We start from the raw sequence: 43,074 nt of genomic DNA on the forward strand, positions 1-43,074 counted from the left end.
CAATATTCTATCAATAAAATATACCTCAACGGCATGACACGCGCGGAGCGTGAACAGACCGAGGAGGGGCGCAAACTTGTAAAGCAAACGGCCGAGATTTACGAGGAAATGAAACGCTTACAGGAAGTGACAGGCAAACACCAGCTTAATGTTGGCAATTATGGCGATTTCGGCAAGCAATTCGAGAGCATAAGCGGCGGTGTTTCGGGGTATCAGGAAAAAATTAAATCCGCCCTAGGGCTGAACAATAAGTTTGGCGAAAGCCTTATCGAGGTGGGAAAGAGCGGCGGCGGCGTTAAGACCGCATTAGCCGCCATTGGTGACGGCGTTAAGGCGTTGGGGGCATCATTATTAACGTTGATGGCCAACCCCGTTTTTTTAGGTATTGCAGGAATAGCGGCAGCCGGCGCGGCCTTTAAGTGGTGGTACGACTATAACGCAGGCTTAGTAGAGGCCACTCGACTAACTAAGGAGTTCACGGGGCTAAGCGGCAAGGAACTAATTAGCGTGCGCAATGAGATACAGGCATGTGCGGATGTTATGGGACACGATTATAAAGATACCCTAGCATCTGTTGACGTGCTTATGTCTAATTTCGGTCTTAATGCAAAGCAAGCCCTAAAAGTTATTGAGGATGGTTATGCCAGTGGCGCGGACTTGTCGGGGGATATGCTCGACAAGATACAGAACTATTCGGCCACATTTCACGATGCGGGCATAAGTGCTAGCCAAATGGTGGCTATCTTATCGCAAACGCGCAGCGGCATTTTTAGTGATAAGGGCTTAGAGGTTATCACAATGGCGTCTAAGAAAATCCGTGAAATGAGTACGGCCACGCAGAGCGCAATGAAAGATATTGGCGTGGATGTCAACCAAGTTCAAAAAGACCTAGCCACAGGCGCACGCAATACGTTTGACGTTATACAGGAGGTTAGCACCAAGATGAAGAATTTTGGTGCTAACAGCGCGCAGGTAGGCGCAGTTCTAAAAAACGTATTCGGAAAGAACGGCGCGGATGCAGGCATAAAGTTAATTGAGCAGTTGGACACGATGACAACCAGTATAGACAAGGCCAAGGAGCAAACAGGCGAGTGGGGCAAAGCGCAAGAAGAGCAGATAAAGGCCACATCCGAACTTAACGATGCTATGAGCGCATTATTTGACGTTACGGACAAAGGATTTGAGGGCGTTGTCGACCAAGCCAAGCTAATTGCTACCAAGTGGTTAACGGCTATCGTTAAGGGCTGCATAGACCTTGTAAATTGGATTATCAACATATACAATAAAAGCCTAGCCGTTAGGTTGGCCGTGGCTAATGTTGTGGCGCAGTTCAAAATATTGTTTGAAGTCGGCCGATTGCTGAATAACCTTGTAATAGATATGTTTAAAGGGTTTGGCCGTCTGCTTGATGCGTTTGTTACGAGCGTTCAAAGCGCATTCAAGGCCGTAATGGGTGTGCTTGCAGGTTTCGGCGAAACAATGGAGGGTATTGTCAACTTCGATTTTGACAAGATAAAAAAAGGCGTGGATGGTATTCGTAATAGCATTACGAATGGCTTTAAGAATAGTCTTCTTAGCTTTGGAAAGGCCGTCAAACAAACTTCTGATGAAGTCAATAATGATGTTATAAGCGCAGGCAAGAATATTGGTAAGGCATTTATTGATGGTTTCAACTCTGCCACGAGCGGCAATAAATTGAATAACATTGCGCTACCACAATCGACAGCCACGAATGTAGAGCCAGAGAAAACAAAGACCATTACAGACTATACGCCGACAGGTAGCAATAAAAAGAAAGTGGACAAATCCGCCGAAAAGGCGGCCGCGGCGGCCGAAAGGGCGTATCAAGAAACGCTAGCCGCCAAACGTAAAGCGGAGGATGCAGAGTTAGACCTATTGGAAGAGGGCTATGACAAGCAGCGCAAGCGCACCGAATATTACTACACTCGACAAGTAGAGGACTTGCAGCACTCGTTAACGCTATTGAAGTCTACCGAGGTGCAGCGGCGCACGGATATTGCCAACACGATTGCGGCTTTGCAAGAAAAGCAAAACCAAGTGTTAAAGGATATGGAGGAAAAGCACGAAACGGATATGTTGAAAGTGCAGGCCGATGCCATTAAACTCCGCTTAGATGCCGTGAAGAAAGGCAGTGAGCAAGAACAGCAATTGAAGTTAGAGTTAATCGAGAATGAGCGGCAACAGGCACTAAAAGAAAATGCGGCCAAGCCGACAGACCAAAGACAAGATACTGGCGATATTAATGCGAAATTCGATGCAAAGCGCGGAGGTGTGGCCGATGAGTATATAAAGGCGCAATTAGCAATATTTGACCAACAACAAGCACTAGCAGATAGTGAATTTGAACTACTCAAAAATTCAGAGGAGCGCAAAACGCAATTTCGCTTACAGGCTGAAAAAGCGCGTTTGCAAAAGATTTTAGAGTTGAACAAAATTGCGGGTACTCAATTGTCAGATATTGAGATAGCCACCATTAATAACACAATTGAGAAGATAAACCAAGAGATAGGCGAGAGTAAGAGCAAGGAGCAAAGTGGCTCTATTTATGGCATGTTAGGGCTTAATTTGTCAGACGAACAAAAAGAAGCTATCGACACATCGCTAAACTATGCGTTGGATGCCCTTAACACATGGATAGCCGCAGAGGTGGCCGCCGCTGATGCAGAGGTAAAGCGCGCAGACAACAGGGTGAACAATGCCCAAAAGGTGTTAGATACCGAGCGCGAGGCACGTGCCAACGGATATGCCTCTAATGTGGAATATGCACAAAAAGAGTTAGATTTGGCGAAACGAAACCAAGAAAAGGCAATTAAAGAACAGCAGAAAGCCCAAAAGGCACAAGCAGCTATTCAAGCATTACAACAGATAGGAAACTTAGTAACAGCCACGTCAACAATATGGTCGCAATTAGGCTTTCCTTGGGCTATTCCAGCAATAGCCGTTATGTGGGGTTCGTTCGCTTTCGCCAAAATAAAGGCAATGCAAATGACACGTTCACAATCAGAGAGTTACGGCGAGGGTACTGTCGAGTTGTTGGAGGGCGGCTCACATCAGAGTGGAAACGATGTTGATTTAGGCACAAAAAAGGATGGAACGAAACGCAGAGCGGAGGGCGGCGAGTTTTTCGCAGTTATTAACAAACGCAATTCCAAACGTTATCGCAGGCTTATTCCTGATGTGATTAAATCGCTTAACAACGGCACGTTTGAGGAGAACTTTTCAAACGCATTCGCAGGCCGAGGGGTTGAAATAACGATGAAACAGAGCGAGCCGAATTTAAGCGAACTAAGCGACAACGTTCGGGGCATCCGTGAGCAGAACGAACGCAGGATTTACAACAATACGGACGGCTCAACCATTATTCAGTACAAGAATTTGACACGTAAAATTATAAGAAAATGATAAATCCAATATATAAGTTTTATCTACGATTGGGGACGGACGCAGTTGAACACGCGACCGCCCCAATTTATAAGGACGATTTGAGCATAGATTTCGAGCAAGAAAGCGGACAAAAGTTTTTTCGCAAAAAACTGAATGGCAAACTTACGTTCTTGCGAAAAGATTACGAATTGATAATGAATGCGCCATTTGATACAATCTACAACATCGTTATTAAGAAGTCTAACGATTTTGGCAAAACATGGACTAATTATTGGAATGGCAAGTTTATGCGCACCGATTGTGTTATAGATGAGTTCGATAAGGTGTTAAGCGTTCAACCCAGTATCATAGACGAGTACACAGACGTATTGGCAGGCTTAGAAAAAGAGTACAATCTTATTGAACTTGCCCCACACACTGAACACTTGTTATTAACAAAAAGGCCATTAATCCAAGTCTACAAGAAAGGCGATAAGTACGTTTCTTGTTTCCTTTCGGGGTCAAATTGGCAGCAGGAAGTAAAGCAGCGTGTGGACAATATCAACGAACTGATAAGGAAGTACAATTTTGCGAAAACTTACGAGAAAATAACGGCGGCCGTTTTTGGCGTGGGCTATGGGCAAGACACGTCAGAGTATCACGGCACTTATAATCTTACAGACACGCAGAATAACGGCAATAACACAACACACAAGTTAGTGAGGGTTGACGATGCAACATACACCATAGAGTTAAGCATAAACAGAGCGACAAATTTTAGCTACATCCGCGTTTTAAAAAATGGCGAAGTTAAATTTGAGCAACTCATATACTCTAATGTTGAGAATGATGGTGTACATAATGTTGGTAATAAGCCAAAGCCCGACCAATTTGTAACACATTCCGTTAAGGTCGAGATAAAGAACGTAAGTGTTTTTTCAAGGCTTTTGTTGGACAAAACAAAAATTCTAGATAAAGACACTTACCAAATTGCCGATGATGATTTAGTGGAGAATAATCGTAACTATCGTTACGCAATTGGCTACAATATGGGCAATATCGTTACCACGTCAAGGGGGAGCAAAGAGCCGACAGAGTACGGAAAGCGAGAAGATGGCCTATACTACATGCCGCCATATTATAGCGAAAAGTACTATCCAATTGGTAAAGATACGTGGGATATGCTTTCTTTTTGGTTCAAGTTCAAGTTTGAGGACAATCTTGCAGAGGAAGACGGCCGCGCGGATATTGAGTTAAAGGACGCCTATGAGTTGGGCAGTTGCATTGACGTTTTATTGCAAAAAGTTAGTGACGTGCGATTTGTGAGTGACGAAACATGCTCAAAGTTTCTTTATGGCGAGGTAAATCCGATTACAAGACAAGAACAAAGGTTGTTTATTACGCCAAAAAGTAACGTAATTGTAAGCGAATACCAAGACCCAGCGCAAAAAGCATTGTGTACATTACAAATGCTATTCAATATGCTGCGTGACACTTGTCGGTGCTATTGGTTTATTGAAGATAAAAAACTACACATTGAACACATTAGCTATTTCAATAATGGCGGAACTTACAACGGACAAGCACAGATAGGTTACGACTTAACGCAGTTGAAAAACGCGCGCAATGGTAAGCCGTGGAGTTTCGCACGTGGCGAATATTCATTTGACAAATTCGATATGGCCGAACGCTATCAATTTAAGTGGATGGATGATTGCACCGAGCCTTTTGATGGTTTCCCAATCGAAATAAAAAGCAATTACGTTCAAAAGGGTAAGATTGAAGAGGTTAATGTTGGTAATTTTTCGAGCGATGTGGACTTAATCATGTTAAACCCAAAGAACATAAGCAAGGACGGATTTGTCGTAATGGCAGCCGTACAGGCGACCGCCACGAAAAGCGACTATAACGGCTATTTCTTGCAGTATCAGAATAAGAAAGACGGGCGTGCAGATAAGAAATATCATATCAAAAAAGGCATTAGGGGGCATCGCATTAAACTGAAAATGTATGTAAAAAAACATGTGGAGAACGGAGTCGAGCAAGCTGGTCTTTGGTTGTCCCCTGTGTATTGTCGCGGTGATGATTATGAGGGTACATTAATTCGCTTATTTGCATCTAATGAATTGCAAGAAGTGTTAATTGACGTGCCAAAAGATGTAGATAGCATTATGTTCCATTGTTATGGGTGGATGTCCTTTGCCGTGGTCGATGCAAAAGTAGTCGATGGATTGCGCGAATTGCCTTTTTACGCGAAACAAATTGATAATGTTAAATATGCCTTGCAAAACGGCTATATGTCGTTTGTTTACTTGCAAGAAAAATTTTACAGATACGATTTACCTGCAAGGTTAATAATTATGAATAAAGAATACACGCACGCGATTAAAGTCGACAGGAAAAAGAAACAAACAATCAGTTTCCCAACTGGACTTTACGACCCAAACCCGCAGAAATTGGTAAAAACGTTACTAGGCAATGGGCAATTTGAAAAAATATCCGTAAATTTGTGTAGCAGGACGATTAAGGCAACTCTGAAATATGATACAGAATAATAATTTTACACCACTCGCTTTCCAAAAAGAAGAAGAGTGGTTGAACCATAACAAAAGCTATGCGTTTGGGGCAATATACAATTTGTTCAGCCCTAACAGCATGCTTTTGCCCTTTCAAATCGTAAGGCCACATCGAAACGACAATATAGGAAGTGTAGAATTATACACGCGCGATGGCGAGTTAGTAAGCGATATAACCAATGATATTATTTCTTTGGGTCTAGTTGTTAAGCCTTTCGAGTTGTATGGATATGACGTAATAGTATATCCAGCGTATCTGCCTTTGAACATCAACGTACCCCTAGGAATATTTTACATTAAAATATCCGATGGTGTGGACACGTGGTGTAGCGAAATGCTTACAAACGTGTCTTCTGTGGATGGCTATGTAAAGGTCGAATGGTGGGATAACGAGGATTTCTTATTGGAGGATGGCCGCATAGTTTATTCAGGGCTAAAATATCACAATGTGGTTTATCTTAATTCAAAGATTGGTAAGCCTGAATATAAGTTTGTCGAAGAGGGTGAAACGCGCGATGGCTACTTTTTCCCCGAAAAGCAACTATCTGAAAAAGTGTACAAATTCACTTTCATTGCGCCCGAATATCTGTGCGATGCCATGCGTTTCATTAGAATGGCCGATAACGTGCTAATCACTGATGAAGTAGGCCGTGAATACGATTGCGATACGTTCTTAATGTCGACCAAATGGCAGACACAAGGAGATTTGGCAAGTGTTGAGGTTGAATTTGAAACGGCCACGATTGCAAAAAAAATAGGTAGTTTCCAAACCGTTTTGAAAGGTGGTGATTTTAATGGCGATTTCAACAACGATTTCAGCACGGATAACGGCGTTAGCATGGCAAATGTTATATTGGAATTTAGCGTGTACAAGAATGATTTTGCAAGAATTTCCGCAGATACTTCGTTAGTGTACGATGTCAAGGTAACGGCCGATGTTTACTTAATAAATGGTGAAGTAGTGCCGATTGTCGGAGTTATACCAGCGGGGCAGAGCGTGGCACTGGTGACAAACGACAAGTTAGAAACTATCAATTATTTCGACAACATGCAGGTCGAGAAGTTGAATAATGTAGACAATACGAATTACATTATAAAACAAAAATAAGAAGATATGAATAAGTACGATGTTTTAAAGAATGCCATTAAGAATGTTATCAAGAATAACGGACGGCAGGAAATAACGGGAGATATATTACAAAACATCCTAGTGAGATTTGTTGACACATTCGGCAGTGACTACAATATTAAAGGTTTGGCCGATGCTAACCAAATGCCCGACACCTCGGCAAAGTGCATTTATTTCGCAACCGAAAGCGGAAGTTACCGCAATTATGGTGGGTTAGAATTGCATAAGGGTGAGGTGGCCATGTTAGTCTTTGATGGCGGCGGATGGAACAAAGTATTGCTAGTAGACACAAGCGGCTTTGTTTCCTCTGAATACGTTTCAGAAATTAACGTGAGCGCACTTAACGCCGATAGTTCCTTTGAGTTGGCCGCCGCAATTGCGAAAGTGCCGCCAACTTACAGAAAGGGCGGTTTGACGATAAAATTTATTGAAAAATCGTCTAACGAATATGTGATGTATTACAATAAAAATGGTAGTTGGAGTGCTGATGTTAATGATTGGGTAAATCTCCAATCTACGAAAAAAACTACAATGACAATCGAGGAGCTTAAAACGTTTCCCTCGTCTGTGGAAGAAGCTGTTAAGTTCTTGAAGAACAACAAAGATGCAAGTATTGTTGTACTAAGCAAATACGGCCGCGCTGTTGGAACATTAAGCATATACGGCAATTTAAGCAGTTTTACTTTTATTGAAGTCTTTGAAACACAACTAAAAGTAAAGGGTGGCTACAATAGTAGTGAAATTAATGGTAGTCCGCGCAGGTATTGGCGATATTATGGCTTAGATAACTATGGAGGTGGTGTAGTTAATCGTGGCGAGTGGTCTGAATGGTCTGAAATGGTAAGTAAGCCATTTGAAATATTACAATCGCGCTTAGGAAGTGTGGTAGACGTATATAATGGCTCACCCAATGGTGGTGTAACTACAATTGATAGGGTATTGCGCCAAATTGGCGACAGCTATGAGTTTAGGAACAAGGTAATGCTTATTAGTCTTGTTAATGAAGTTACGAACAAACGCACATTATATTATTGTAATGCCGACACTTTTTCAAACAACGAAAGCGATTGGGTGGAAGTTGGTAAGGGCGGCAATTTTGACGAACTCGTAAATGATGCAAAAAGGAAGATACAGGAGGCCGTTGACCACGCAAAAACTATCCAAAAAGGAGAAAAAGGCGACAAGGGCGACACTGGTTGGCTAAGACTTGTCAACCACGGCACAGCCGACACAACATTTGCGCTCACGCCTAATGCAATGCACGTTTGGGGGCAAGTGGCTCAACTAAGATTAACGCTAGGCGCGGCAGTTCCTAACATTGTTAATGAATACGCTTTTGAGTTCCAATCGCCTGCCACGCCTACTAATTTATCATTGCCCGCTACATTGAAGTGGTACAACAATTATGTTACGCCAGTTCGCGCGAACAAACGCTACCAAGCTAGCATCGTCAATAACGTTATTATCATGGGGGAGGTTGAGTAATGCACAGGCGGATAATGATGATGAGGAACGACCTCGATATGTTGTGTGTTGATGGTGTTAATTATTCGGTACAGCCCGATAACGAGATATGGTACACCACCACCGATAATAACAAGTCGGATAACGCGGCCATATTGAATAATTACGGAGGTGACAGGGATATTAAGATATTGGCACATGTATTTGAAGATGGTGTTTGGAAAGTAAAGGCAGACAGGCCAATACAGAGAATACCCGAAAATTACATAAAATATGCGCCAACAATAGTTTCAATATCATTACCTAAATCGGTATTTCATTGTGGTGCATGGTCAATGGGATTAAATCGTACTGCGCAATATTCACCTAACTTGCAAACCATTATATTGGCTAGTGTGATAACGTCTTTTAATAGTGGTTTTGCACCATTTGCTTGCGGAGATTTAAATATATATGTTCCACGTGGAAAGAAAGCCGAATTTATCGCAACGAAAATCTTAGAAAAAACTCCAACAAACAAAGTCTTTGAATGGGGTAGGGTTAAATAAAAGAAAGGGTAAAAGTATGATAAGAATGTTATTTGTTTTGCTCCTTAGTCTGTTAACGAATGTAAACGGGGGGGGGTAAAAATATGAGTTTGACAAGGCTAAGATTTATGCGACAAGCATGGGGAGAACAAGAAATGCACTTTGCAGACCCTCACGCACAGATGGTTTTTAAAGATAGGTTAGAAAATCTATCTATTAATAATATACGCTCAATAGAGCGGATGCCGAGCGCGAATAAAACATTAACAGGTGGCTTGTTTATCGGTTCAACGGAACTAAGAAGTTTTGAAGAAATAAAATACTTTACAGGCTTGAAGTATATTATAAAGGACTTCTATAATTGCCCAAATCTAGGAGGTACAATTACCATTCCAAGTAGTCTAATTGAAATTAGTGGAGCATCAATTTACAAAACCGGATTAACAGGAATTGAATTTCTTGCACAAAACTTTAAATGGGGGCATGGTGCAATTTGGGAATGTAAAAACTTGAAGTGGGTAAAAATGCACTCCATTGAAGTTCCACAGAAGAATGCTCCAAACAACCAGTATTTGTTTGATTTTGCATTAGTAAACAACACGTGGAAATTGTATGTACCGGACGGAAGTGTTGAGAAATATCGTACAGACCATAATTTCCAAAATCTAGGTGACAGAATTAGGCCAATGAGCGAATTTAAAGAATAAGTTATGAGATACGTAGATGATAAGGGCAGCTTTGCCCCAAAAGCAATTGAGTTAGATGGCATGTTGGTTTTAAACCCAACGGCCGAGCAGTACGAAAAAGCAGGCTACACACAATTTGTTGAGCCTATGCAGACCGTAGAAGACGAGTTAAGAAAGGCTATTGCCGCCAAGATTGAAGAGATAAGAGAGTATGACAAATCGACAGAGGTCAACTCTTTTTCTCTCGATGGCTTTAACGCGTGGATAAACCGCGAAGACCGCATTGGCACGCGCAAGGCCATAGAGTTGATTAAAGCAAGTGGCAAACAAGATTGTGAAATATGGTTGCAAGGTGTCCAGCTGAAAGTAAATTGCGACTTGGCTTTGAGGTTGTTGGATGAAGTAGGCCGTTACGCCTATGATGCCTACAATTGCACACAATCGCACATCCACGCAGTTAGCTTGTTAAAGTCGGTCGAGGAAGTCAACAATTACGACTACAAGAAAGGTTATCCGAAGAAACTCGAACTAAAAACAACTTTGTAACATGGCGATAGCGAGTGCGATTATACTAAGTGCATATCTTATCATTATGGCACTTTCTTACGGCGTTAAAAAGTACGTAAGTGACAATTATTATATAGGTAAGTGGCCGTGGGCGTTTTCCACGGCCATAGCCGTAAGCGGTGGACTATTATTGCCGCCTATGCTCGACAAGGGTGGAAGTGTTCAATTTCTAGCGTTGTTCGCCGTGTTTGGCCTTATGATGGTGGCAATATCGCCACACTACAAGGTAGAGAGGATGCACAGCGTAGGGGCGATTATTGCACTAGTGTGCGGCATGGGATGGGCGTTATCTTTTCACCCAATTCCAATAATAGGCATTATCGCGCTATGGTGCATATACTACATATTGAAATTGCCTAGGCCGTATTACATTGGTGAAGTAACAGCGTTTGCAATAATATACGTAACTACAATACTATAATTATGTTTGATAAGATTTTCACGTTAGAACAAGTGCGGCTACTGATAGTTAGCACCATTGCGCCAATATTGGCGTACTACACAGCCACTAGTACGTACATATACGCGCTAGTGTTGGTTTTTGGGTTCAACATTTGGGCAGGCATGCGAGCGGACGGCGTGGCCATTAAGCGATGCCGCAATTTCTCGTTTAGCAAGTTCAAGAACGCGCTAGGCGAATTATTGCTATATGTAACAATCATATACGTAATATATACGGTTATGAGTTTACAGGGTGATAAAAATGTGTCCTTAATTGTCGTTAAAACTCTAAGCTACATATTTGAATATGTGTACATACAGAATGCGTTCAGAAACTTAGTTATCGCTTATCCGCGCCGAATGGTGTTACACATCATATACCACGTTATCCGCTTTGAGTTTACACGCGCATTGCCGGCACATGTTAAGGAGATAATTGAGCGGTACGAGCGTGAACACCCCGAAGAAGTAGAATTTGACAAAAAGAATAAAGTAAAATGAGCAGAGAAGAATTAGAAAAATACATTAAGACGGCGCAATGCGGCCGCCAAATAAAGTATCTTATCGTGCATTGTACGGCCACGCGCGCAAACGTAGTGGCCAACGTGCGTGTTATTGACGAGTGGCACAAGGCGCGCGATTTCCACAAGCAGCGAATGAGCGGCCATTATTGCGGCTATCACTTCGTTATAGCGCAGGATGGCTCGATAGAGGTGGGCAGGTATCTTAACGAGATAGGCGCGCACACGCCTAACTACAATACGCCAAGCATTGGAATATGTTACGCGGGCGGCCTTGATGCGCAAGGCAGGCCAGCCGATACGCGTACGCCCGAACAAAAGGCCGCCTTAGAGTGGCTTTTAACGCAACTGGTAGCGCGTTTTCCAAATGTTCAGAAAATCGCAGGTCACCGCGATTTCAGCCCCGACAAGAATGGAAACGGAATTATTGACAAATGGGAGTATTTGAAAGATTGCCCCTGTTTCAACGCAATTCCCGAATACAAGCACCTCCTTAAAAAGTAAAGTTATGGCTAAAATCAAAAAATATATCTATTTAATTGCTGTGGTGGTCTTGATTGGCCTTATCGTGGCAAATTGTATTGGTTGGCGGCTAGCAGGCCGATACAAGCAAAAAGAAAGCATGCAGCGTGCTAATGTCGGTGCGCTTATGCAAAGCGTGGAGCGTTACAAGGTCAATGACAGCCTTAACGCGGTGCGTGTGCATGGCTTAACGCTTACGATTGAGGACTTGAAAAAGTATCGCCCCGATGATGTCGAGTTAGCCAAAGAAATGGACGTTAAAAACAAACATCTAGGAAGTGTTACGCACATGAATACGCGCACTACTACTAGAATAGTCACACGCGTGCGTGACAGTATAGTGTATATTCATGGTGATACGATTTACAAGGTAGACACTTTGCGATGTTTTTCGGCCGCCAATAAGTGGTTTTTGCTAGATGGTTGTATTAATAATAAAGGCCAGTTTGTCGGCGCGCTCCAAACGTACGATAAGTTACGGATAATCGAAGAAGTGCGATACAAGCGATTTCTATTTTGGCGGACGAATAAAATCAAAAGTCGAAAGGTGAACGCGGTTAGTGACAATCCAAATACAACAATTACCGATATAGAGTTCATACAATTGATTAAGTAATTTCATATTATTTGTTTTTTGAGGTTAGTAAGTACCATACAATTGGTTTAGGTGGCAGGGTGTCGAGAGATACTCTGCCATTTTTTGCATTAATACGTGGCCAGTTTTTAAAAGTGTAGTAGTAAGCTTTATTGTTTTGGTTAAACGAAGTTAAAAACACTGCAAATCTAAAATATTATGCCCGAAAGTTTTGGTAATTCAGTTTTTCTTTGTACCTTTGCAATGTGATTAATAAACAACACAACTGATACGGCAGTTTCCGTAAAAATAAAAAAGGTGGGTTCACACCAAAACAACGATTAAAAAGATGAAAAGTTTTGATTTCGTAAAATTGGCAGAAGAGAACAATTTGCAACTAGTAGAGGTAACACAGGGTTCAAACGGCTATCCTAGGGGAATATACAAAGCCATTGTAGGCTTTGAAAATTTCAAAGATGCCGAGGAAATGGCCGAAAAGAATGGCCTAGAAATAGTAACATTGCGCAGCCGTGATGGCTGGCAGTTCTTTGAGAACCTAGGCCGCACATATTCGCCATTTGACGAATATGACGTTTACCCAACGGACGAATACGACCACTATACAAGCATATCCTTTGATGATTTTTGCGCGCAAGAAGACGTACAAGGCACATTAGCCACGGCAGGCGACTTCGATGAAATGCTTGCCATGCTCGAAAACTACAAAGATATTTTCGAGCAAATAGAGGGCTTGGAAGATGGCGAAGTAGTCGTTATCCACCGCGAAAGCGGAGAGGGTGAAATAGTCAAAAAGGAGTATTGCCACTATCATTACGATGTTTGGCAGTACGGGATAGCTCTCGTAGAAAAGGCATAATAACAAAAGCCCCTATATTGGTAAAACGATATGGGGGCTTTATTTTGTTGTGTAATAAGAAAAATATAACAACAAGGCTAAAAATAATGCGCAAAAGTTCTGGTAATTCAAATAAAAGTAGTACCTTTGCATTGTGTTAAGGTTGACACGACTGGCTAAGCAGTTACTTAGAAATTTAAAAATAAAAAATTATGAATACTTACCACATAACATACAGCTATAAGCACAATAATAGAGTATTTGTTGTTGATTGTGATGTTGAAGAGGTACACAAAGCAGATATTAAGCGCGGCGATACCATTCTATCAGATAATGGCGACACAAAAACGATAGGCAGGCAAGATATATCGTTTGATAGTTTTGTAGGCCGCTGTATATGTGGTGATAGCTACAAGCTAGGCAAAAAGTTAATAAGGCGCGTGACAAATCTTAAAATGGGGACACCATCACAATTTGGATATTAGCCCCAAAAACATTACAATCCGCCCGTTGTCAACAATGGCAGGGCGGATTTTGGCCACAAAAACTAAAATTAATATACACAAGATGAGAATATATAAAGATAGATTTTTAAGGGCGTTAGCCAATCGAGCAAAATGCCCTTATTATGTAGTCGATGAAAGAATATGCGACTACTTATTACACACTGGCGCAATTTGCGATGAGTATTCCAAAGGGCAAAAAATTAAGAACAACATCGCCGAAAACACCCCTTTTCTTTTGGTTTGTGGAGTGTTCAAAGAAATAGGCATAAGTAAGCCTACTTGTGAAGATTTCGCAAATTTGATGCGCTGCACCATTATGGGCGATGGTATATGCCCCGAATGTGGCGGCGATTGCGATGTGATTGATGGCGAGTACACCTCGCACCAAATCGACCGCGATATAGAACCCGAAATTACCACAAAATGGGAGTTGTACGAGTGTCGTGATTGTGGTTGTAAATTTTATAAATAAAGAATATGGAAAGGAAAGATTTTTATTTAAAAAAAGCCTTTGTAAAGGCTGAAATGAATGGAAAAAAGGTTTTCAAAAAAGACCTTGCTGCCAAGCTGTGGCCAAAGGGTACGCCCTCTTCTCAACAAGTCAATATGACCAAGTTACTAAGCGGCCGTATATGTTACATCGCTCCCGAATGGGTGCAGATTATCTGCAAGGAACTAGAATGCTCTGCGGATTTCTTGTTTGGTTTGAGCGATGAATAAACTATTTAAGAAAGTGTGCGATGTGGTGTGCGGTGCGCACCAATTGCAGATAATTAAACGTACATTGTATATACTTATCACATTGTGCGTATTGTTATCGCCGCTTAATGGTGGGCTGCTCATATTGGCCGTAATTGGCTGTGTGGGTATGGCCTTTGTAAATTCAGAAATTGAGGAACAAAACGACAAATAAAGATGGAACAAAAAGAAAACATGCCCAACATGATGGGCGCAATTAGTGGACAGGGCGAGCAATTGCCGCCATTTGTGGAGGTGGAGCAAGAAAAAAGCCAAGTGGTTGAGTTGCTCCAAGGCGTGACAAGTGAGGAAATAAAAAGTATTTTCTTTGACAAGGACGCCCTTGTCGAGCCGCCTTACAGAGTATTCCAGTTGAATAGTAGTGGGCATCGTTACTATTATCGTTTTAACGAGGATGGCGAACCACAATTTTATCCGAGCGTTACCACCATTCTAAGCCAAACGATGCCGAATAACCCTTACTTAACGAAGTGGATAGCGGACAAAGGTTTTGACGAGGCCGAGCGGTACAAGATGGAGCGCGCCAATTACGGCACATTCATGCACGCACAATTTGAAAGGCTGCTTATTCAACGCACATACGATTTGGATGGCCTTAAAGACGAATTGCGCGAGTACATTGAGTATAATCGTTTGCCCGATGATTTTATACATTATGCAGACGAGTTGAAAAAAGACGTGTTGGCATTCGCTCAATTCGTATTAGATTACGATGTTAGGCCGCTGGCGGTTGAGATTGCGCTCGTACATCCTGTATATAACTATGCTGGGATGATTGACCTCCCTTGTACTATGGCCGCGGCAAAAGGCAGTGACAAGCGAATAACGGCAATAGTTGACTTCAAAAGCGGCCGCAAAGGATTTTACCCCGACTATGAAGTACAACTACACTTGTATAAGATGATGTGGGAGGTTAATTTTGAAAATCACCCAATCGACAAGGTATTTAATTTTGCGCCGAAAGATTGGCGTAAATTTCCCACATATCATTTGAAAGACCAAACCGACAGCGTTGAGAAATTGAAGATACCGCATTTGTTGGGGCTGGCCGAAATTGAGGACAAGAAACGCGATAACACATTTGTAGCGTGTAGTGGTGTCGTATCGCTCGATACTAACGACTTGACAAGCAATGTTATAAGTTTGTCGCTTTCAGAGTTGATTAAAACGAAAGCCAACAATGACGATAAACCAAATGATGATAAGGCAATTTCAGAAAGTGACGTTATTGCAGAGAATGAACGAAAAGTGTTAAATTCAGAACGCCAAACGTTAAATCCGGCACAAAAACAAGCCGAAAAGAACGAAAGTGAGAGAATAAGCACAAGTTTGAAACTTGATTTAAGCGATATGTAGATATGGACGGACGAATAAAAAGACCTAGCCCCGATAAGGGGTTAGCCTTGCCAAGAATAGGAAGTTTGCACGTTGGCAAAAAAGTTGTCGGCCGAAATGGCAAGGAATACCCTACAAGTACCGACTACTTTATACCAAGCGGCAAATATGCTGCTTTGTTTACAAAAGCGTTTGGCGAAAAGCCCTCAACAATTCAAATTGTATTCCCAGACAATTCGCCCGAAAAGGTGTGCGCCGAGCGTTATGAGTATAGGGACGATGCAGGCGGCTTGGTGGCCTATGGTGACGGCCAAGCATTTAACGTTTGGAATGGGCAAAAATACGTGACCTACCAAATAGCAGACTATCCCGACTTGATGGCAGGTATTGCAAGAAAGTACCCCAATCGAGCCGCACGCGCTGGGTTTGATGGTTGGAATGTGATTTTAACACTAACATTCGTTATTCCATCCGTGCGTGGCGTGGCTGGCGTGTGGACTTTCACGACAAAGGGAGCGGCAAGCAGCATTCCACAAGTACGTAATACTTTCGATGCCATTCTGCAAGAAAAAGGCTTTGTGCGTGGAATAATCTTTGATTTGAACGTGAAATTTGCAACATCGCAAAAGCCTAACAACAATAGCCGTTATCCAGTAGTTTCGCTCGTGCCGAATGAGAGCGAGGACAATGTAGCGTTAGTTAAACAGGCTTTTTTACCAATAAATGCACCAATTTTAAAGACAGAATGAAAAATATTTATAGAAATGCTTGTAAGGTAGGATATTATTTGCTATCTTTGCACACATAAAGAGATAAACTTCCTTCATGTGGCCACTCCACTTAGTTTTGTTTCATCTTTTCTGGGTGGGTGGCCTTTTTAAAATGAAAGAATTAGCTTATACCATCACGATAAGCAAAAATATATTGCAATGCAACTCGACCCCTATCTTCAAAGTGTGTGATGGCCTTTGTTGATGGGGGTCTTTTCTTTTAAAGTTATGGAACAAAATAACTTAATTATCCGCCATAATAGCGGAGGTAACTTTACCATCCTCAACAACGATATTCTGCAAGATACGAATATGACGTTTTTTGCAAAAGGTATTTTGTGCTATCTTTTGAGTTTGCCAAAAGATTGGGAGGTGAATGTGGCACAGGTGGCCGACAAGTTCGGTGAAAAAGAGTGTCGTATTTTGAGGGCATTTCGCGAGTTAATTGACCTAGGTTATTGTATGCGTAAAGCGTACCATGAGAATGGCCGCTTAAAGGGTCAAAGGTACTATGTTAGCGATGTAGCTGGCGTGTTTGGCGAGATTGAAAGAAAGCCAAAAGAGCCAAGTCTTTTTGACGAAAATACAGCCCCCCAAAAAAATGGGGGTACTGAATGCACAGCCCCCCAAAAAAACTCGCCCACTGAAAAAACAGCCCCCACAAAAAACGGGGGGGCATATACAAAAGACGATAATCAAGAAACAAAAGAATATTATAATAAGAACAAAAAAACGCTTTTTTCCGAAAATTCGGTTTTGGCGGATATTGATTTTGTTTTGGACAAATTCGCAGGTGCCGAGTACGAGGAAGTTGATATAGTATATTACTATCACGCTGTGCGCGATTGGAGCGATAGTAGCAATACTAAACGAACTGAAAACGGATGGTTAGCCACTATTCGGAGTTTTATTCGCACAGATATAGAGCGCAATAAGCTGCACAAGAAAGTGCAATATAGGGCGGATGCCGTTATAGCCGATGAGGCTCTACAATTTCTAAAAATGTAGTGCGTATGAATGAGATAATTATAAGCAAGAATTTGCCCGAAATGCGCAAAAACGCCGCCTTGATGGTTCAAAAGCCAAAGGCAGGCCAAAAGGCTATCGAGGTGCGCAGGGCATTGGCAGAATTGCCCGAAACCCTTTCGGGGCTTTCGGAACAAGAACGTGAGATTTTTTCGGCAAGCGTAAAAAAGCAGATTGGCGAGTATGACAATGCGCTCGAATTGGCGGCCTATATTAAGCCTTTGTTTAAGTACATTGCTAAGGATGTAGGATATAATATACCAAGTAGAGAAGAGGAATGGCAATACATTCAAACGCGCATTTTGGACGTTTTGCGAAAATACTTTGCCAAATTCACATTGAACGATATTAAGCTAGCATTTGAGTTGACCGCACTGGGCGAGTTAGATGTTTTTTTGCCGAAAAACAAAGACGGCAAAGCAGATAGGGGGCATTATCAGAATTTCAATGCGGAGTATTTCGCAAAGATTTTGCACGCCTATCAAGAAAAGCAAGGATGCGTTTTTGAAAAAGTGTTTAAAAACACTTCTACAATTGCCATTGCCGATAACTCTGCCAAAGTGGCACAAAAAAAGTTCCAAAAGCTGCTTGTGTATGCCTTTTATCATTACAAATATCGTGGCTACATGCTGGATTTGAGCGCACCACAGCAAATAATGCTATATAACATATTGCACAATCTAGGATTTATCACGGCTGTTTTGTCAGATGATGATTTAAAGCGGTCAATGGCAGAAGTACGCAAGCAAATTGCAATGAACATAATAAAGCCATTTCAGGCAGGAATTATAAAGGCTAGGGGCGTGGAGCATGATGCTGTTAAGGCTGGTGCGGTTAAATTCTCGCAATACAGGGCAATAATAGAGTGCTTTGATTGGATGGTAAAAGAAGAAATCCAAATAACCGATTATATACTTGTGTAGAATGAAGACAAATTTGAGATTACAAGATACTACATTTACCGAATTATAGAATTATGGAGAAAAATAATTTATCAATTAATTGTATCATTGCAATTGACCCCGGTGCAAGTAATGGGGGCATTTGCGTTTTTCGACCCAAAGAAACACCTAAATGCGTGCGGATGCCAAAGGACTTGCGCGACTTGCGCGACTTCATTGCCTATTACAAGGGGTTTACCAACCCAATTGTATTTGTTGAAAAACTTAACGTGCGTGTTGACGATGCAGAGGAGAATAAGGGCAAATTGTTCCGTATTCAAACGATGCTCGCAAACTTCGAGCAGATAAAGGCCGTGTTAACTCTGCTCGATGTGCCTTACTGCCTTGTGCATCCTATGAAGTGGCAAAGTAGGCTTAATCTTCGTAAGGTAGGCCGTTACGAGGAAAAAAGCGAGCGGAAAAAACGCTACAAGGAGGTCGCGCAAGACCTTTACAAAGGTGTTAAAGTTACTCTTTGGAATGCCGATGCGCTGTTAATTATGCACTTTGGCAGGGTCGTTTTAAGCAACGATTTGAGTTGGCTGTTAGAGAATATACCACGTAATACACATAATAAGTTATTCTAGTATGGACAATAGGAAGTTAACCCGTGATGTAAGTCACTTCGACACGTTAACGCGCGAAATGCTGTGTCACATGTGCCGCAATATCATTGATAATAATGCGATGTACGATAATAGTATAATTTCATTCGCCGAATTTTTGAACAAGGTGCGCCAATTACGACACACACAGCGGCGCGCGGCTAGAAATGCGGAGTTGGAGAAGAAAAAAGAGTGTCAAGAAATGGAGTTGGATGCCATTTTAAACCGCTTTTTCAACGCGCAACTAACTATTTTTAATGCAAAATGCGATTTTCTCGAAAAATAATGCTTAAAATTTTTGGCGGTTTGAAAATTATTAGTAACTTTGCAATGTGATTAATAAACAACACGACCGGCACGGCGGTTTCCGTGAAACATTTTAAAACTAAAAAAAAGATGAAGAATTTAGTTATTACCAAGAGAATTAACGCTACCAACTCAAAAGAAGTTAAAGAGCAGGTTGTAGACCAACTAAAAAGTTGGGGTTACAATGTGGTAGCCGATGAGGAACAAGCACAAAGTTTTTTCCTTGCTGAATTTGGCAAGGAAATGAATACAGAAGTTGCTCAAGAATTTGCCATTGACGGCGAAATTAACTATGGCTATCAAACAACAATAAATGTGACGATTAAGGCACATTATTGTGATAGCGGTTCGGTTGATTACCTCTACACGGTAGAAGTTACCGAGGACTAAGACAATAATTATACCTCATGGCAAAAAAGCCGTGGGGTATAAACCTTTATATTAACTTTGAGCGTAACTCGCTCACAAAAAGATGATAAAAATATGTACATCAAAAAACTAGAATTGTTGAATTTTCAAGTAATAAAGGGGTTCAACGCAGATTTTGAGGGTAATGTATATTTCATTACCGGAGATAACGAGTTAGGAAAGTCGACCCTTTTGAAAGCGATTGGCGCGCTACTTACAGGTGAGCGCGATGCCGTTTTGCGCAAGGGTGAAGAAAAAGGATTTGCGAAAATGGTTGTTGGCGATAGCGGTAAAGAGTACGAAGTAAGCTTAAAGTTTACAAAGGCCAACCCACGCGGCGTGCTGTCAATCAAAGGCGACAAATTACAAAGCAGTAACGTGTCTATGCTGCAAGAATTGTTCGGCTATCAAAATTTTGATGCCGTTGAGTTCTGCTCGTGGAGCGAAACGGCCGATGGGCGGCGTAAGCAAATCGAGGTCGTTAAAGGTCTTTTGCCGCAAAAGGTACAAGACCGCATTAACGAAATAGATGCGGATGTTAAGGCCAAAAAGGCAGAACGTACCGATTTGAACCGCGATATTAAGCTGCTTTCGGCGCAAGTTAAGGCGAGCAAACAAGGGCTTGAGGTCGGTGACGAAAAGAAATACACCACACGTTTAGACGTTTCGGACTTGTTAAAAGTTCAGCAAGAACAGGCTCAAAATGATGCAAAAGCAACACTCGTGCGCAGTAAGTTGCAGGAGAGAGTTGACCAATTAGCCGCCATTCCTCAAAAAATCGAGGGTGCAAAAGCCAAGTATGAGCAAACAAAAGCGGCTATCGAAGATGAGTTGAGAATAGCGCAAGAACGCTTTAACCAACTAAAACAAGAATTGGACAAGCGCAATAGCATGGCGTTTGAAGAATTTGAAAACGCTCAAAAGGAAATTGCCGCCGAGAAAGCAGATGCCGAGGAGCGCAAGGCCAATTGTGAAAGTTGGCTTAAAGACTATGAAAGCACCATCAGAACGGCGGCCGACACTGATGCAATTGCACAGGCGCAAGCACACAATGAAAAGGTAGCCATTGTAGAGGGCTATCTAGCAAGAAAGAGCGAACTAGACAAGGTGCAGGCCACATTTGATAATTTGGGCGGAGAAGTAGAGAAGTTACAGGCAGAGCGCGCCGAGATAATCGAAAACGCGAACTTGCCAATTAGCGGCCTATCATTCACAGAAGACGGCCTAACGCTAAACAATATGCCATTTATGGACGGCGTTGTGAGTGATAGCCAAAAGATGGAAGTTGCCGCCAAATTGATTATTGCGGCAAACCCAACGGTTAAGGTGTTCAGAATTGCGCGCGGCGAGAGTTTGGGCGCAAAGCGTTTAAAGACTATCCTAGACGTCGCAAAAGCAAATGGTTTCCAAGGTTTTATCGAAAACGTAAAGCGCGGACAGGAAACAATGCAGGTGGAAGAATACACAGAAAATTAGTTATTTCGGGTGGGGTGAAATTCCCCACCCACATAAAAAAGATGAAACAAAATGGAAATTCAGAAAACGACAGATTACAAGCTGTTTAAGAAATTGGACGGCAACCGCGATGTTAAGAGAACAAATGCGCTTGTAAAGTCAATACTGGAATTTGACTTAACAATGTATTCGCCAATCATTGTAAGTGAAGATTTCAGAATTATTGACGGACAACATAGGTTTGTGGCATGCCGAGAATTGGGGCTACCAATTTATTTTGTTGTGATGCGAAACGAAAATGTTGAAAAGGCAATGATTGTCTTAAACAAATGTCAATCGCAGTGGCGTAATGGCGAGTTCTTTCAATACAATGTACAGAAAAAAGGCGGTGTTTATAGAGAATTGAAAGAATATATTAACAAATACAAAATACAATTATCTTACGCAGTTATTTTGTTTCCGCAAAAGCCATTTGAAACGAAAAAAGTACGTGATGCAAAATTTGTATTTGAGAAGTATTCAAAGTGTGACGAATTGACAGAATATTATCTAAGCCCCGAATTTAAGATTTTGCCGTTTTGGAGGTCAAAGCCATTTGTTAGGGCTATACGCGCGTTCTTTGAGAAATCAGACAAAAAGCAACTGGATAAGTTGAAACGCAAGGCTTTGGCGATACCTCAATGTGCGAACAATGTACAATATATCACAGCATTTGACAACCTTGTTAGGATGAGAAGATAATAATTTAATAATGCAAATATATGGTGAGCAAAAGGAAGTCCAAGAAGATGGCAGTTAATACAATTGTTGTCAAAAAGCAAAAATCAGTAAAAGAAATGTCCGTTAAGGAATTGCTTTTAAGCCCCGAATTTAAAACGAATTTACAGAAAATAGTATTGGAATTGCAGGGCGAACGAAAGGCAAAAAACGGACTTGTAGGCCAAAATTTAAAAAGGCATCCAATTGATTATTTGAATTTGGATGTAAACTATCTGATTGCAGAGTACGCCGCAATTCTTAACAAGAATAGCCAGTTATCTAGCAATTCGCGTGAGTTTATCAAGGCCGTTTGCGAGGATGCCGCAATAAAAACAATTAAGCAATTACAAGACAATGAAACCGCGAGAGAAGTCCGCCACGGGGATAATTAACGATGTTGGCAAACTCTCCATGTACATGGGAGAGTTAAACGAGTTTTTCAAACAGCACAAGGGCGAACGAGTTATAGCACGTTTTTTTGTCGCACCTAAACAGAGTAGTGCCGCATTGGTTGGGTATTATTATAATTATGTAGTACCTACAATTAGGCAGGGTATGGCAGAACTTGGCGAGCGAAAGACAGACGAGCAAACAGAATTGTTTTTGCGCGAAATTAGCCCAATAATGCAAATAGAAAATGTTGATTTGTCTGCGTGTACATATAACACGACACTGAAAGAAATCCGGGGGTGTTCAAACGCTGAATTGGTAGAGCATATTGAATTTTTAAAGCAATTTGCTGCCGAGAACTTAAACGTATTTATTGAAGAACCTAATTTGTTATAATTATGAATATAGAAAATGTACATTATGCAAAAAACTTTATAGATGAATTTATAAGGGTGGAGCGAATTGAATATTGTTTGCGTGAGAATTTTAAAATAACAATACAAATAGATGGTCAAGAAATTAAACTTTTCGACCATCAAATGGAGTCAGTTCGCAGAGCATTACTTAAAGAACATCGTATTATGAAAAAATCGTTGTGCGAGGAACTAAAAGATATGTAACATGTTTTGCAAGTGTGGCCAAAAACCTAGATTTTACCCCTTAAATAGTTGGCGCATAAACCACTATCGTTATACGCCAAAGGGTTTCAGTCGTGTGAAGTGCCTAAAATGTGGGTGCGAATGGCTCACAAGAAAAGGCTACACAAAATATATTAAGAACTTAGATTTAACTTTCAAATTTTAAAAAGATGATTTACGAAATTAAAGATGTGTTGTTTTTTGACGTAGAAACAACGGGAGTGCCTGAAAAAGGGTTGAAATGGGATGTCGATTTTGACAAATTCCCATTTGTCGTGCAATTCGCATGGCTGAAAGATGGTGTGTTGAAAAAGCACTTAATCAAGCCAATTACGCCCAAAGGAATTGCGTTTGAAATACCAAAGGAAACAACGGAAATACATGGTGTATCGACAGAATTGGCAATGCGCGAGGGGCGTTTGTTCGAGGATGTTGTGCAGGAATTTGTACAAGATTGTACGGCATCGCCGCTTATCTGCGCGCACAATATCTATTTTGACACCTCAATAATAAAGGCCAACATTATGCGCTATCTAGGTAAGGAGTACTATGATAGCAAGGTGGATGGGGCTTTGTTCAAAGGCAAGCGAATTGATACCATGATGAAAACAATGAAGTTCGTGGGGGCTACTTTCCCCAATAGTAGCCGCATAAAATTCCCCACATTGGAGGAACTTTACGCGCGTTGTTTTGACGGCAAAAAATTTGGCGCACACGATGCGGGCGAGGACGTCAAGGCACTCGCAGAGTGTTTGCCGATAATTGTAGAATTGGGCTTTGTTAAGTTGGAGCAAAAGGAGTACAATGAGGATGGCACGCAGAAAAAGAGTACTACAAAAAAGTCTTCGAGCATCTCAAAAACAAAAATCGTAAAGGCAAAAGGGCTTTTTGATGATGCGGACAAGAATGCAAAAAAGGTCGTTTCGAGTTCTGAAAATGTGACAGAAGAAAAGCCAAACAATCCGCTTTTGCAGGGTGAAAGTTTGTGGGGGGAGGACAAATTTTAATGGAGTTCATTGTTCATGCCGCTTTTGTGTTCATTCTCCTTGTAATGGCTATTATCGCTTGTGCATTATTCTGCATTATGGTTGATATGGTCAGAGAGGGAAAGGCAAAAGGAGTTTCAGAAAGAAAATTATCTGATGAATTGCTAATGCAATACTTAGATATTCGCTTTTCAGACGAAACAGAAGAGCAAAGTGTAAGGCGAAAAATTGACACATTAGAGTGTTTGGCCATTGAATTGCGAATGAAATATAATGCGTGTGAGGTGGCCAGTGATTTTAAATACATTAAAAACAAAAAACATGGAAAAAGAAAACAAAAAGCCAATTCCGAGTAAAAAGGCGTTTACCTTGTCAAAGGCTAAGTTAGCAAGTGGTGGCGGCCTAGACGTGCATTATGAAGTCAGTGAGCAAGACGGCAATGCCAATTATCTAAACAAGCATCATGACGAGTGCGCGCAGGACGTTCAAAAAGAACTTAGAGAACTATTCCAAGAATTGCGGCCAATCGTAGGCAGGATATTTAACATCACAAGCTTTAAAACTCTGATGGAAACAGACGAGTTTAAAGCGACCGAGCAACAAAAAGCATTGGGCGATGATTTTGCGCAAGAATGTTTGAACAAAATTGAGGTGCGCGGCATTTCGTTGAGCGGCAAAGACGATAAAGTAGGCGTTGTTATCACATCCGTTTACGAGGTGGCCAACGGTCAGAAAGTGGTAATCAATACGCCGCGCATTCGCTTTGATAGTGAAACATGGGGATTTGAGGAGGAACTTGAAAACATTGTTTATAAAATCGAAAACGAGGTTTACGAGTTTCTTTTTATGGGCAAAAAAGCCGAATTGTCCCTATTTGGCGAGGATGATGGCAGTCAAGCAGAGGAAACAGAAGAAGACAATTAACCACATTGGCGGAGCATTGCGCTCCGCCTTTATCTTATGAATATGGCCATATTAATAGAAGATGTAGCGTGTTATCTGTATGCGCGCGATAGAGGGTTTGAGCCGCTTGTTGATAAACGATTTGAAATACCTATAAGTGTGCGTGTGGATGTGCAGCGGCATTTATTCGGCCGTGGCCACTCAATGGCCGAGAACGAAAGGTTTTATCGGTATTGTTGGCGAATATATCCGCACATCTGCCAAGAATGCTTGCGGCCGCTTGGCAATTATTCGGCCGTATATATATCGCACATACGCACGCGCGGAGCATTCCCCGAAATGGCGCACGATGTTAGGAATGTGAATGTACTCTGTTTCAAGCATCACAACCAGTGGGAAACTGGTAATAGAAAGGCAATGCGGATATATCCGCGCAATGCCATGACAATAGAGCAGCTTACAAAAGAGTATAACGAGTTTTGGCGGCCTTAAAATATGCTTAATTGTTATAGAATGTAAACAAGGCGCGTTTTGATGGGTATTTGTGTTAATGAAATTCAAAATAACGATATTTATTTGTTTTTTGCTTGCAGGTTTCAAAAATACTTCTTACCTTTGCATTGTGATTAAGAAACACACATACAAAACTTGTTTCAAGGTCACGCAACAAACTTGCCAAAGTATAAATGGTTTCGGAATGTCGATGTAGGGACGGACGAGTAAAAACGCAAAGAAGCCTAAGCCCTTGGTGGTATGGCGAGCGGTCTACATAACGCCTACCAACGCAAAACATCGTATGCGCGTTGATGTTAGCCCGAAAGGGCGCGGTTGAAAGCCTGAAAAGATAACCGCTTAAAATGGCTGATGCCCTTGGCGTTGGGGCGTGGAACTCACCACGCGCTAAAAAAGAGGAACTTCGCACATGCGGACAATAGCCTGTAAAGTTGGGGTGTTCAAAAAATCCGTAGAGTACGCATTTAATGCGTAAGTACCCACTTAATCTAGGCATGGCACTTGTAACCTTTGGGTATGCAAGAGTGGTTGGGCAATAATGTGAGTGAACCCCCGTAGAACTCTACTCAATAAGCGTTGAATGCGCGCGATTTAGCACTTATCATAGTGCAGCATCAAGGAGGACGCTCCTTGCGCAGGTCAGCAATGCGCTGAAAGCTGAAATCCGCAACGGTGGCCAACCATGAAAGCTAGTGGTTTGGTGCTAAGCAAGCGGCAAAGGGCAAGCCCACGGCTTGGGCTAAGCGAATGCCCCGCGCGGTGTTTTTAGTGTTTTTGACACCGCATTTTATTTAAAAAAGATGGAGGAACTAACTATGACGAACTTTTTGAACTTTAAGGCGGCAAAAAATTCCGACCTTTGGTGGCTTTGCATAGCCGATGCCGCAGGCGGCATTCTCGATGAGGAGGATAGTTTTTTAGCAGTTGTTGATGTAAGGGTGGGGCGTAATCTTACGGCATGTGGCCATAAGTTCCGTATGCCTAGTTTTGATAATTTAAGTCGTGGATGGGTACGTAGAAATGTACCATAAAATATTTTACAAAAAGGCCAATGGCGCGAGCCTTACCAAATCCGCGCCATAATTTTAAATTCAAAAAAAGATGAAGAAGTATATTAGCAACGCTTTTTCCTTGCAGATGCTAGACACAAGCAAGGAGCAGAAAGTAATTATTACCCCTGTTAGTGAGGTGGAGTTTAATGGTGCAAAAACCACGGCTGTGTCTGCCGTTGGTCACCAAGATACCGCGGCCGTTTTGGGCGTTCCTTTCAATAGGATGAGCCTTAAATTAGAGCAAGGTGACGAGTTATTTGTTGCCCAACTCGTTGGCGGCCGTCTGCCAGAGGGATGCACCGAACTGCCGCAAGGATTTAAGTTCACCTACTTAAAGGTGACACTAGTCTAACATATACCACTAGCTTAGCGGCTAGTGGTTTTGTAGTATCTAAAAAAAAATGAATATGGAAAATAAAAGAGGTGGTGCGCGTAAGCGCGCAGGTAGAAAAAAGTTGGGCAAAACCTCAATTATGGTTTATCTTTCGCCAGAAAATGCCAACTTTGTGCGAGAAATGGCAGAAAAATATTACAAAACGCTGTCTAGTACGGTGGAAGAGTTCATTGTTCAAGCGAGAGAAAGGGCGGAAAATGAGGGTTAACAAACCTAACTATGCAGAAATATCAAGGCGCAGCGTTCGCGCGGATTTTGCGCCTAGGAAATTTCAGCAGCGAGAAAAAAGAAACGAAAGGCCGCAAAGCGATGATGTACGCAGAATTGTGTTTGTGAACCCCAATAGCGGCTATTTCAAGTACAAAAACTTACTTCTAGGCAAACAAGTGCGCTTACTTCGCGAGGCCATTCTTGGCGGTTGGTTCTGCGAGTTTTTGAACGACCACGACCGCAAGGCCGTCAATGATGCAGCAGGGTGGAGCAATGAAAAAAAAGAATACTTGTTTGATGGGGTGAAATTCAAATAAAAAAAATGAGTGACAAGTTAATAGAAAATATCTTTGGGCTTATAGCCTTTATAGTTGTTTTCGTTGTGTATTACCTAACAATCAAAGAAAAATGAAAGCTGAAAAAGGTTATAAATTGGTGTTTTGGGGGTTCGTTTTATTGACCCTTTTTTGTTACATCTACACGCTTGTAGACGTTGTTCGTTCAATCTTTAAACTTTTCTGATTATGGCAATCAACAAAGTTATATTACTAGGTAATGTAGGCAATGCGCCGAAAATGTACACTTTTGACGATGGTCGAAAAGCCGCGCAAATATCGTTGGCCACGTCAACGCCCGAATACACAAAAAAAGACGGCACAAAGGTGAATGGCGTGACAGAATGGCACAACGTGGTATTATACACACCATTAGCCGAAATTGTAGAGAAGTACGTCCATAAGGGCGATAAACTCTATATCGAGGGGCGCAACCATTATCGAGAGTACGAGGCGAATGGCGTTAAGCAATACTTTACGGAGATTATTGCCAATAGTTTGGAGTTGTTAACGCCGAAACCAAAACAACCATCGCCAGAGCCATTCACAGCGGCCGCACCACAACAACAGCCGGCGCAAATGGCACAAGCGCAACAAACGGCACAACCCACGCAAGCGGCGCAAGGAAATTCAGATGATTTACCATTTTAAACAAAGGCTATGCAGATAAAAATAACGGAATATGACGCACTAAAACATGATGTGTTTAGAGCGTTAAGCGTTAAGCAGCCGTTTGCCAATGATTTGGTTAATATCGCCTATGAAGACGATGATGGCAACTCGTATGGTTTCAAAAGCATAGAAGTACGCAGCAGATGCACATCTTACAGGGGCAAATTACTGATTTGTAGTAGCCAGTCGCCAAAAATTCCAAACATGCAAAGTGGCTGTGCGCTTGGATTTGTTGAGGTGTACGGCGTTAAGCGTGTGAAAGACTTTACAGACGAAGATTGGGACAATACGCGAATACCGCGCGCGCGCCGTTCCGAGATAAAAAGTGGCTGGGGGTGGCTTATGCGAAATCCCAAACGAGTTGTAGAACTGCCAATTAAAGGGCAATTGGGTATTTTCAATATTGCATTTGAAAAGGGCGATATAGTCGAATATCCTCGTATAGTCAAGGTTGGCCGTGATGATTTTAACTTACTTAATAAAGAAAAAAGATGAAAGAAGAATTAGACAAAATCGACAAAGGAATTGCGGAGTTAATGGCGGCAGTAGAGTGCCAGCGCAATGCACTTAACAAGGCCGCGAGCAAAAGAAGACAAAAGATGCCGCGCAACGAAAAAGAGTTAAGCGAAAAGTTATTTGCTTGTAAAACTTATCTTCGGTTTGCGCGCACTAGTATAAATAAAGCCCTAACAGCATCACGACAAAACAAATGAGTTATGGAATTTGAAAAAATATATTACGGGCAAATAAGGGAGTGGTTGGCAAAGAACGAAAATAACAGCATTATTGTTATAGTCAACGAATGCAAAGAAGATGGGAAAAGTGATATTTTTTCATCAATTGAGGGAAATTCACACCCTCTAATCACATCACTTGCCCAACACATAGACAAAAGCCAATCATTCAGGAAAATTCTAAGTGATGCGCAGTATCTGTGCGCCGAGGTGAAAAAGAAGAGTAAAGAAAACTAAACAATTACGACAATGATAGAACAAGAATTAGAACAAGAATACTTGCAAAAGTCGCGAGAAATTGAAAATCAAATAAAGGCTTTGTATTCAAAGCAAAAAGACTTGGATGCAGCATATATAGAGCGTTGCGCCCCTTTTGACGTTGGCACAAAACTCGTTGCCCGTAACAAGTTCAGCAATAAAACGTTTGTCTGTTGGGTCGTTGGCTATTGTGTCCAATTCAACAAGATTGTAATGATTTACAACGATGCTAAAAATAATGGTGAACGCTCAATGCGCCAATATAAGGCCAATACTTCAAGTTTAGAAATGCGAATTTGCGTTGATGATAAAGATAATAAAGATAGGGCGAACGGCCTTTTGTTTTAACATCAAAAGGCTAGACAAAAACAAGATTGTAACGCCTTACATTTCCATTTCGGTTATTAACGGAATAGATATTTGTGTGGATATAGGGTTAGGGGCATTATTTTGGCAAGTTTGCTTGCGTTTTATATACCTCAAAAACTTTGCTAAGTGAAAGAAAATCACTATATTTGCATGTAAATAAACAAGTAAAAAATAAAAAAGATGATAGAAAAGAATTGGTTAACTCTAAACGAGGAGAAAAATAAAGAAATTGCCACATTGCTCAGTAAGGTCTTTGGCGAGGATATTGAAGAGTGTATGTGTGATTTTCAGTTAACCTTTGAGAAATTCAGAGGAATGAAACTCACTAATAGTTCTCATATCCGTCCCAATGGCGAGCCGCCTTATAGTCACAAGGATATAGAATGGGTGGCCGCAAGGGCTGTTGGCGTATTCTATCATATTGTTACTTTATGTGGGTTTGATTTTGCAAACTTGTTGTTAAACGGCATCGAACGCATAGAAAACAATATGTACAAACCAGAGAACAGGCCAAGTAATAATATACTTAATTCCCAAAGCTATTGTTTGGAGTACGCCCAAAATGGGGTAATAGTCAAAGACGAACAAACGAGAGAAGTTAACGTTTTCGAGTTTGAAGAAAGCATTTCAAAAGCCTTGTCTATTCGCAGTGTAAGAGAGAAGTTGGGCGCGCTAATTATGTCAGATATTGAATACATCGTTAACGAGGACGATGGGAACAAATATAAAGTTGAAGTTGTTATCAAGAAAGAAGATTGCTAGTTTATTAATTATTGTTTGTAGGATGGTGGAGCGCGTGAGCGTTCTGCCATTTTCGACAAAATAAAAAACGTACAAAATGGAGCAAAAAGACAACATACAGCCAACCAATACGGAATATAGCCGCGTAAACGATGAGTTACGCGACAAGCTAGCGCATGGTGAAGACAATGCGGAATATAACGAGTTTGTAGACAAGTTCAAGAAAAAAAGAACATCAGACGATTGTTATACGCCTACTAACGTATTTGAGGCCGTTGTCGATTGGTGTGAGAAAGAATACAATATTGACCGAAACAAGATTGTGCGGCCATTCTATCCAAATGGTGATTATAAAACATTCCAATATGGAAAGGATTGTATAGTTTTGGACAATCCGCCATTCTCTATTTTGGCGGAAATTGTGCATTTTTACGTTGAAAACAACATAAAGTTCTTTTTATTCGCTCCATCATTGACTTTGTTCAACTCGTGTACGACTTGCACGGCCGTATGTGTAGGGGCTGAAATAATCTACGAGAACAAAGCCAATATCAACACATCATTTGTGACAAACATGAATGGTAACACGCGGTTGAGGTCTGCTCCTAGCCTTTACCAAGCGATAAAGGCGGCTAACGAGGAAAACCAAGGCAAGAAAAGGCCAATACCAAAATACAAATATCCCGCACATGTTGTTACGGCCGCTAGCATATCATACTTATCCAAGTATGGAATAGAGTTCAGTGTTGACGAATTGGAAACGCAGAGGATAGCCGCACTAGACGAGCAACGAAAGGTTAAGAAGACGATATTTGGAAGTGGCTATTTGCTTTGCAACGAAAAGGCGCGAGAAAACGAAATATCAAGACGTTTAGCCGAGATAAATTCAGATATGAGGATATGGTATTTATCAGAGAGCGAATTAAAGAAGATAGAGGAACTAGACAGAGGACACGCAGAGTTGTTAAGAATTAGGCGTGAAGAGTTCAGGCAGATGGGGCAAGAATAGTCTAACATAGGTCTGAATTATACATAAACAATTAAGTAACAAGGGGTTAGTTATGAAATATACGAAAGAGGTTAAGAAAATTATCTTTGATGCAATAGCCGCAGGCGACTCGCACATACAGGCATGTGTAAAGGCAGGCATTAAAGAGCAAACGTTTTATCAGTGGCGGACACAAAAAAATGAGTTTGCAGAGCTTGTAAAGAAAGCCCACGAAAAGCATAAAGAAAGTTTGGAGTACAAACTAGAAAATGCTTTGTGGAAAAAAGCAACTGGTTACGTTGAAACAGAAACAGAAACAGAATATGCACAAGATAAAAACGGCAATATCATTGTTAAGCGTAGGAAAGTGCGCGAAAAGCATTACTCGCCCGATACGGCCGCGCTTATATTTGCCTTATGTAACATTGCGCCGCACAAATGGAAGAACATGAGGAGCATACAAAATGAGGATATTACGGACAGGCCGAAAGAGGAAATGAACGAATACCACTTTGAGGGCATTTCAGACGATATTTTGTGTAACATTGCCGATGCCTTGCAGGATGCTAGGGCGGAGGAAGACAATAACAAGAAATAAGGGGCTTTTTCAATGGTAAAAGGATTTCGGATAACGCCAAAGGGGAGAAAGAAAGCCGAAAAGGCGGTGCAGCTGTGCAGAGAGTGCGCGAACGCTACATGGGTAATGAAGTGGGCGCATATCGACTTAGAGGGCAACCCAATTTGCCTAACTTGTCCATACTCAAAGGCTTACATTTTGCGCAGAACAAACGCACATGATTGTGAGCACTATGTCAAAGGCACGCCGAAAGTAGGCGAAAAAAGTTTTTAATTATTTTACAAACTCCCTTTATCTCCCCTTGGGGGCGACTGATACTAACTTGTTGATAATCAACAATAAGTATTTTTCGCCCCTTTTTGCTTTAAATTTTACAAAATGGATAAGAATAAGCTTATAAAGTCACTGTACGATAATCCTGAATTGTTCGTGATAGCCGCGGCGCGTAAACGTCTGCTTAATTTTGCGCGCTATATACAGCCCGAATTTAGCGCAAGCGAGTTCCACAAGAATTATTATAAAGTGCTAGACTTGTTTGCGCATGGTAAGATAAAGAAACTAATAGTACAAGCACCGCCACAACATGGTAAGTCGCAAGGAAGTAGCCGTTTTTTGCCTGCCTTTATTTTAGGAATTGACCCCGAAAAACGTATTTGTATAGGCTCTTACGCGGCAACCGTGGCGCAAGACTTCAACCGCGATGTACAAAGAATAATTGATAACGAGCGTTACGCCAAAGTCTTTCCTAATACGTGCCTTAACGGCTCGAATGTGGTTACAATCGCAAACAATAGCTTACGGAATAGCAATGTATTTGAAATAGTCGGGCATAAAGGTTCACTTCGTGTAGTAGGCCGTGGTGGAGCATTGACGAGTAAAACGGTTGATATTGCGATACTCGATGATGTGTACAAGGATTATGCAGAGGGCAATAGCCCAATAGTTCGCGATGCGGCGTGGAAGTGGTACACAACCGTTGTTCGCACACGTCTACACAACGATAGCCAAGAACTTATTGTGTTCACTAGGTGGAATAAGGACGATATTATAGGCCGCTTAGAGAAAACAAATGAAAAAATAATTGATGTCAAAAATTGGTCAGACTTGGACAATATCCCAAACGGCGCATGGGTAAGAATAAACTATGAGGCTATTAAGACTAGTCCGCCCACCGAGATAGACCAACGTCAAGAAGATACGCCGTTATGGCCAATGCGGCACAGCCTTGCGCGCTTGAAAGAACAACAAGCGTTAGACCCAGTTCAATTCCAATGCCTACACCAAGGCAATCCAAGCAGTGCGGAGGGGCTATTATATCAGCCTTTTAAAACATGGGTTGAAAAGTCAGACTATGGCACATACATACGCAGCGGCAATTACACGGATGTGGCAGACGAGGGCAGCGACTTGTTATTTTCTGTGTGTTACGATATTTATTTATCGCCCAACAAGGCATACAACGAGCGGACGGGCAATTTTGAGCCTATTCTGTTTGCACTTGTAACGGATATGGTAGCCACGGACGAGCCAACAGACGTCACAACAATAACTATCCCCGAAATGATTAACCGAAATGGCACGCAAAAGGCATGGATAGAGAGTAATAACGGCGGTTCGCAGTTTGAAAAGGTGGTGAAGACGAAAGTTAAGGCGTTAACAATCCCATTCCATCAGAGCAATAACAAGGAAAGCCGCATTATCACAAGTTCGGCAATGGTCAATCAAAGTATTATCATGCCGTTTGGATGGGAAAAACGTTATCCGACAATACACGAGCATTTGACGAGTTTCTTGCGTAATTTCAGAGCCAACAAACACGATGATATAGAAGACGGCCTAACGGGAGTGTACGAAAAAGAAATCGCAACAAAAAACATACATCCGTACGGCAAGCAAACGCGTGGGGTGGTGCGGAGGAACTAGCCACAGGCGCAAGAATGGCAATTTGTTTGGCATTTACTTTCATGTATGAGAAAAAAAACGTATATTTGTCGAGTGAAACTCAATGGGTTAGAGTTTATCAGTTACAAGTTTCATAATTATTAATAATTAAACAAAAACGAATATGGCACGATTTTGTCAATGTCCGGGGCTAGCCGCTCTTAAATCAATCCCAAACGCGACTTGTTCGGAGGGTTTCGGGCAAATCCAAAAAGTAATTTTTCAACGCTTGCGCCAAGATAACGGCAAGCCCAACGCGTTCGCAACTGAAAAGCCTATCACGAAGTTAGCCAACTTAACGCCACTTCTTGCAGCCAATGACAGCACGAAAATAGTAGTTTCTCCCTATCTGCAAGCCCCAAGTGCAGAACCGGGAGCGGCACGCAAGTTCGGCGGTGGCAACGACACTTTGGGCGGAATTGAAATCACCATTGGCCGAGAGCCTACCGCGTTCACGTGCGTTATCCGCAATGCCCCTCAATCGCAGATTAAGGCAATGAAGTACCTCAGTTGCGAGACGGATGTTCAGAACCTAGGCGTATTCCTTGTAAACGAGGACGGCGCAATAGGTGCGATTAAGGATGCCAAAGGCGTGGTTACGCCAATCCCCATTTTTAACCTGTTTATCAGTGACAAGGGATTTGGCGGATTTGAAAACCCCGACAGCAACAACGTGAGTTGGAGTTTCCTCCCCAATTGGAGCGATGATTTTGCAATAATCACGCCCGAAGACTACAACCCACTTACAGACTTGAAAAACGCGTAAGTATGGGATGCAAGGTTACGTTAATCGAGTTGTTCAACGACACTTTGGGCGTAACGCGAGAGTTTGAAGTAACGCACGCCGCTCGCCTGTTGGCAATGCCCAACAATGGCGGGTGGCGTTTGCCCGAAAAAAGTAATTACACATTCAACGGCCATGATATTGAGTTTAGACGAGATAAGGCAGATAATCGAGCAGCCCAAGAATAGGGACGCCATTGACAAGGCGCGCGCGCAGCAGGAGCGGATTAAGTTCCACACTTGCACGAATGTCACGCCTAACCTTAATAGGCCGCTTTCCGATTTTTTGGGCATGGTTGGTAACTTGCTACCAAAGGACAAGTTCCGCCAATTCAAACTAATGTTTCGCTTTCCAGTCAGAACGAACAGGACGGCAGGAACTATTTTTGACAAGTTAAGCCGTGTGTTCGATGGGCGAAATCCTGCGTTTAACTACCAATTCACTGACACAAGTCTTCGAGAAGATTGGGAGAAGTACCGCACAGAGGTACTGAATGAGCCGAAAATTTGGGCAACGCGTGGATGGGATTATTTCAAAACCGAAATAAACTCTATTCTTGTAGTCGATATGCCGCACGAGCCTAACAAGTCGGACGAGTTCGAGCAGCCTTATTTTTATTGGTTGACCATCGACAACGTTATAAGCTATGTCGCCCAACCATGTGGACAAATGGAGTTTATTGCGTTCAAACAGCCAAACGACAGAATAGCAGTTATAGACGATGCTTATTATCGTGTGTATTCATACAAGGATGGTGTGTTGTCTATAAGTCCTATTGTTGAGAAGTCGCACGGCCTAGGCTACACGCCAGCAAGGTTTTTTTGGGGCGAGCCGTTGAACATTTCAAACCCCGATATTAAGAAAAGCCCCTTATCGCTTGAATTAGAGTCGCTTGAATGGTTTTTGTTTTTCCACCTATCTAAGCGAAACTTAGACTTGTACGGCGCATATCCAATATACAGCGGTTACGAAATGGAGTGCGATTTTCACAATGACGAGAGCGGGGAGCATTGTAGCGGCGGTTTTCTGAAAGACAAAAAAGACAATTATCTGTATGATGCTAGCGGCCTGTTAATGCGATGCCCCAAATGTGGCGATAAGCGGATTGCGGGCGTTGGCTCGTTTATCGAAATTCCAATACCACAGACAGGCGCAGCAGGGGAGGAACAACCCGATTTGCGCAATCCAATTCAGATGCTCACCGTTGACCGCAGTTCTTTGGACTACAACACAGAGGAAAGCGTAAGGCTTGAAACGGATATTGTTAAGGCATGTGTAGGCACGGACACCGAGGGACTTGTTAACACGCAAGCTATCAACGAAAAGCAAGTTAACGCCAACTTTGAAAGTCAAACAACCATTCTGAACAACATTAAGAAAGGCTTTGAGGATGCGCAAAAATGGGTTGACACAACAATTTGCCTACTTCGTTACAAAAAGGGCTTTTTGGGCGCAACGATAAGTTACGGCACAGAGTTCTACAATTTGAGCGCAAACGACTTGCGAAAGCAATACAAGGATGCCAAGGATAGCGGCGCGAGTGATGCCGAACTAGATGCCTTGCAAACTCAAATTTTGGAAACAGAATACCGCAATAACCCAGCAGAGTTAAAGCGAATGCTAATCTTACGAGAATTAGAGCCATACCCACACTTGACACTTTCAGAAGTGGCAGAATATCATGGTAAGGGCATTATTTCCAATGAAGATTTGGCAGTTAAACTGAATTTCTCTAACTTTGTTAGAAAATTTGAACGAGAGAACGCCAATATATTAGATTTTGGCAGTGAAATAGACTTTTACAAGAAAATAGATATTATTAAACAAACATTTAACGATTATGCAGGACAACAACAAAACCCCGCTTGACCAAATAGCGGAAAACTACCAAGTACAGGAGGGTACAGAACATCTGTACCATGTGGCTCTTTGGATGGAGGAGTACGACCCGAAAACAGGTAAGCCAGTCCACACGCCAACAACCGATGTGTTTGGCGTTCAAACTTTCGAGAGAAACGTAAGTAACTTTAAGAAGTTGGGCTACACGCTGAAAGTATTGCACGACCCGCGCGAGTTCTTGAAGAACCAAGCCGAGCAGGCAGCCGCACGCGCTGAACAAGAAGAGCAAGACAAGATTAAACGAGCATTGCAAAAGCAGCGCGAGGAGTTCGAGAAAACGCGCCAAGCGGATATTGAACAGGCTGTTAACAAGGCATTAGCCGAGCGCGACAAGCAGGCCGAGCAGTCTGAAAAGCCAAAAAAACAAGAAAAGTAAAAAGTTTACAAATCAATAACAAAGGGTAAGTTATTATGGCATTAACGCAAGAAACGATTAAAGCTAACACAGAATTAGCAGGCTTAACAGACCAGCAAGTTAGCGCATTGGTTCAGATGAGCCAAAACGATGAAAACGATGTTATCGGCCGCCGCATTGGTGAGTTGTACCGAGGTATGGACGAAAGCATTGCAAGCGCAACGGGTATAGCGCGCAATGGCGATGAGAAAACTTACAACTACCTCAAGCGCGCCGCTTTGGAGTTGAAAGCGAAAGCAGACGGAGCAGCAGCGCACCAAACTGAAATTGAAAACCTCAAAGCAGAGAAGACACGCTTAGAGGAAATTGTCGCAAAGGGTGGCGACAACAAGGAGGTTACGGCACAGCTTGAAAGAGCAAAGGCGGATTTGGCCAATGTGCAAAAAGAGTTTACCGAACTTAAAAAAACGAACGAAAGGCAAAAAGGCGATTTTGAAAAGCAGTTGCTAAACAACAAGATTGAGAACGAGTTGCGCAATGCTACTGCTAACTTGAAGTTTAAAGCCGAATTGCCCGAAAGCGTTATAAAAATGATTGTTGCACAAACCCTCGAAAAGGTTAAAGGGTTCAAACCTCAATTCGAGGACGATGGCAAGGGCGGCAAAGTCCTTACATTCCACAATGAAGACGGCAGTGTGATGCGCAATGCGGCTACCAACTTAATGCCTTATTCAGCCGCCGAACTGATAACGCGTGAATTGAACGAAATGAAAGTTTTGGACACGCAAACACAAGGCGGTAGCGGCACTAAGCCGACAGGGCAGGGCGGTGGCGCGCCTATCAGCGTTTCGGGCGCAAAGACCCGTTCGGAGTTCATCGACCTAGCAGCACAGACACTAGCAGCGCAGGGCGTTGTACGTGGTTCAAAAGACTATTACGTACAGATGGACAAGATTTGCGGAGAAAGCGAGGAATATCAAGCTTTACCAGTTATTTAGTATTATTATTCGGGCAGTGGGTTAGCCTATTTTTCGTAACACATAAAATTTTAGAATTATGTCCCTATTAGCAACCGTAGTCCAAGACTTACGACTACAAGCAAACGAACTAGACCGCAATATGGTTCAGATGGGCGAATACGGCGCGTTTGACTTCTTTATGCAGCAAACGAACTCGCCCACGTCAATCGTTCCCGAAGATGTGCGCCAAGCCGCATTTAACAGCATGGGAATGGACGTTTCAATACCAGTTATAGACTATAACGGCGGCGTAACGGTTACGAACTCACGTTCGTGTACCATCCCAGACAATGACAATACTTCCAAGCTGTACAAACTTGTTTGGACAACTTTGAGTACAGGTTTCTCAATTGTTCCGTCTGCCTACTCTAACAACAGCATTGGTTTGCAGCGCGATATGTTACGCAAGTATCAGAATTGCGCGCGCGCTCTGCTTGAGAAGATTGACAGCCTAGCAGTAGCGGCCTTGGAATTGAACAAAACGCAGGTATTCAACAACCCAGCTTATTACGACAAGACTGGCAATGTTATTAACGTGCCTTGGCTCATGCGTGAGAGCATTCTAGGCGATAGCGGCGCAATGATGCGTGCCAACAAGTACGGCGGACAATTGCACGTTATCGGTAATTCGGGCATTGATATTAACGTTAGGCAGCTAGCGCAGAGCGGTGTCTACAACGAGAAGAACAAGCGTTTGGAGTTCACAGACAAAATTCTACACTATACCAACTCGATTGCTAACGAGAGTGGCAAGTTTGGTACTGGTTATGTCGTTGAGGATGGTAATTGCGCCATTCTTACGCGTGTAGACCGCGATGCCGCGCGTAACGCGAAATCAACTGGCCACGAGTGGGGAACGGTGATGCTACCTTGGTTTGACCTTGTTCTAGGTTATCACAAGACAGACACCACGGGCGACCAAAGCGCAACCAATGGAAAAGGCACGGCCGACCTAACTTGTAGCCCCAAGGAATATTACGGATTTAGCATTGACGTTTGTTTTGTTGTAGCATACAACAGCGCACCGGCTACAATCGCTAACCCCGTGATGAAGTTCCAAATCGAAAGGCCAGTTGGTGGCGTGCCGTCGGCTAATCCTGTATTCATTACCAATGATGCCACTAATCCAGTTAAGACCAAAGCGGTTTAACTTTGTTGTTTTCATAATGTGTACCGAGGGGGTGGGGCTAGACCCTATCCCCTCACTTTGCTTTAAAATATGTATAGACTAGGTTACATCGAAGATAAGTTGTTGAATTTGGTTGGGTGGCGGCAAGACTACAATCCAGCCAAGGCAATTAACGAGGATTTGACAAAGAGCGAAAGCGGTTTGTTGTTCCAAGATGCGCACCCACTTGTTACGCTTAACAATATACGCTCGATTATCCCCGAAGACTTTATATTTCATTACCCCGAATGGAATGAGTTTAGGACGTACCACCGAGGGCAAAAAGTGAGATATAGGGATAGAGTTTATATTGCGCTCAAAGAGAGCATAAACGAAACGCCCGACACACATGTAAGCGATTTCAACGATGATTACGCGCGACAAGATTTCGGCGCAGGTGATAAGCCGTGGGCAGGATATTACCTATTGAACGAGTATCTACAAGACCTTACACGCGCTGGTATTCGGAAGATGGTACAAACGTTTATCCAAACAAAAGAGTTGGCCGAGGAAACAAAGACGTTACTCGACCGCGTTTCTTTTTTTGATGGTGCAGGCCGAATTAGCAATGTTATTGAGAATACCAACTCATTCGTAGGAATGGAACTAACGCCCATTCGCAGCATGGGGGTAACGGCCAAGATAGAGCGTATAGGGCTGCAAGTGTCTGGCGCAACTGGTACGATTAGGCTATACTTGTTCCATTCGTCACGCGTTGAGCCTATTTCGTTTGTTGACGTGGAAATAACAAAGGCAAACGGCATGTTTGTTTGGGTGTCGCCCAAAGATTGGTATCTGCCATATATGGGTAACAGCACCAATTCGGGCGGCTCATGGTACATCGGTTACGACCAAAACGCCTTGCCTATTGGTATGGAAAGTATCAATGTATCGAAAGATTGGAGTAGAGAGCCGTGCGGTACGTGCAATATGGGTGACGTTAATGTTTGGCGCGAACTTACGAAATACTTACAAATTAGCCCCTTTAAGAAAGGCGTTGACAGCAATTGGAGCAGCCGCCCCGAATTGTTCGATAACGGCGATATAATTTATCAAAGCACATTCAATTTTGGGCTAAACGTGGAAGTGTCCGTATCGTGTGACTTGTCGGAGTTTATTGTAGAGCAACGCAGCATTTTTGCAACGGCATTGCAGCAGCAAGTAGCGGCCATAGTATTGCGCACAATGGCGTTAAACCCCGAAACGAGAGTTAACCGAAACCAAGTCAACGCCAGCCGTATGGACTTGCTTTATGAACTAGACGGCAACACCAGCGGAACAAGACCGAGCGGCCTAGGCCACGAGTTAAAAAAGACCTATGCGGCCTTACGATTGAACACGCAAGGGATAGACCGCATTTGCTTGAAGTGCAACAATCATGGCGTTAAATACAGGGTGGTGTAATGGTTTTTAAGCAACTCGCAGACAACTTGCGCGATTTCAACGAAAAGCTAACAAATGGTGAGTATATTGCGCAAATCATAATCGACAATGAACCATATATTGTCGATATGAACGCAGAAGTACAGCTATATGAGCAAGGCGAGAATGCGCTCGGAATGTCAATTGCAGATTACCAGCCTTACAGGCCACTAACGATAAAGATTAAAGAGGAAAAGGGACAGCCAACAAACCGCGTGACACTTCGCGATGAGGGAGAGTTTGAAAGTTCTTTTTTCATTGAGGTCGGAAACGAAAGCTTTACAATCAAAGCGAGCGACTTTAAGACAGAAGAATTGGTAAAAAAGTATGGAGAGATAATGGGCTTAAACGCAGAGCATCGCGCGGAGTTGATTTGGGAGTACATTTACCCCGAAATTATGGATAAGTTAAAAGAGATATTAGCAAAATGAGGTCAATGACAAACAAAAAAGCAATAACGCCGATAATGGATAACGCCGTTATGCTAGATAAGGCAATATCAGATTTGCAGCTAGGTTTAGCAAGCACAATAGGTTGGCTAGATGCCATTTTTGGCCGCGCACAGCGTATAACGCGAGTTGTTAACGGAAAGACTTACAAAGAGCCATTTGTCTATGCAGGCGGCACGAATTACACCAAGGGTAACTATGATAATGACTATCTAGGCGTTAGCCCCGATGGCAATATAGGCAATTTCGCTTTTTTCGATGTGAATGAGCCGCACAGAATAGAGCCATATAACCGAGGTGTGCAGAATACAATCAAAACGCCATTCGCGTTAATTGTGTGGGTTGACTTGCGCCACGTGTTCAACAGCACCAAAGACCGCAATACGGAGCAGTTGAAAGCACAGCTTTTGCGCGAACTTAACGGAGGGTTTAAGCACCCAAATTGCGGCTATGAGTTCAACAAGATATACGAATTATCAGAGAACATTTATAAGGGCTATACACTTGACGAAACGACAAATCAATATTTGATGCACCCTTATTGGGCGTGTCGGATAGAGGGAGAAATAAAATACAACGAACCTTGTTACAAATAAAATAAAGAAAATATGGAAGTTAAATTTTTGAATGCAGTTATATTAGTGTCCTTTTTGGCCGCTTTTGTGCTTTTGTTCTTGCGAAAGATTGGAATTATCGAGCATTTGCAAGTTAAAGGCAATGAGTTTTTCTCAAAGATGGCGCATTGCGAATTTTGTCTAAGTTGGTGGATGTGCTGTTTACTCGCCTTTATCCTAATAGTGTTATCGCACGATGCAAGTTACATCGCATTGCCGCTTTTCGCCACGCCCCTAACACGTTATCTGCTATGAAACAAATAAAGCTAGGTAAGCATTTGGTGAAGTTGTATGATGATATTTCGGAATTGCCGATAAAGAGATTTCACAAGTACAACAAACTGCTACTAGTCGATGCAGGAATAGGGTCAGACCTAGCCGACTTCGATGCACACATAGAACGAGTTGTGCGGTACATCCAAAATGGCAACAAGGATGCAGCGGGGCAAGAATTGTTGAACATGCGACAAAACTTGTATGCGGTACAGGCGGAGTTAAGCCCGAAACACAGCGCATTCGCCTGCCTTGTGTCAGAAGTTGACGGAGTGCCACGTAATGATATATCCGATGATGCTTTGCGCGAAACGCTAGGCATGCTTAGTAGTGTTAGTGTTAGCGAGTTGGCCGCCCAGTTTGGAGCGGTCAAAAAAAAAATAGAAGATGACTTGCGCGTTTATTTTCCAAACTCATTTGACGATGTTTCAACAAAAGAATATTACGACCAGTTAAAGCGGCACACAATGCTAGTTTTGCAGGATATTGCCGAGGGAGGGAATAACGAACAAACAAAGCAGCAGATAGAGCAGATTACGAACGTACTGATAACGTATGCTAAGCCCAAATCGTACGAGGGCAAGGAGAGCGTTGAAATTAAGTACGACAAGCAATTTGAAAACATGTGTCTAGTTTTAAGCAAGCATTTGCACGTCAACCCGAAAGAATTTACCGTACTAGAATTTTTCAACTCATACGAATACATGGAAGATGAAGTTAAGCGACAGAGTAAGGCAGCTAAGCATTGATTTGCGTTAGCGGCCTTATATGGCATTAAGTGAGTATATACGCGACAGAACAAGAATAAAGCCGACAGGCGCAAAAGAACAGCTAAATATGGCAACAGAAGTAAACCCCATACATTACAAAGATTTAGTTTCGCCCGATAACTCGATAACGGACTTAATTAAGCAGCTAGACGAACTTTCGGACACGTACACCAATACGCTCAAGAACATAAAGGGCGAGGCCATTCAATTAACGGCTAGTTTAAAGGGCGTAAGTGGCGCGACCGAGGAGGGGCGGCAAGCCACGCGCAAGGCATCGAGCGATGCCGAGAAGTTGGCAAGGGCGTACCGCGAAACAGCCTTTGCGGAGAGCGAAACCGCCAAGAAGATAGCCGAGTTAAAGCAGGCCACGCGCGAGGCTAATGAACTGAACAAACTTAACGTTAAACTAGCGCAGTCGGCCGAGGGGAGTTACAATAAACTATCCGCGCAATATTCTATCAATAAAATATACCTCAACGGCATGACACGCGCGGAGCGTGAAC

General features: G+C 42.4%; 56 protein-coding genes. All 56 read left to right on the forward strand.

Annotated features, from left to right (window positions below; all coding sequences use genetic code 11):
- The coding region (locus QME03_RS11400) for a phage tail tape measure protein (protein WP_281724431.1) at positions 1–3,423 on the forward strand (3,423 nt) is incomplete at its 5' end.
- Complete coding sequence (locus QME03_RS11405) at positions 3,420–5,939, forward strand: hypothetical protein (protein WP_281724432.1); 2,520 nt, start codon at positions 3,420–3,422, stop codon at positions 5,937–5,939. The genes QME03_RS11400 and QME03_RS11405, both read left to right, overlap by 4 nt.
- On the forward strand, positions 5,926–7,068 hold the full coding sequence (locus QME03_RS11410; RefSeq protein WP_281724433.1) for a hypothetical protein: 1,143 nt from the start codon (positions 5,926–5,928) through the stop codon (positions 7,066–7,068). The genes QME03_RS11405 and QME03_RS11410 overlap by 14 nt, the downstream gene beginning before the upstream one ends.
- Before the next feature lie 6 nt (positions 7,069–7,074).
- Positions 7,075–8,574, forward strand: coding sequence for a hypothetical protein (locus QME03_RS11415; protein WP_281724434.1), 1,500 nt, complete (start codon positions 7,075–7,077; stop codon positions 8,572–8,574).
- 14 nt (positions 8,575–8,588) lie between these two features.
- On the forward strand, positions 8,589–9,101 hold the full coding sequence (locus QME03_RS11420; protein WP_281724435.1) for a hypothetical protein: 513 nt from the start codon (positions 8,589–8,591) through the stop codon (positions 9,099–9,101).
- Between the two features lie 83 nt (positions 9,102–9,184).
- Positions 9,185–9,787, forward strand: a complete 603-nt coding sequence (locus QME03_RS11425; RefSeq protein WP_281724436.1) for a leucine-rich repeat domain-containing protein — start codon at positions 9,185–9,187, stop codon at positions 9,785–9,787.
- A 3-nt stretch (positions 9,788–9,790) separates the two neighbouring features.
- Positions 9,791–10,312: a DUF4376 domain-containing protein gene (locus QME03_RS11430; protein ID WP_281724437.1), complete on the forward strand. Its 522-nt coding sequence runs from the start codon at positions 9,791–9,793 to the stop codon at positions 10,310–10,312.
- Between the two features lies 1 nt (position 10,313).
- Entirely contained in the window at positions 10,314–10,754 is a 441-nt protein-coding gene (locus QME03_RS11435; RefSeq protein ID WP_281724438.1) for a hypothetical protein, read from the forward strand.
- Positions 10,755–11,083: 329 nt separating this feature from the next.
- Entirely contained in the window at positions 11,084–11,275 is a 192-nt protein-coding gene (locus QME03_RS11440; RefSeq protein ID WP_281724439.1) for a hypothetical protein, read from the forward strand.
- A complete protein-coding gene (locus QME03_RS11445) occupies positions 11,272–11,799 on the forward strand; it encodes an N-acetylmuramoyl-L-alanine amidase (protein WP_281724440.1) in 528 nt (175 codons plus the stop codon). Before QME03_RS11440 ends, QME03_RS11445 begins: the two co-directional genes overlap by 4 nt.
- 4 nt (positions 11,800–11,803) lie before the next feature.
- On the forward strand, positions 11,804–12,433 hold the full coding sequence (locus QME03_RS11450) for a DUF6549 family protein (protein WP_281724441.1): 630 nt from the start codon (positions 11,804–11,806) through the stop codon (positions 12,431–12,433).
- 307 nt (positions 12,434–12,740) lie between these two features.
- Entirely contained in the window at positions 12,741–13,268 is a 528-nt protein-coding gene (locus QME03_RS11455; RefSeq protein ID WP_281724442.1) for a hypothetical protein, read from the forward strand.
- 191 nt (positions 13,269–13,459) lie between these two features.
- Positions 13,460–13,732 (forward strand): hypothetical protein, encoded by a 273-nt coding sequence (locus QME03_RS11460; RefSeq protein WP_281724443.1) that lies wholly within the window; start codon positions 13,460–13,462, stop codon positions 13,730–13,732.
- Between the two features lie 82 nt (positions 13,733–13,814).
- The gene (locus QME03_RS11465) at positions 13,815–14,225 is read left to right on the forward strand and encodes a hypothetical protein (RefSeq protein ID WP_281724444.1); all 411 of its coding nucleotides are present in this window, start codon (positions 13,815–13,817) and stop codon (positions 14,223–14,225) included.
- A gap of 5 nt (positions 14,226–14,230) precedes the next feature.
- Complete coding sequence (locus tag QME03_RS11470) at positions 14,231–14,473, forward strand: hypothetical protein (RefSeq protein WP_281724445.1); 243 nt, start codon at positions 14,231–14,233, stop codon at positions 14,471–14,473.
- On the forward strand, positions 14,466–14,666 hold the full coding sequence (locus QME03_RS11475; RefSeq protein WP_281724446.1) for a hypothetical protein: 201 nt from the start codon (positions 14,466–14,468) through the stop codon (positions 14,664–14,666). The genes QME03_RS11470 and QME03_RS11475 overlap by 8 nt, the downstream gene beginning before the upstream one ends.
- A gap of 2 nt (positions 14,667–14,668) precedes the next feature.
- Positions 14,669–15,868 (forward strand): PD-(D/E)XK nuclease family protein, encoded by a 1,200-nt coding sequence (locus tag QME03_RS11480; RefSeq protein ID WP_281724447.1) that lies wholly within the window; start codon positions 14,669–14,671, stop codon positions 15,866–15,868.
- Between the two features lie 2 nt (positions 15,869–15,870).
- Complete coding sequence (locus tag QME03_RS11485) at positions 15,871–16,596, forward strand: recombination directionality factor (RefSeq protein ID WP_281724448.1); 726 nt, start codon at positions 15,871–15,873, stop codon at positions 16,594–16,596.
- 249 nt (positions 16,597–16,845) lie between these two features.
- Entirely contained in the window at positions 16,846–17,625 is a 780-nt protein-coding gene (locus tag QME03_RS11490; RefSeq protein ID WP_281724449.1) for a helix-turn-helix domain-containing protein, read from the forward strand.
- A gap of 5 nt (positions 17,626–17,630) precedes the next feature.
- Complete coding sequence (locus tag QME03_RS11495; RefSeq protein ID WP_281724450.1) at positions 17,631–18,566, forward strand: hypothetical protein; 936 nt, start codon at positions 17,631–17,633, stop codon at positions 18,564–18,566.
- A 161-nt stretch (positions 18,567–18,727) separates the two neighbouring features.
- The gene (locus tag QME03_RS11500; protein WP_281724451.1) at positions 18,728–19,171 is read left to right on the forward strand and encodes a RuvC family protein; all 444 of its coding nucleotides are present in this window, start codon (positions 18,728–18,730) and stop codon (positions 19,169–19,171) included.
- Between the two features lies 1 nt (position 19,172).
- Complete coding sequence (locus QME03_RS11505) at positions 19,173–19,475, forward strand: hypothetical protein (protein WP_281724452.1); 303 nt, start codon at positions 19,173–19,175, stop codon at positions 19,473–19,475.
- A gap of 110 nt (positions 19,476–19,585) precedes the next feature.
- Positions 19,586–19,885, forward strand: a complete 300-nt coding sequence (locus QME03_RS11510; protein ID WP_281724453.1) for a hypothetical protein — start codon at positions 19,586–19,588, stop codon at positions 19,883–19,885.
- 93 nt (positions 19,886–19,978) lie between these two features.
- Entirely contained in the window at positions 19,979–21,379 is a 1,401-nt protein-coding gene (locus QME03_RS11515; protein WP_281724454.1) for an AAA family ATPase, read from the forward strand.
- 51 nt (positions 21,380–21,430) lie between these two features.
- Positions 21,431–22,099 carry a ParB N-terminal domain-containing protein gene (locus QME03_RS11520; protein WP_281724455.1) on the forward strand — a complete coding sequence of 223 codons (669 nt, stop codon included), beginning with the start codon at positions 21,431–21,433 and terminating at the stop codon, positions 22,097–22,099.
- Positions 22,100–22,146: 47 nt separating this feature from the next.
- Positions 22,147–22,509: a hypothetical protein gene (locus QME03_RS11525; RefSeq protein WP_281724456.1), complete on the forward strand. Its 363-nt coding sequence runs from the start codon at positions 22,147–22,149 to the stop codon at positions 22,507–22,509.
- On the forward strand, positions 22,472–22,903 hold the full coding sequence (locus tag QME03_RS11530) for a hypothetical protein (RefSeq protein WP_281724457.1): 432 nt from the start codon (positions 22,472–22,474) through the stop codon (positions 22,901–22,903). The genes QME03_RS11525 and QME03_RS11530 overlap by 38 nt, the downstream gene beginning before the upstream one ends.
- A 2-nt stretch (positions 22,904–22,905) precedes the next feature.
- Positions 22,906–23,127: a hypothetical protein gene (locus QME03_RS11535; RefSeq protein WP_281724458.1), complete on the forward strand. Its 222-nt coding sequence runs from the start codon at positions 22,906–22,908 to the stop codon at positions 23,125–23,127.
- Positions 23,128–23,315: 188 nt separating this feature from the next.
- Positions 23,316–24,152, forward strand: a complete 837-nt coding sequence (locus tag QME03_RS11540) for a 3'-5' exonuclease (protein ID WP_281724459.1) — start codon at positions 23,316–23,318, stop codon at positions 24,150–24,152.
- Positions 24,152–24,487, forward strand: a complete 336-nt coding sequence (locus QME03_RS11545; RefSeq protein ID WP_281724460.1) for a hypothetical protein — start codon at positions 24,152–24,154, stop codon at positions 24,485–24,487. The genes QME03_RS11540 and QME03_RS11545 overlap by 1 nt, the downstream gene beginning before the upstream one ends.
- Entirely contained in the window at positions 24,453–25,055 is a 603-nt protein-coding gene (locus QME03_RS11550; RefSeq protein WP_281724461.1) for a hypothetical protein, read from the forward strand. The genes QME03_RS11545 and QME03_RS11550 overlap by 35 nt, the downstream gene beginning before the upstream one ends.
- A 42-nt stretch (positions 25,056–25,097) precedes the next feature.
- Entirely contained in the window at positions 25,098–25,526 is a 429-nt protein-coding gene (locus QME03_RS11555) for a hypothetical protein (protein ID WP_281724462.1), read from the forward strand.
- A gap of 821 nt (positions 25,527–26,347) precedes the next feature.
- Positions 26,348–26,578, forward strand: coding sequence for a hypothetical protein (locus QME03_RS11560; protein ID WP_281724463.1), 231 nt, complete (start codon positions 26,348–26,350; stop codon positions 26,576–26,578).
- A 70-nt stretch (positions 26,579–26,648) separates the two neighbouring features.
- Positions 26,649–26,951, forward strand: coding sequence for an STIV orfB116 family protein (locus QME03_RS11565; protein ID WP_281724464.1), 303 nt, complete (start codon positions 26,649–26,651; stop codon positions 26,949–26,951).
- Positions 26,952–27,006: 55 nt separating this feature from the next.
- Entirely contained in the window at positions 27,007–27,201 is a 195-nt protein-coding gene (locus QME03_RS11570) for a hypothetical protein (protein ID WP_281724465.1), read from the forward strand.
- Positions 27,191–27,520: a hypothetical protein gene (locus QME03_RS11575; RefSeq protein WP_281724466.1), complete on the forward strand. Its 330-nt coding sequence runs from the start codon at positions 27,191–27,193 to the stop codon at positions 27,518–27,520. Before QME03_RS11570 ends, QME03_RS11575 begins: the two co-directional genes overlap by 11 nt.
- Positions 27,521–27,727: 207 nt before the next feature.
- The gene (locus QME03_RS11580; protein ID WP_281724467.1) at positions 27,728–28,189 is read left to right on the forward strand and encodes a single-stranded DNA-binding protein; all 462 of its coding nucleotides are present in this window, start codon (positions 27,728–27,730) and stop codon (positions 28,187–28,189) included.
- Between the two features lie 9 nt (positions 28,190–28,198).
- Positions 28,199–28,705 (forward strand): ASCH domain-containing protein, encoded by a 507-nt coding sequence (locus QME03_RS11585; RefSeq protein ID WP_281724468.1) that lies wholly within the window; start codon positions 28,199–28,201, stop codon positions 28,703–28,705.
- On the forward strand, positions 28,702–28,923 hold the full coding sequence (locus QME03_RS11590; protein ID WP_281724469.1) for a hypothetical protein: 222 nt from the start codon (positions 28,702–28,704) through the stop codon (positions 28,921–28,923). The genes QME03_RS11585 and QME03_RS11590 overlap by 4 nt, the downstream gene beginning before the upstream one ends.
- 3 nt (positions 28,924–28,926) lie before the next feature.
- Entirely contained in the window at positions 28,927–29,181 is a 255-nt protein-coding gene (locus QME03_RS11595) for a hypothetical protein (RefSeq protein WP_281724470.1), read from the forward strand.
- 12 nt (positions 29,182–29,193) lie between these two features.
- Entirely contained in the window at positions 29,194–29,550 is a 357-nt protein-coding gene (locus QME03_RS11600; protein ID WP_281724471.1) for a hypothetical protein, read from the forward strand.
- Positions 29,551–29,751: 201 nt separating this feature from the next.
- Positions 29,752–30,333 (forward strand): hypothetical protein, encoded by a 582-nt coding sequence (locus QME03_RS11605; RefSeq protein WP_281724472.1) that lies wholly within the window; start codon positions 29,752–29,754, stop codon positions 30,331–30,333.
- 76 nt (positions 30,334–30,409) lie between these two features.
- Entirely contained in the window at positions 30,410–31,321 is a 912-nt protein-coding gene (locus tag QME03_RS11610; protein WP_281724473.1) for a chromosome partitioning protein ParB, read from the forward strand.
- A gap of 52 nt (positions 31,322–31,373) precedes the next feature.
- Positions 31,374–31,898: a terminase small subunit-like protein gene (locus QME03_RS11615; protein ID WP_281724474.1), complete on the forward strand. Its 525-nt coding sequence runs from the start codon at positions 31,374–31,376 to the stop codon at positions 31,896–31,898.
- A 357-nt stretch (positions 31,899–32,255) separates the two neighbouring features.
- On the forward strand, positions 32,256–33,800 hold the full coding sequence (locus tag QME03_RS11620) for a terminase large subunit domain-containing protein (protein WP_281724475.1): 1,545 nt from the start codon (positions 32,256–32,258) through the stop codon (positions 33,798–33,800).
- A 142-nt stretch (positions 33,801–33,942) separates the two neighbouring features.
- On the forward strand, positions 33,943–34,584 hold the full coding sequence (locus tag QME03_RS11625) for a hypothetical protein (protein WP_281724476.1): 642 nt from the start codon (positions 33,943–33,945) through the stop codon (positions 34,582–34,584).
- Between the two features lie 2 nt (positions 34,585–34,586).
- Positions 34,587–34,790, forward strand: a complete 204-nt coding sequence (locus QME03_RS11630) for a hypothetical protein (RefSeq protein ID WP_281724477.1) — start codon at positions 34,587–34,589, stop codon at positions 34,788–34,790.
- Positions 34,738–36,471, forward strand: a complete 1,734-nt coding sequence (locus QME03_RS11635; RefSeq protein ID WP_281724478.1) for a hypothetical protein — start codon at positions 34,738–34,740, stop codon at positions 36,469–36,471. The genes QME03_RS11630 and QME03_RS11635 overlap by 53 nt, the downstream gene beginning before the upstream one ends.
- The gene (locus QME03_RS11640) at positions 36,443–36,877 is read left to right on the forward strand and encodes a hypothetical protein (RefSeq protein ID WP_281724479.1); all 435 of its coding nucleotides are present in this window, start codon (positions 36,443–36,445) and stop codon (positions 36,875–36,877) included. Before QME03_RS11635 ends, QME03_RS11640 begins: the two co-directional genes overlap by 29 nt.
- A gap of 35 nt (positions 36,878–36,912) precedes the next feature.
- Complete coding sequence (locus tag QME03_RS11645; RefSeq protein ID WP_281724480.1) at positions 36,913–37,854, forward strand: hypothetical protein; 942 nt, start codon at positions 36,913–36,915, stop codon at positions 37,852–37,854.
- A gap of 58 nt (positions 37,855–37,912) precedes the next feature.
- The gene (locus QME03_RS11650) at positions 37,913–39,025 is read left to right on the forward strand and encodes a hypothetical protein (protein ID WP_281724481.1); all 1,113 of its coding nucleotides are present in this window, start codon (positions 37,913–37,915) and stop codon (positions 39,023–39,025) included.
- Positions 39,026–39,094: 69 nt separating this feature from the next.
- Complete coding sequence (locus QME03_RS11655) at positions 39,095–40,447, forward strand: hypothetical protein (RefSeq protein WP_281724482.1); 1,353 nt, start codon at positions 39,095–39,097, stop codon at positions 40,445–40,447.
- A complete protein-coding gene (locus tag QME03_RS11660; protein ID WP_281724483.1) occupies positions 40,447–40,896 on the forward strand; it encodes a hypothetical protein in 450 nt (149 codons plus the stop codon). Before QME03_RS11655 ends, QME03_RS11660 begins: the two co-directional genes overlap by 1 nt.
- A gap of 5 nt (positions 40,897–40,901) precedes the next feature.
- Complete coding sequence (locus tag QME03_RS11665) at positions 40,902–41,510, forward strand: hypothetical protein (RefSeq protein WP_281724484.1); 609 nt, start codon at positions 40,902–40,904, stop codon at positions 41,508–41,510.
- 269 nt (positions 41,511–41,779) lie between these two features.
- A complete protein-coding gene (locus QME03_RS11670; RefSeq protein ID WP_281724485.1) occupies positions 41,780–42,550 on the forward strand; it encodes a hypothetical protein in 771 nt (256 codons plus the stop codon).
- A gap of 88 nt (positions 42,551–42,638) precedes the next feature.
- The coding region (locus QME03_RS11675) for a hypothetical protein (RefSeq protein ID WP_281724486.1) at positions 42,639–43,074 on the forward strand (436 nt) is incomplete at its 3' end.

Origin of the sequence: Hoylesella shahii (assembly GCF_937990675.1) — a bacterium.
Lineage (GTDB): Bacteria > Bacteroidota > Bacteroidia > Bacteroidales > Bacteroidaceae > Prevotella > Prevotella shahii.

What these genes read in the sequence shown, in the direction of transcription:
- QME03_RS11405 (WP_281724432.1), top strand. Translation starts at nt 3,420, where the DNA reads ATGATAAATCCAATATATAAGTTTTATCTACGATTGGGGACGGACGCA.
- QME03_RS11410 (WP_281724433.1), top strand. Translation starts at nt 5,926, where the DNA reads ATGATACAGAATAATAATTTTACACCACTCGCTTTCCAAAAAGAAGAA.
- QME03_RS11415 (WP_281724434.1), top strand. Translation starts at nt 7,075, where the DNA reads ATGAATAAGTACGATGTTTTAAAGAATGCCATTAAGAATGTTATCAAG.
- QME03_RS11420 (WP_281724435.1), top strand. Translation starts at nt 8,589, where the DNA reads ATGATGATGAGGAACGACCTCGATATGTTGTGTGTTGATGGTGTTAAT.
- QME03_RS11425 (WP_281724436.1), top strand. Translation starts at nt 9,185, where the DNA reads ATGAGTTTGACAAGGCTAAGATTTATGCGACAAGCATGGGGAGAACAA.
- QME03_RS11430 (WP_281724437.1), top strand. Translation starts at nt 9,791, where the DNA reads ATGAGATACGTAGATGATAAGGGCAGCTTTGCCCCAAAAGCAATTGAG.
- QME03_RS11435 (WP_281724438.1), top strand. Translation starts at nt 10,314, where the DNA reads ATGGCGATAGCGAGTGCGATTATACTAAGTGCATATCTTATCATTATG.
- QME03_RS11445 (WP_281724440.1), top strand. Translation starts at nt 11,272, where the DNA reads ATGAGCAGAGAAGAATTAGAAAAATACATTAAGACGGCGCAATGCGGC.
- QME03_RS11450 (WP_281724441.1), top strand. Translation starts at nt 11,804, where the DNA reads ATGGCTAAAATCAAAAAATATATCTATTTAATTGCTGTGGTGGTCTTG.
- QME03_RS11455 (WP_281724442.1), top strand. Translation starts at nt 12,741, where the DNA reads ATGAAAAGTTTTGATTTCGTAAAATTGGCAGAAGAGAACAATTTGCAA.
- QME03_RS11460 (WP_281724443.1), top strand. Translation starts at nt 13,460, where the DNA reads ATGAATACTTACCACATAACATACAGCTATAAGCACAATAATAGAGTA.
- QME03_RS11465 (WP_281724444.1), top strand. Translation starts at nt 13,815, where the DNA reads ATGAGAATATATAAAGATAGATTTTTAAGGGCGTTAGCCAATCGAGCA.
- QME03_RS11470 (WP_281724445.1), top strand. Translation starts at nt 14,231, where the DNA reads ATGGAAAGGAAAGATTTTTATTTAAAAAAAGCCTTTGTAAAGGCTGAA.
- QME03_RS11475 (WP_281724446.1), top strand. Translation starts at nt 14,466, where the DNA reads ATGAATAAACTATTTAAGAAAGTGTGCGATGTGGTGTGCGGTGCGCAC.
- QME03_RS11480 (WP_281724447.1), top strand. Translation starts at nt 14,669, where the DNA reads ATGGAACAAAAAGAAAACATGCCCAACATGATGGGCGCAATTAGTGGA.
- QME03_RS11485 (WP_281724448.1), top strand. Translation starts at nt 15,871, where the DNA reads ATGGACGGACGAATAAAAAGACCTAGCCCCGATAAGGGGTTAGCCTTG.
- QME03_RS11490 (WP_281724449.1), top strand. Translation starts at nt 16,846, where the DNA reads ATGGAACAAAATAACTTAATTATCCGCCATAATAGCGGAGGTAACTTT.
- QME03_RS11495 (WP_281724450.1), top strand. Translation starts at nt 17,631, where the DNA reads ATGAATGAGATAATTATAAGCAAGAATTTGCCCGAAATGCGCAAAAAC.
- QME03_RS11500 (WP_281724451.1), top strand. Translation starts at nt 18,728, where the DNA reads ATGCCAAAGGACTTGCGCGACTTGCGCGACTTCATTGCCTATTACAAG.
- QME03_RS11505 (WP_281724452.1), top strand. Translation starts at nt 19,173, where the DNA reads ATGGACAATAGGAAGTTAACCCGTGATGTAAGTCACTTCGACACGTTA.
- QME03_RS11510 (WP_281724453.1), top strand. Translation starts at nt 19,586, where the DNA reads ATGAAGAATTTAGTTATTACCAAGAGAATTAACGCTACCAACTCAAAA.
- QME03_RS11515 (WP_281724454.1), top strand. Translation starts at nt 19,979, where the DNA reads ATGTACATCAAAAAACTAGAATTGTTGAATTTTCAAGTAATAAAGGGG.
- QME03_RS11520 (WP_281724455.1), top strand. Translation starts at nt 21,431, where the DNA reads ATGGAAATTCAGAAAACGACAGATTACAAGCTGTTTAAGAAATTGGAC.
- QME03_RS11525 (WP_281724456.1), top strand. Translation starts at nt 22,147, where the DNA reads ATGGCAGTTAATACAATTGTTGTCAAAAAGCAAAAATCAGTAAAAGAA.
- QME03_RS11530 (WP_281724457.1), top strand. Translation starts at nt 22,472, where the DNA reads ATGAAACCGCGAGAGAAGTCCGCCACGGGGATAATTAACGATGTTGGC.
- QME03_RS11535 (WP_281724458.1), top strand. Translation starts at nt 22,906, where the DNA reads ATGAATATAGAAAATGTACATTATGCAAAAAACTTTATAGATGAATTT.
- QME03_RS11540 (WP_281724459.1), top strand. Translation starts at nt 23,316, where the DNA reads ATGATTTACGAAATTAAAGATGTGTTGTTTTTTGACGTAGAAACAACG.
- QME03_RS11545 (WP_281724460.1), top strand. Translation starts at nt 24,152, where the DNA reads ATGGAGTTCATTGTTCATGCCGCTTTTGTGTTCATTCTCCTTGTAATG.
- QME03_RS11550 (WP_281724461.1), top strand. Translation starts at nt 24,453, where the DNA reads ATGGAAAAAGAAAACAAAAAGCCAATTCCGAGTAAAAAGGCGTTTACC.
- QME03_RS11555 (WP_281724462.1), top strand. Translation starts at nt 25,098, where the DNA reads ATGGCCATATTAATAGAAGATGTAGCGTGTTATCTGTATGCGCGCGAT.
- QME03_RS11560 (WP_281724463.1), top strand. Translation starts at nt 26,348, where the DNA reads ATGGAGGAACTAACTATGACGAACTTTTTGAACTTTAAGGCGGCAAAA.
- QME03_RS11565 (WP_281724464.1), top strand. Translation starts at nt 26,649, where the DNA reads ATGAAGAAGTATATTAGCAACGCTTTTTCCTTGCAGATGCTAGACACA.
- QME03_RS11570 (WP_281724465.1), top strand. Translation starts at nt 27,007, where the DNA reads ATGGAAAATAAAAGAGGTGGTGCGCGTAAGCGCGCAGGTAGAAAAAAG.
- QME03_RS11575 (WP_281724466.1), top strand. Translation starts at nt 27,191, where the DNA reads ATGAGGGTTAACAAACCTAACTATGCAGAAATATCAAGGCGCAGCGTT.
- QME03_RS11580 (WP_281724467.1), top strand. Translation starts at nt 27,728, where the DNA reads ATGGCAATCAACAAAGTTATATTACTAGGTAATGTAGGCAATGCGCCG.
- QME03_RS11585 (WP_281724468.1), top strand. Translation starts at nt 28,199, where the DNA reads ATGCAGATAAAAATAACGGAATATGACGCACTAAAACATGATGTGTTT.
- QME03_RS11590 (WP_281724469.1), top strand. Translation starts at nt 28,702, where the DNA reads ATGAAAGAAGAATTAGACAAAATCGACAAAGGAATTGCGGAGTTAATG.
- QME03_RS11595 (WP_281724470.1), top strand. Translation starts at nt 28,927, where the DNA reads ATGGAATTTGAAAAAATATATTACGGGCAAATAAGGGAGTGGTTGGCA.
- QME03_RS11600 (WP_281724471.1), top strand. Translation starts at nt 29,194, where the DNA reads ATGATAGAACAAGAATTAGAACAAGAATACTTGCAAAAGTCGCGAGAA.
- QME03_RS11605 (WP_281724472.1), top strand. Translation starts at nt 29,752, where the DNA reads ATGATAGAAAAGAATTGGTTAACTCTAAACGAGGAGAAAAATAAAGAA.
- QME03_RS11610 (WP_281724473.1), top strand. Translation starts at nt 30,410, where the DNA reads ATGGAGCAAAAAGACAACATACAGCCAACCAATACGGAATATAGCCGC.
- QME03_RS11615 (WP_281724474.1), top strand. Translation starts at nt 31,374, where the DNA reads ATGAAATATACGAAAGAGGTTAAGAAAATTATCTTTGATGCAATAGCC.
- QME03_RS11620 (WP_281724475.1), top strand. Translation starts at nt 32,256, where the DNA reads ATGGATAAGAATAAGCTTATAAAGTCACTGTACGATAATCCTGAATTG.
- QME03_RS11625 (WP_281724476.1), top strand. Translation starts at nt 33,943, where the DNA reads ATGGCACGATTTTGTCAATGTCCGGGGCTAGCCGCTCTTAAATCAATC.
- QME03_RS11630 (WP_281724477.1), top strand. Translation starts at nt 34,587, where the DNA reads ATGGGATGCAAGGTTACGTTAATCGAGTTGTTCAACGACACTTTGGGC.
- QME03_RS11635 (WP_281724478.1), top strand. Translation starts at nt 34,738, where the DNA reads ATGATATTGAGTTTAGACGAGATAAGGCAGATAATCGAGCAGCCCAAG.
- QME03_RS11640 (WP_281724479.1), top strand. Translation starts at nt 36,443, where the DNA reads ATGCAGGACAACAACAAAACCCCGCTTGACCAAATAGCGGAAAACTAC.
- QME03_RS11645 (WP_281724480.1), top strand. Translation starts at nt 36,913, where the DNA reads ATGGCATTAACGCAAGAAACGATTAAAGCTAACACAGAATTAGCAGGC.
- QME03_RS11650 (WP_281724481.1), top strand. Translation starts at nt 37,913, where the DNA reads ATGTCCCTATTAGCAACCGTAGTCCAAGACTTACGACTACAAGCAAAC.
- QME03_RS11655 (WP_281724482.1), top strand. Translation starts at nt 39,095, where the DNA reads ATGTATAGACTAGGTTACATCGAAGATAAGTTGTTGAATTTGGTTGGG.
- QME03_RS11660 (WP_281724483.1), top strand. Translation starts at nt 40,447, where the DNA reads ATGGTTTTTAAGCAACTCGCAGACAACTTGCGCGATTTCAACGAAAAG.
- QME03_RS11665 (WP_281724484.1), top strand. Translation starts at nt 40,902, where the DNA reads ATGACAAACAAAAAAGCAATAACGCCGATAATGGATAACGCCGTTATG.
- QME03_RS11670 (WP_281724485.1), top strand. Translation starts at nt 41,780, where the DNA reads ATGAAACAAATAAAGCTAGGTAAGCATTTGGTGAAGTTGTATGATGAT.